We start from the raw sequence: 57,671 nt of genomic DNA, 5'->3' as shown, positions 1-57,671 counted from the left end.
TTTAATATATTTATCATAAATAATAAGACACCGATGACTACCATAATAGATCCGATGATAATACCGATTGTAAGGGAAGTATTGTCGGTGAGAAGCTCGATAAATAATACTCCTTGCATAATTGGAACACCTAAATTGTGTAACCAAAAATGGGTTTTTGCCAATTTGGTTTCAGAGGCACTTGGATATATAGAATAAATAAGACCGAAGATTGACATGGAAACCCATCCAAGTAAATTTAAATGTGCATGAACAGATGTGTAAGAAAAGTCTTGTATGATGCCCATTACTAGTCCTAAACAGACAGCAATGAAAAAGTAAACAACAGCTATTTTTAAAAAGCGGACACCCATTATTTCACCTCCCTTTTTCCAATAATTTGGTGGAGCTATAATAATGTATGTTGGAAAGTAGTGCCGTTATTCCTAGTTAAAATTAATTAATATTCATGAAAAAAGTGGAAAATTTGATAGGTGAAAGGTGGGAAATGTATGCAACTAGTCACCCAGCCAGAGATATTAAAGACAAATGATTATGTCGCATTATGTGGAGGAAAAGGCAATGACGTTTGGGATATGTTGACAGCTTGTATGAATGGAGAGGTGTCTACCGTTCAGAAGCTGTTAAAGAAGGAACCTTCCTTAATACATTGTAATTGGGCATATCTTACTCCATTACACTTTGCAGTACGAGAAGGGCACTTGGAAATAGTGGTAATTCTGTTAAATGCTGCTGCAGATGGTGCATACATATCAGGTCTAAGTTGGCATGAGAGTCCTTTGCAATTGGCAAAGGATAGACGGTATACGGAAATAGAAAAGTTGTTAGAGAAAAATCTACATCAAACATTTCACAGCAATTCATTAGGTGAATCAGTAGCAACATTGGTAAAGCAGCGCAAGCAGAATGAAGTGATTCAATTAATGAATGATAATCCAGAAGCTATCAATGTAAGTGATGAACGAGGAAATACTCCTCTCCATTGGGCTGTTTTAACTCGTCAACTAGAACTGATGGATTACTTAATAGACAAAGGTATAGATGTTGAAGCGAAACGGGCGGATGGGTGTAAGGCTATACATATAGCGTTAGAAGGGGATTATTTTTATCGAACGAACCGAGATTTAGATAGGAAAACGATAAGAAATACTTCGTTTATTCTTGGATATTTAATAGCAAAAGGTTGTCAGTATGATATTTTTGTAGCTTCTGCTATTGGTGATACAGAGTATATACAAGAAACTATATCTGAAGGCTCTGTGAAGATTAATGAACTTGATAGTTCAGCTAGATCAGCGTTGTATTATGCTGCAAAACATGGAAATGAAGAATCTGTTAGACTACTTTTGGAACATGGAGCAAATCCAAATCAAGCAGAAAGAGATGCGGTTGATGGAGCGGCGTTACATGCAGCTGTAAGTGGAAACTATTTATCGATTGTGAAAATGTTATTAGAATACGGTGCAAATGTACATGCAGAGGTGGAGGCTTCTGGTAATCCATTATACATTGCGATGAGAGACAATAACCATGAAATAGTTGAATTACTTTATATGTATGGTGCTAATATTTCGTTAACAGCAGCATGTGCCTTAGGCAGAATAGATTTAGTGGGAGAGCTAGTAGCATTGAAGCCATCTTCAGTGAATGCAGGTGACTATGGCCCGTTGACACAAGCGATTAGTTCCGGTCATACACGGATTGTTCATTTGCTATTAAAGCATAATGTCGAATTAAATGCCCCTTGGTATGCTAGTAATTATATGGTTTATGCATTCCGTTTCTCAGACATCGAAATGGTTAGGCTTTTGCTTGATCATGGTGCCAACCCGAATAATAAAAATTGGGTAGGGATTAGTTATCTGCATATAGTGGCCCAGCAAGGGAATGTAGATTTAGCAAAATTACTTATAGACTACGGTGCAGATATTAATGCAGTAGACGATGAAAATTGTACAACTCCATTAGGGTGGGCTGCAAAATATGGTCATCTAGAAATGGTTACTTTTCTTCTTAAGCAAGGTGCTAAAAAAATTATAAAAGGAATGCCAGAATGGGCGGAACCAATAGCATGGGCTAAAAGAAAAGGACACAATCATATAGAAGAAAGTCTTCGTTAGATTATTTTATTAAAGAAAAAGCTCTGTTAAAGTTCATTGTTGTTAACAACTTAGTTGATTGTAGCGGATGTTAGCTAAGGCCGTGCCCGCGGAAAGCGAGTGTACAGGAGCGAAAATCAACAAAAGAGTTTAACAGAGCTAAAGAAAAAAATTGGAGCAAACTTGTTTCAGAGAACATATAAAATATTAATAGGACAATAATTTTCCATTAAATATTGCTTAAATAATCATTATTATCAACTAACATCCTTATAAATAGTAGTGAAGAACTCTTAGTGGTAATCCATACCCTTTCCACTACGATGAGGGGAAGTTATACGATGACAACTGTAAGCAATGAATCATTTCAAAATTTAAGTCAAAAAAATATGTCATTTGAACAAGTGTTTGACTCTATCATTCAATTTATGATGCAAGATACTTCAGGAAATTATCGATTAATATTCGGTACTGACTCACAAGTTCATGCTCATTACACATTATTTATTACAGGGATTGTTATTCAATGTATTGGAAAAGGAGCCTGGGCTTGTATTCGTAAAGTTACGATACCAAGGAAAATGACAAATCTCCATGAACGGATCTCGTACGAAACAACATTGACGGAAGAAGTTGTATCTTTATTTACAGAGGAAAGAAAGAAGCAATTAATTGATATTGTGTTACCCAATATATATCAAGGTGCAACTTTTACTATTGAAGGTCATATTGACATTGGCTCTGGAAATCGAAACAAGACAAAGATATTCGTAAATGAAATGGTTGCAAGGATGGAGTCACTCGGACTTGAACCAAAAATTAAGCCTGAAGCATTTGTGGCTAGTAGTTATGCAAACCGTTATACAAAGTGAGGGGCTGTCAGTCCTCACATTGAGTATAGAATGTGGAAGTAAAAAACATAGGGTACGCTTGTGCAACAATTATATCTATATACTAAAACCGAACTATCTGAAAAAAATTAAGAATAGTTCGGTTTTTTTATGCCATATTTGGTTTGCAGGCCCAATAAGCCTAGTTTTATAGTTGCTCTTCTGTAGTTAGTGAGGAAATGGACTTTTTCTTTCGTCTAAACAATTGACTAATTCCATTTCCGACTGCATGGAATGTGCGGTAAACTGCAGGGACAAGTACAAGGGTAATTAATGTTGCAAACAGAAGTCCCGAGATTACAGCTGTCGCCATTGGTGCTTGATAATTACCTGAAGTGCCAGATGCAAGAGCGAGAGGTAACAAACCAACAGCCGTCGTTAAAGTTGTCATTAATATTGGACGAAGTCGCTCTTTACCAGACCTGGTAAGTGCCTCATTCACTGCAAGCCCTTCCTTACGTAATTGATTCGTTCGATCTACTAACAATATTGCATTATTTAACACAATCCCAATAAGCATGATGATCCCCATTCCAGACATTACGGTTAGTTCAAGCTGGGTGAAAAATAATCCGAGAATAACTCCAACAATGGTCATTGGAATCACTGACATAACGATTATTGGATGTGCCAAGTGATTGAATTGCACTGCCATAACGAGATACACAAGGAAAATAGAAACAGCTAAAACTAAAAGCATATCGAATATGAGCTCCTGCTGGACTTCTAGATCTCCTCCAGTTGAGATGGTGTAACCAGACGGTGTTTTAAAATCATCAAGTACTGACTGAACTTCTCGATTAATAGACCCTAAGTCTGTACCTTCAATGTCTGCTGAAATAGTAACAAATCGTTCTCCATCCAAATGGGAAATTTCATTTGGTGTTTCGACACTTTGAAATTGTACAAAGGTAGATAAACTCTTATTACCATCAATTGTAGGCACCAGTAAGTCTAGCATTGTTTTTTCTTTGGTAATTTCCTCTTGCCATTTTACAATGAATGGAATCTTTTCTTCTTCTATCATCACTTCACCAATCGGCATGTTAAGAAATGCTTCTTGAATAAATTGCTGAATTTGCATTTCCGTTAATCCTGCATTGTTGATTTCTTCCTTGTTTAACAAAACAACTTTTTCTGTTGAAGTTCGTTCAATGGAAGTATTAATTGCAGTAAGTCCATCTATTGCTGTTAGTTTCTCGGTTACATCATCGGCAATATTTTTTAGAGTTTCAAAGTTTTCTCCTTTAATTTGAATTTGCACAGGTTGACCGCTACTAAAGGACATGGCACTTTGAACACTATTTATCGGATAATCCTCCTCCAGCCCCCGTAACTCCCGTAAGATATCGTCATTTACCTCTTTTTGATCTTTTGTAATGGCATCGTCTTTCGTCATATTGATTAAAGTATAGAACATAGGACCATCATCAATAATATAGCTCGACTCAACATCATCTATATCAGCAAGAACTTCATATATTTTCTGGATGACTTCATCCTTTTCTTCAACAGAAACACCTGTTTCTAAATCAATCATTAATTCCGTATAGCGATTTAACACATCTGGCATGATTGTCATTGGGATTTTAGAAATCAGGAAAAGTGATCCAACAAACATAAGGAAAAAGAGAACAATCGCTGCGATACTATTTCGTTTTTTCTCTACAATCCATGAGATGGCATTACCATATGATTTTACGAGTCGTCCTTCTTTACGAGTATGTTTTTTACGAACCGTTAGAAGTTTTTCCGATAGGGACGGGATAATCGTAAAGGCAACAATCATCGAACTGATAAGTGTTATTGATACAACGACCGAAAGTATGATCATAAACTGTCCAACTTCTCCACCCATTAATCCAATTGGTAAAAATACAACAATAGTAGTGAGTACGGATGCGATAACAGCAGACGCTACTTCCTTCGTACCTACAAGCACAGCTTCCATTCCGACTAATCCCTGCTCTTTTTTCTTATAAATAGACTCGAGAATAACGATGGAAGCATCGACCATCATCCCAATACCTAATCCTAGGGCAATGAGGGAAAGCATATTAAAACTATAGTCTAAAAGCCACATAGTAAGAAATGTTAATAAAATCGATGTTGGAATGGAAATTGAGATAATAAAGGTGGCGGAAATACTTCGTAAAAATAGTAACAATATAACAATGGCTAATATTCCACCGATAATAATGTTACTTGTTATGCCATCAATTGCTTCTTTCACATAATCTGCCTGAGCAACTAGTTCATTTATTTCAAAACCGTTAACTAAGCCTTCATCTTTTATTTTTTGGATTTCTTCTCGAATCGCTTCAGCCATTTCAATTTGTGTGACATCTGATGTTCGGCCAATTTGAACAAAGATAAAATCTTTTGTTCCATCTTTCCAAACGTATGATGTATTTTCTAGTGGTTGTATGGATACTTCTGCGATATCTCCTAATGGTATCATTCCAGATGGAGCTGGGATGGATATGTTTTCGACATCTTTTACAGATGTTAAATTAGATTCCCATCTTAGAGATGGCTGACTATCTTCCGCTGAAAATTCTCCAAGTGTCGCTTCCTCATTTGCTTGCATAATAACAGGGATTACTTGGGAAGTGCTAAGTGCTCTTTCATTAAGTTTGTCGCGATTAAAGGAAACTACCATTTCGTACTCCTTTAACCCCATGAGGGATACATCCCTTACTTCAGATAGTTCTTCTAATCTTGGCTCTAATACATCCTTTGCGAAAGCTGACATTTCGTCCATATCGCCATTTGATATGTCCATAAAAAACTCGTAGCTAGAGCTCATACTCATTTGATCTGCTATTACTTCCGTTACACCATTTACTTTCGAAGTAATAGCTGACGCAATACTTTGTACTTCTTTCGATACTTCTTCGCCACGACCTTTTGCAATCTTCACTTGAATACTAGTTTGACCAATGGTAGTTGTGGAATAAACTTCATCGACACCATCGATACTTTGAATGCTTTGCTCTAAAGGATTTGTTATCGTTCTCTCTACTTCAGCTGCAGCCATATCTCCTGCCATCACCATGACATAAGCACCATCAAATTGAACTGGAGGCATCAGCTCTTCATCTAACTTAGTAAGTGCATAAGCACCTAAAAGAATAATTAATACAGTAGCTAAACCAATTAATATTTTCCGCTTTACAAAAAATTGAATCATCGTTTTTTCCTCCTCTTCTACACCAATCACTTAGACCTTCATTACCATAGATTAAAAAAGGACAAATTCTTATGATTTCACAAAAGTCTTACATAAACTTCACTCCTAGCACACTATATTGGTTGTCAAATGAACTTTCCGCTCCATGATGCAAACAATTACATACCAGTATAAACGAACTGAAAATTCTTAACATTCACCCTGAGGCTGTTATTTATCTAAGACCTGAGACGTAGGAGCATTCACATAATGCCGAAAGAGGAGTAAATAAAATTAGCAAGGAATTGCACAACTATAACGAATACAAAGCTATGGATCTATAAAAGACTATATTGGTAGGTAACATTTACCACTTGGAAGTGTTTGCACCTATCAAATATCGTATGTTAAATTTAACTTGTATAAAATATAAACAAGTTATTTGAAAGGGTAATAGTCTCATCCTTTTCAATTAGGAAATTCCTTATTTTAACAGGAAAACTTTTTCTGAAAGTGCTTGCACCAAAAAAATGTCTATGCTATATTTAACTTGTCTAAAAAACAGACAAGTTAGCTAACACCAACATACACCTAAGGAGGCACCATAAAAAGATGATAAATACGAAGGAAACACCACATATAAAACCGAACGGAGTAGAAATTGCGGAAACGATATTATTGCCTGGAGATCCTTTGAGGGCAAAATTTATTGCGGAAAACTTTCTTGAGGATTACGAGTGCTTTAACGAAGTTAGAGGGATGTTAGGATATACAGGTACTTACAAAGGGAAGAAAATTTCGGTCATGGGAACTGGAATGGGACCAGCAAGCATGGGGATTTATTCTTGGGAATTAATCAATGTTTTTGGAGTTAAGAATTTAATCAGAATAGGCACATGTGGTGCTATGCAAGAGGATATAGCTTTATACGACATTATATTAGGTATGGGAGCTGCAACTGATTCTAACTACGGTCATCAGTATAATTTGCCAGGGCAATTTCCATTAACTGCTTCTTACGGTCTTTTGGAAAAGGCGAAGAATATAGCGGATGAAAAAGGACAAAAAGTTCACATTGGAAATATTTTATCGAGTGAAATATTTTATAATGCGGACTCAACTGCAATGAAGAAATGGCAAGATGTTGGAATATTAAGTGTGGAAATGGAATCTGTAGCACTTTACTGGAATGCAATCCAAGCAGGTGTAAATGCATTATGTATTCTAACTGTTAGTGATCATTTACTCACGGGTGAGCAGACAAGTCAAGAAGAACGTCAAACAGCATTTACAAAAATGATGGAGATCGCTTTAGAAATAGCTTAATTTTTCTACCTTTTATAGATGAAAATTCATTTTAATAGCCTCCTTCCCACCTTAAAGGAAGGAGGGGAGTAATGAAGGTTAATGTATTCGATGGGAAAAGGAAGATTCACCATATATTGTAAACGTTATTATTCAACGATGTTATATAAACAACTTAGATGGAGGCTAAACATATGAATAGTACAATTGAACAAAAACCGGTTGTAAATATAGGAAAAATTGTTCCGGTTATCTTAATATTAATGATCTTTTCCCTCGTTGTTGATAACTCTTTTAAAATTATTTCTCCAGATTTGGTCAAATATTTTGGGGTTTCTGCTACTACGGTAAGTTGGCAAGTGACACTTGCTGGATTAGTTATCGGGATTGGAGCGGTCGTTTATTCTTCTTTATCAGATTCCATTAGTATTCGAAATCTACTAGCAGTAGGGATTATCTTAATATGTGCAGGGTCATTACTTGGTTACATTACGCATAATAACTACTGGTTAATCGTATTTTCAAGAATCATTCAAGCGGCTGGATTAGGTGCTACGGAAACACTATACTTGGTTTTCATAGCGAAATACGCAAATGCGCAAGAACAAAAGAAGTATATGGGATTTAGTACAAGTAGCTTCCAAATTGCTACTGTTGTAGGAACATTGACTGGTGGATTTGTAGCTACTCATTTACAATGGCAAAACTTATTCCTCATTCCTTTACTCAGCTTAATATTATTGCCATTCATATTAAAATATTTACCAAAAGAAGAAAGCAAGAAAAATAATGTAGACTTTATTGGACTTATTATTATCGCAGTAGTCGCAACTTCGATTATGTTGTATGTATCTTATTTCAATTGGACATTATTCATTTTATTTATTGTTACTGTTATCGTGTTCTTATTGTATATAAGTAAAAACAAACATGCGTTTATCACAATTGATTTCTTTAAAAACAAACAATTTTTATTTGTACTAGCTGTAGCATTTATCCTTAACTCTATATATGCTGCATATGCACTTAATACATTCCCGTTCCTTTTGACAACGGTTTATGATATCCATTTGGATACGGTATCCTTAATGTTCATCCCAGCTTGTTTGGTAGCGGCATTTGTTGGAGCAATGTCAGGTAAAATTGGACAATATTTAACTAGTAAACAAGCTGTTTACCTAGCAATTTGTTTAATTATTATTAGTTTATTACTTGGTGGATTATTTATAGAAAAATCAATTGCTGTGTTTGTTATCTCGCTTATTTTATTCTCTATTAGCTTTGCATTATTATACGCGCCGTTAATAGATACAAGTCTTAGAAAGGTGCCGACGGAAAAAACAGGTGCCGCATTAGGATTCTATAATCTATGTATTAGTATCGCGATGTCTACAGGTTTTGCTTATTCTGCCTTTTTAATTGACAAAAAGGATTTACAATTTGGATTTTTAAGCTTTGTGTCGAATGATGCGACAGCATTAAATTATAGTAGCATTTTAATAATTATTGCAGCTATTGCTCTAGTGGCCATCATTTTATTTTGGTTCTTAGTTGGGCGTAAATTGGACAAACATACTAAATAAAGGATGCGATGGTTTGAATAAATTTAAACGAGTACACTTAATTGTCATGGATTCGGTAGGAATTGGTGAAGGAAAAGATGCGGCTCAATTTAATGATGCCGGTTCCAATACGCTTTTACACATTGCAGAGTTTATGAATGGATTAAACCTACCGAATCTTGCAAAATTAGGTCTGTCTAATATTGAGGAAATACTAGGTGTACCAAAGGCTGATAAACCTATGGCTTATTACACCAAATTACAAGAAAAATCGGTAGGAAAAGATACGATGACGGGACATTGGGAATTGATGGGCTTGAATATTGATAAACCATTTAATGTGTACCCTAATGGTTTCCCCGAAGATTTAATCAAACAAATAGAAGAAGTGACAGGTAGGAAGGTAGTAGGGAATAAACCTGCAAGTGGTACAGCTATTATTGATGAGTACGGAGAACACCAAATGAATACCGGCGATTTAATTGTGTATACGTCTGCAGATCCTGTATTGCAAATTGCTGCCCATGAAGAAATCATACCACTCGAGGAACTATATACTATTTGTGAGAAAGTGCGAGAAATTACAAAAGACCCTGCATACTTAATTGGAAGAATTATTGCTAGACCATATGTAGGGGAACCGGGGAATTTCACCAGAACATCGAACCGTCATGATTATGCACTAAAACCCTTTAACAAGACAGTAATGGATAGTCTCAAAGATGATGGATATGATGTCATTGCCATCGGAAAGATACATGATATATTTGATGGCGAGGGAGTGACGGAATCGATCCGTACGAAAGATAATATGGATGGCATGGATAAGTTGCTAGAGGTGATGAAAACAGATTTTACTGGCTTAAGCTTCTTAAATTTAGTTGACTTTGATGCGTTATATGGACATCGCCGTGACCCTGAAGGTTATGGGCAAGCATTAGAAGCATACGATAAGAGGTTAGGAGAAGTACTAGATAAACTCCGCGATGATGACTTATTGATTATCACCGCTGACCATGGTAATGATCCAACATTCCCTGGTACTGATCATACAAGAGAATTTGTCCCTGTGTTAGCTTATTCAAAGCAATTTACTAGCAGTGGTAAGTTACCCGAAAATGATACATTTGCAGATGTTGGTGCTACAATAGCTGATAATTTTAAGGTGACAATGCCTGAGAACGGTGAAACCTTCTTACAGTGCCTAAAATAATATGGTATGATATGACTAAACCCTTCGAATTATATTTGAAGGGTTTGTTAAAATTTCTGGAGAAGGATTTACTATGAATAAATTGAAAAGACCGCTTTATATAAACGTATATGACGAGCTACTTTTACAGATTACGAAAGGGGAATACCCACCTGGAAGTAGACTTCCATCTGAACCAGAATTAGCTAGCAAACTTGGTGTTAGCCGCTCTACATTAAGGCAAGCATTAGTACTTTTGCAAGATGATGGTATCGTCCGAAATGAACGAGGAAAAGGCAATTTTGTCATTGATATAGCTCATAAACAAGATAGTATTCAATTAGAGAGATTAAGTAATCCCATGCATAAATGTCATACACAAGCATTCGATCGGATAGATGTCCATTATCGTTTAGATGAGGATACAAATCATACAAGGCAAGTGTTAAAAAGAGATTCTTCCACAGTAGTGGCACTTGAGCGCTTATATAGAAAAGGAAAAGATTTATTAGCGTATGGTTTTACGTTTATGTCGATGGAAGTGGTAAAAAGCCTATCATTAGACTTACATGATGAGGATAAGTTGCTCGATTTTTTAGAGAGTCAAGTGTACATTCAGGCAACCCATGGGGAAATGGAGATTAAATTCACACATACAGTTAATTTAGCTGATACAAAAGAAATACTACTTGGTGAAGAAGAATGCTTCCTCCTATTAGAAAGTCTTTACGGAGAAGAAGAATATCCAATCATGTACAATAAATTTTATATACCTCAGCAATTCGCTAAGTTAAAATTAAATATTACTAACTAACAGAAGGGACATTGTTCAACAAGAACCTTGTCCCTTTCAATATAATTAGTAGTATTAGTTGTTCAATTTATTTAGGAAATTATCTTACTATAGACGAGGTATCCAAAGTTGAAGGGCACTTTGAAAATCGCACTAATAGCTATCATATTAGTAATCATAATGTTAATCGTTTATCTGTCTGTATCCCAAAAGAATACAGAATATTCTTTAATAGTGAAGTATCATCATTCTTTGCAATTAGGTACCCATGCAAAGGTATGGAATTCTCAGCAAGAGGACTTAATAGAAAATAAGAATGATAGAAAGAATAACGTAGAATCTGAGCAAAGCAACACTGCATTTATTAATGTATCTGTAGCAACACTTTGGTCAGAACCAAATAAACTTCGCTCTATTGATCGTTACTCAGCAACTAACCCTGTGGATCCTTGGAAATGGACAAAAAGCATGTCAGTTGATGATAAACTATGGCTTGTTGGAAAAACAGAAACTCAAGCTCTATATGGACAATCTGTAACCATTTTAGAAGAAAAAGATGATTGGGTTAAGGTAGCTGTCCATGGGCAACCAACACCTAAAAGTGATATAGGTTATGTAGGGTGGATGCCAAAAGAACAAATTGTAAAGGATTCTACATTTACATATGATGAAAACTTGTTAGCAATCGTAACAGATCCTACTACGTGGTTATTTCATGACCAAGGTCTACATAGTTCATTTTTAGAAGTTAGCTATAATACAAGACTTCCTATCATTGCACAACTAGATGGAGTAACACTTGTTTCAACTCCAAGAGATGGATATAAGTGGATTTCATCGAAATCAATATCTGTTACACAGTTAGAGCAGGAAATAAAATTTCCAACAGGGGAAGACTTAGTAACAACTGCTAAGTTATTTTTAGGAATGCCATATGTATGGGCTGGAACTTCAGGCTTTGGTTTTGATTGCTCTGGATTTACTTATACCATTTATAAAGCGCATGGAATAACGATTCCCCGTGATTCGTCTGTACAAGCTATTCAAGGGGTCCCTGTGAAAAAAGAAGACTTACAAAAAGGGGACTTATTATTATTTGCGAATAATAAGGGGAAGGGATTTGTTCACCATGTCGGGATGTATATTGGAAATGGAGAAATGATCCATGCGCCGAATTCAGCAACCCCTGTCGAGATTATTAAAGTATTCGAATCTAGTTATTGGTCATCTGAATTTGCAGGAGCAAGAAGGTATATAAGCATTGAATAGAGGCATCCCTAATTAAGGAGATGCCTCCTATTTGTTTTGAGTGGGTCATTTGATACACTAATAAGTACTATAAAGAAGTGAAAAGGAAGAACAGTATGAACATAACGATTGTTTCGGTTGGGAAGTTGAAAGAGAAATATTTAAAACAAGGTATTCAAGAATATTTAAAAAGACTTTCCGCATATGCAAAAGTCCAAATTGTTGAAGTGCCCGATGAAAAAGCACCAGAAAACATGAGCGAAGCGGAAATGGTAGAAGTAAAACGTAAAGAAGGCGTACGCATCCTTTCAAACATAGGCCAAGACACATATGTCATTACATTGGAGATAAACGGAAAGATGTTCAGCTCCGAACAACTCGCTGCAAAAATGGACGAGCTCGCCACATACGGAAAAAGCAAAATTGCCTTTATCATTGGTGGTTCACTTGGAATAAGCGAAGAAGTCCAAAAACGCAGTGACCTAGCACTCTCTTTCTCCAAAATGACATTTCCACATCAACTCATGAGGTTAATACTGCTGGAGCAAGTGTATCGTGGTTTTAGGATAAATCGAGGGGAACCGTACCACAAATAGAGGCAAAAAAATTTGAAGATAAGGTGGTATTTTGTCTTTTGAATCAGGCAGCGACACTGAACCCTGATCTATATGTTCTGCTTCATGAAAGAGTACATGGATTAGTGTAAATGTCTTGGACAGGTTAACTACGGAAAAGTCAAAATCGAGTTCAATTTTATCCACAAATCGAGAGTGTCTGTCAGATTGTTTGATGGAGATCTTATTTATCAAAAGCTGTAAGAGCTGTTTTTTCTTTTCTCTCGAAGACTGTTGGAATGCTTGAATATACTTTTCTAATAAATGTCTAACCAAGTCTGGTGGGATAATTTTGGTATCTGATGAACTTAGTTGAATGCTAAGTTCATTTTTCTTCTGTTCTAATTCATTTTTGGACTTAGACACCTTCTGTAATCGTTCCTGAAGTATAGAAACAGGGAAGAGGTTTTGTTCAAATGCCTCCATATATTTTTCCTGCATGTCATGGGCTTCTTTAAGCTCTGTTTCAATTTTCTCTAGCCACTCTTTTAACTTCATATTTGATTGAACAGTATCAATGTTAATATTATCTATGGTTTGACTAAAGTAGGCTGAGTCGTTTAAGAAATTAATTATACGGTTAATGACAGCATAATATTTCATTTGACCCCAATCTCTCCCTTTTTATGTATTCTTATTTAGAATACTATATATTACAAACTTCCCCAATCAGATTCGGAAAATTTAATTTAGATTAAATAGTTACCATTTATAAATTAGTGTGAAATATCGATTTCTTTCATAAGAAAGACTATGAAGATTGAAAAACAGTGATGTTTACGTAATACCTTTACCCCATCTCATTTTTTGCCTCTTAAATAAATACGGAATAGGAAGTAAATATCCGATAAAGTACAAACAATATGTTGGATATGTTGTGTTTGTTGAGATAGTGTTGATTATCCAACATAAAGTAGGATATACTATGAGTAGGAGGTGATATCCAATGTATCGAGAACATGAAGAGGAAGTTTTGTGGGATACAGTCACAATTTTAAAAGACCAAAACCGCTATGAAAACGCCTTGGTTTTATTCAAAAGCCTGATAGAACGAACATTTTCTGCGTTAAGGCTCCCAACGTCTTTTTTAGATGAAGTGAAAATAGAACTGCCCTCAACGGAATACATGATTCGTATTCGCACTCAGGATAAAATGATATACGAATCCCTAAAAAGCAAAGACATGATGGGAGCATACGAAAATCTGGTTGATTACATTGAGAAACTATCCGAAGTTTTTCCTGAAGCAGACCAAAAGAAAATCTTAGCTCAAATTATAGCTGACCAAACGCAAATACGGATGGAGTCTGTTATATCAAGTTCGACCGCAACTATACCACTGCAGGAAGAGGTGGACTATGTGAATAGTTATAGTACACTTGAAGCTGCCGAAATCATCGGAGTGTCAGATCAAACGATTCGGCGTTGGTGTGAAGACGGGAAATATCCTAGTGCCAGAAAAACAAGTGGGAATCGTTGGCGTATTCCGAAAGAGTATTTTAAAATAACCCTTGAAGAAGCAAGAAAGCGAAAGGCTTTTGAACAGCAACTGAATAAATTCAATGCTGGACATGGGGAGGGTGATGAAGATGAATTCCTATAATCCATCCTCCCCAATTGTGTTACTTGATACAACTGTATTGTGCGGAGCCATTCGAGCAGAAGGAATAAACCGTCAATTGCTAACGATGGCAGCCCAAACAATTGATTATCGAGTGGTTCTTTTAAGAGTTTGCTTAATCGAATTTATGCGAAAGGCGACATTTGATGGAATTGGTGGGGTTACTTATCCAATTAAGTTGGTTGAAGGTTTTTTGGATTCCTTTGTTTATCCCATTTTGGAAAATTACCCGGCTGTCAATAGTGTAGTTGGTCGTTATCATGAGGATATTGCCAGTCGAAGAGAAATGAAAATTGGTCAGGCAGTTGCAGATATTAGTGGAATTTCAACAAAGGAAGCTGAACTTTTAGCCAAAGAACAAGGATTACAGGAGCCGTTACGCCATTATGATGAACAGGATGTTCATGTGTGGGTAACGGCTATTCAAGAAAATTGTTCATATATAGTGACGAGTAATACTAAACGGTTTCCTGAAATGATTGGAAAGATCAAAAGAATAAAGACTGGTGAATTTTACAACATAATTGTAGATTAATATATGCATATATTAGAAAAACAATCTGAATAAACTTAGTTGATTGCTAAGTTTATTTTTATTCCTAATTTTCCATATAGATAGTTCCATCTGAGTATACTAATAATATCAATCAATTTGGAGGTAATATTAGATGAATATAAAATTTGATCCAAATAACGCCGTGATTAAACTGTGTATGAGTGGGATGGGATTAGAGGATAGTGGAGACATTGAAGGTGCAATTTCAATGTTTAATAAAGCATGGTACGATGCAACAAATGACTATGAAAGATTTATTGCAGCTTATCATTTAGCTCGCCTACAAAAGAGTGTTAAAGATAAATTGAAATGGATGGAAACATCACTACAGAGTGCACAAAAAATTGATGATGATAATGTTAGGAGTGCATACTCAACGTTATTTAAAAACATTGCCGAATGTTATGAGGAGATAGATGATTCCGAGAATGCAAAAAGAAATTACGAATTGTCCAATTCATCTAAGGGTGTACCTTCTGATGCTGGACCGTTTTATCATGGGACAAGGGCTGATTTGAGTGTTGGTGATTTACTAACAGCAGGTGGAAATTCAAATTACAAAGATGGGCTTAAAATGAACCATATTTATTTCACAGCTAATGTCAATGGCGCAGGACTAGCAGCAGCATTAGCAAAGGGAGAAGGAAGGGAACGTGTTTATATAGTAGAACCAACAGGTGAGTTTGAAGACGATCCAAATGTTACAGACAAAAAATTCCCTGGAAACTTAACACGTTCTTATCGCTCGGAAAAACCTTTAAGAATAATTGGTGAAGAAACAGAATGGAATAAACTTACGAAAACTGAACGGCAAGAATGGCGCGAAAAGTCTTCTAAAAATACAGGTGAAATTATTAACTAACCATTTTTAATGTTTACAGTTGAATTTAGTAATTCACCTTCTTCATTCAACTCTAATAACTATATGAAGTATGGAAGTCCATAAATTGGAAAGCAGGATATAAAAATGTTGAAATGAAGCCAGATGTAACAGTGAATGTTATTAATACTGGGAATGTTTTTTGATTAGATTTCGTTTCTAAAGTGGTCGATAAGTTCTATAAGAGGTTGGGACAATACGATCTGAACTAGAGGTATATCCGAACAATGGAAGTAAAACAATACCGCTTCGGAAATACACTACGCTTTCCGCGGGCGGCTAATGAGCCTCCTCGGCGCTAAGCGCGCCTGTCTAGCTCAGGCTCCTAGCGGTTGGCGAACGAGCCATTCCTTTCCCTACGATAAGTCAACATTGGCTCGTTCCCTCGCCGTGTTTCCTTTATCTCAGTACAGGACTGGCTCCCGTTCGTACGCCGCTAATCAGTCGCCTTCGCTTTTCTATCTGCGGGGTCTCTTCGAGGCCTTTGCTCCCGCAGGAGTCTCCGTGTATTTCCTCCGCTGATAACTTTAAATTCGTATATATGATAGAAAAATACCGAACTATATTGATTGTATACATCTTATAGTTCGGATTTTTGTTTCATCATTATTACTTTGTCCCAGCCTCTATTTTCTGCCTCTTGTATAACTACTGGGAATAATACCATGATTATTATCAGTTTTTTACTTAGTTTTTGCTTTGTACTAGTGCTTGAATAAAAGCACCAACCGTCTGAATCCAGCTGCCGACAAAATTAATTATTTGTCCATTACCTCCAGATAGATCGATTTTCCCTCCAATTGCTTGTAGAGAGTTACCAATCATTTGAAGAAGGGATGCATAAATATTTAATAGGTCATCCATCGTCCGATTTTTACTATTTAATAAATCGGGTAAAGCCATACCACTTCCGAGAGCTTGGAGTAAATTCCCTTTTATATTTAACTCTGATTTTGTTTCATCGTTAAAATTAATGACTATTCCTGCAATGCATGTAGAATTTCCAATCGCTTGTATTTGGTTTCCGAGCTTCCCTAAAGTAATCTCCTTTTCACTATCAGCAACCAATGCATTTCCTGTCGCCTGCATGACATTCCCTAATAATGATAAATTGTTTTGCATCGTTTCATTTAACTTTGAAGAAGGGGTGCTGGATATAGCTGAAAGAAGCGTACCTATGGCTTGGCCCCACATTCCAATTAATGCTTTAAGATCACTATCCATCATGAATAAAAACCTTCTTTAATATTATGTGGTTAGTATACGCAGATAAAGGTGATTGGGTTATTGGTGTAGAAATACTGAGGGTTAAATGCTAAAGTGAACCTTCTACAAGTAATGAGGTACCGTTGTATAAAGTATGTAAAAAGGGGTAGCTGCCATTCGGGCTACCCCAAAATTCATATATGTTTTTTTAGAGTGACAAAACTAGCGCAAGAAAATACACTCGCGAATCTGGATCGGAATCTCGCGATAAACCGAATATACTCGCGATTCGGTACCGGAATCTCGCGATAAACTGAATATACTCGCGAATCTGGATCGGAATCTCGCGGTAAATCGAATACACTCGCGAATCTGGATCGGAATCTCGCGATAAATCGAATATACTCGCGATTCGGCATCAGAATCTCGCGATAAACCGATTATTCTCGTGATTTGACATCAAAAACTCTCGATAAAATGAAAATACTAGCGATTCCGAACAGCAGAAGGTGGATTTGCTTGTTCCTGTACAACCTAAAGAAAGAATCGCACAAACAAATTTGAACTGTCTATGATGTATGGCAGTTCTATCTTAATTATGTAGGCTTTCAGTGTATCTACTCGAAGGTTTACTAACATAAAAAGGATATAAAACATATAAATTTTTATTAAATGGTAGAAGGGGTAAACAATCTGTGGGGTTAGGACGATATAGTATATAACAGTACTTATGGATGGGATGACCATTTTCTTGTGAGTTTAGACCTATAAATCTGAATTCATTTCGAAAAAAATAGGTTAAATGGATTATAATGTAGATAGATTATAGAAAAAACTAGAACAAGAATCATCATTTTCATTGACTTGTTATATGGGGGAAAAGTTGGTGCAAAAACATCAGGTAAATATAGAGCGGGATAATTTTATGGAGGTACCAACAAATCAAGAGTATATCATAGAAGAACTACTAGATATACGTAAAGCTTTGGATGAATCAGCAATAGTAGCAATCACAAATGTACAAGGTGTGATAACCTATGCGAATGACAAATTTGTTGAGCTTTCCAAATACAGTAGAGATGAACTAATTGGGAACACTCACCGCATGCTGAACTCCGGCTATCATCCACGCTCTTTTTTTAAAGAAATGTGGCGTACAATTGGTAAGGGTCAAGTTTGGAAAGGTGAAATAAAGAATAGAGCAAAGGATGGTTCTACCTATTGGGTTAGTACAACGATTGTTCCTTTTTTAGATTCGAATGGTAAGCCCTATCGGTATGTGTCTATTCGTACTGACATTACTGCTAGAATGCAGATGGAAAGTGATTTGCAAAAGGCGTTAGAAAATGACTTTCAAAGTACCATTAAGCATTTAGCTAATTTGATATTTAAGATACGTCAGGAAAAGAATGGAGATTTCAGATTTATTCTCGCTGAGGGAATGATAGCGGAACGTCTGAATATTACAACGCAGAGTATACAGGATAAGGATATTAGAGAAGTTTTTCCAGAAGAAACAGTAGAGAAATTAGAAAAACACGTTCAGGAAGCTTACTTAGGTAAACATGTCCATTTTGAATTCCATGGGTGGGGTACAGATCTTCTTATTCATCTTTCACCTATTGTAATCGACAATAAAGTGAAGGAAGTTGTAGGTACAGCCATCGATATTAGCGAGCGGTTAAAGGCTGAAGAAAAAATTAAATATATGGCTTATCATGATCTTCTGACAGATTTACCAAACCGGACACACTTCATGGAAGAATTAGAGAATAATATAAAATATGCTAGGGAGCATAATGAACAATTTGTGGTGATGTTTCTTGATTTAGATGGTTTCAAGGAAATTAATGATACATTGGGGCATAGTGTCGGTGATAAATTGCTGAAAGCCTTTGGAGAACGCCTCGTTCTTTCAGTTCGCTTAATGGATATTACCTCACGCTTCGGTGGCGATGAATTTGCTCTTATTCTACCAGGGATCGGTGAAAAGGAAGTAGCTGAATACGCAACACGAATCCTAAAGAAACTTGAACAGAGCTTTATGGTAAATAATATGCAGGTGTATATTAGTACGAGTATAGGTGTGAGTATTTATCCTCTGGATGGTACAACCTCTGACTTATTAATCAAACATGCAGATGCTGCCATGTACCATGCTAAAGCAAACGGGAAGAATAATTTTCAACTTTTTAACCAGGAACTGATTCATCATATGGAGAAGAAACTATACTTGGAAACTTCCTTGAGCAAGGCGGTTGAGGAAGGTCAATTGTTCCTACATTATCAACCACAAATCGATATTATACAAAATAAGATTGTTGGTGTAGAGGCGTTAATCCGTTGGCAACATCCTGAATTAGGACTTGTTGCGCCATTCGATTTCATTCCAATTGCTGAAGAAACAGGTTTAATTATTCCAATTGGGGAGTGGGTATTGCGAACTGCTTGTCGCCAAAATAAAGAATGGCAAAAGGCTGGTTATCCTCCACTGACAATAGCAGTTAATATTTCCATCCGCCAATTTATGTCTCATAACTTTCTAACAAAACTTAAATCTATTTTGTTAGAAACCCAACTAGATCCACAGTATTTAGAATTAGAAATTACGGAGAGTATAGCTTCGGATGTTACATATACAAAAAAACTATTAAGGGATTTACAAAAAATAGGTGTGAAGGTAAGCATCGACGACTTTGGCACCGGATACAGTTCACTAGGATACTTAAGTCGACTACCAATTAATAAATTAAAAGTGGATAGAATGTTTCTTAGCGAATTAAATGATAAAAATAAAGCTGTAACAAAAGCTGTAATTGCATTGGCTAAAAGTCTTGATTTGGAAGTATTGGCTGAAGGTGTGGAGACAGATGCTCAAGCAGACTTTCTTAAAGAGCAGGGCTGTGAATTAGTGCAAGGCTTCCGGTATTATAAACCGATGAAATCAGAGGAAATCGAAGCTTTATTTAAATGAGTCGACTGGCTAAACAAAGCTTTTTTACTATACGTAAATTAGAATATTGTTACTGCAACTATACCGCTACGGAAATACACTTCGCTTTCCGCGGGCTTAGAAAAGCGGAAGGCGCTTGCCAATCGGCGACAAGCAAATGTTCTGAGACAAAGAAAGGCGTTCTTTGCCTTTCATGTCTCAGGTTATTTGACCTCGAGCCGATAGCGCCTGTAGCTAGACAAGGTTCGGAAGCCTCCTCGGCGCTAAACGCCTGTCTAGCTCAGGCTCCTAGCGGCTGGCGAACGAGCCATTCCTTTCCCTACGATAAAACAACATCGTCAAGAGGAACGTCGACTAAAAGCGGCACGTCCTGTGCAGGCTCAAGCTGCGACGTCCTGTCGCTTCGCCTGCATTAGTACATCCTGTACGTCACAACGTCGACGTGACCCACATCCTGTGGGCCTTCGCCGTGTTTCCTTTATCTCAGTACAGGACTGGCTCCCGTTCGTACGCCGCTATTCAGTCGCCTTCCCTTTTCTATCTGTGGGGTCTTCCGGCTACCGCACTTCCCGCAGGGGTCCTCTTGTATTTCCTCCTCGGTAAGATACATTTCCATAATCTGAATGTATCTAGTTAAGATGCTTTCCTCTTATGTATTTTCGTCCGTTACTTTGTTCTAGCCTGTTCTATGCATAACCAAATTTTTTCACTCAGTCTTGCTTCAAGAGCAGTAACTAGTTGCTGGTTGCTGCTCTTTTGTTTGTCTAAAAGACTTTGAGATAATCATATTGATTGACACCATAAATCAATATGATTATATTGGTTTCAAGCAACAGTAATGTAAGCGCTTAAGATTATCGTTACATAGATTCATCATTCATAAAAAGTTATTAAAATCTATTCTTTTACGATTTTTGTTTTGAATAGAATGCGATTTTCATAATTTCAATTAGGAGGTTATATGATGAGTAAAGGAGTATTAGGAACAAATGTTGTGACACAAGTAGGAATTATCGTGAAAAATATTGAACATACTTCTCAAACATTTGCAGATTTCTTTGGAGTTGAAAAGCCACCTGCAAATTTAACAGATACACTTGATAAAGCACAAACAAAATATAATGGCTCCCCAACCGAAGCCCGTGCTAAATTAGCATTCTTCGATATGGGACAAATACAGATTGAATTGATTGAACCTGATGAAAATCCTAGTACGTGGAGAGAGTATTTAGATACCCACGGCGAAGGAGTTCATCATATCGCCTTCGTTGTAAAAGATATGAAAGGTACAGTTGCAAAATTGGAATCTAGAAATATGCCGCTAATACAAAAAGGAGAATATACAGGCGGAAGATATGCATATATGGATACTTTTGGCGATTTAAAAGTGATTCTTGAATTGTTAGAAAACGATAATGGAGGAGGAGAAGGTAATTGAAGTTTTTTATAACAGGAGCTAATCGTGGTCTTGGTCTTGCTTTAACTAAAATAAGCTTACAAAATGGTGGAACAGTCTTTGCTGGGGTTAGAGGGATAGAGGATGCAAAGATAGAGGAATTACTCGAGTTAAAGGAAAATTATAACGGTAATTTGGAAATTGTTGAAATCGATGTCCAAAGCGAGGAATCAGTCTTATCAGCCTTGGCACAAGTAAAGGAAAAAACGAAAAGTATCGATGTTTTAATCAATAATGCAGCCATTTTAAATGAAAGAGATAAATCGATAGAAGAACTTGATGTGGAAGCTTTTAAACTTGCCCTCGATATTAATATATTAGGACCAATTCGAGTCGTTAAGCATTTTCTTCCTTTATTAAGAGAGGGAGAGAATCAGTCAATACTTAATATTTCATCAGAAGCAGGCAGTTTAACTAATGCTTATAGTGGAGATTACCCATATGGTATTTCAAAGGCCGCTTTAAATATGTTTTCAGAAAAACTTCATCGATACTTAGAAGATCAAGATATGCAAGTATTATCGATTCATCCTGGTTGGATGAAAACAGATATGGGTGGTAAAAATGCTCCTCTTAATCCTATCGACACAGCAAAAAGTATAATAGAGTTAACGGGGTGGAAGAGAAAAGTAAGCCATCAGTATGTATTTGTTGATTATAAGGGAGAGCCAATGGAAATTTGATACAGAAATGCCTGTATCATTCACAATAAAATGAAATAGTAAAAAAACAGCATTGATAAGAAAGTATCATTGCTGTTTTTTTGTTTATTAGGACCTCGGGGAAATGGGAGTCATTGTTAAAGGATTTATTTATGACTAAATAACCACTATTCGACTTAAAATATAATCATCGTAGAAAGGAGCTAGCTTTTTATGCATTCAATTAATAAAATAGGTAAGCATTTTTGGTATATCACGCCAATAGCTGTAACAGACAGGCCCATTCTAGGAATGGTAGTAGGAAATAATAAAACTTTAATGATTGATGCTGGTAACTCAGAAGACCATGCAAATTATTTCATGAGAGAGACTTTAACAGGTGAGTCCCAATATCCTGATATAGTTGTTTTGACTCATTGGCATTGGGACCATATTTTTGGCCTTTCCGCATTACCAAATACAGTTGCAATTTCTTCAACTAAAACAAAAAAGGAAATGGAGAAACTTATCCCGTATTCATGGTCAAACGAAGCAATAGATGAAAGAGTAAAAGAAGGAATTGAAATTGAATTTTGTGCTAAAGCAATAAAAAATGAATATGAAAATCATCGAAATATTACCATTGTCTTACCGGATGTAACTTTTGAAAAGCGAGTGGAAATTGATCTTGGTGGAGTAACCTGTATCGTGCAACATGTTGGAGGAGATCATGCAGCAGATTCTGTCATCATCTATATCAAAGAAGATAAGATACTCTTTCTTGCTGACTGCATTTACCCAAATATGTATTCCAGAAAAGAACACTATACAATTAAGGAAACAGTAAGACTTTTAGACGAATTAGAATTATATGATGCAGATACATACATACCTTCGCATCAAAGGCCACTTTCAAAAGAGGAATTTAAACTAGAAGTTGCTAAGCTTAGAACCATTGCGAAGTATACAGCTAGTCATGGTAATGATAAACAAAAAATAATGGAGAGCTACGAAGCACACGTAAATAGGGAGCTCACAGATGATGAAATAGTAACAATCACTTACTTTGTAAATGGAGTTTTATAAAATCAAATGATATAAAAAAGGTAATGGGGGCTCCCACTACCTTTTTTATGTAGTGCAATATACAATCGCTGTTCATTCCATTTTATAAGATGAGACTAACGATAATGCCTGATAATATGCTCACAAGTGTGGCTCCATATAAAAGTTTCAAACCAAAACTTGCGACGATATTTCCTTGTTTTTCATTTAGCCCTTTGACTGCACCGGTAATAATACCAATAGAAGAGAAGTTAGCGAAAGAAACAAGAAACACAGAAAGAATTCCCATAGTGCGTTCACTAAATTGATGATCTCCTCCTGATAAATCCAACATTGCAACAAATTCATTAGTTACCAGTTTAACCGCCATAATTCCCCCGGCACTAACGGACTCTGATAAAGGAATTCCCATAATAAAGGCGATTGGTGCAAAGAGATAGCCTAAAATATTTTGGAAGGAAATATTAAACAATAGATCAAATACTTCATTTATTGCTGTCATTAAAGCAATAAATCCGATTAGCATGGCTCCTACAATAACCGCAACCTTAAACCCGTCAAGTATATATTCCCCAATCATTTCAAAAAAGGATTGTTTTTCTGTCTCTTGGATTTTTAATATATCTTCATTTGGCTCAACCTCATACGGATTAATAATAGATGCGATGATAAAACCACCAAATAAATTTAACACTAGAGCTGTAACAACATATTTCGGTTCAATCATCGTCATATAAGCCCCTACAATGGACAGTGATACAGTCGACATTGCTGAAGCACATAAAGTATACATACGCTGTTTTGAAATTAGGTGGAGTTGTTTTTTTAAGGTGATAAACACCTCTGATTGTCCTACCATCAACGATGCAACGGCATTATATGATTCCAATTTTCCCATGCCATTTACTTTACTTAATACCCATCCAACTCCCTTCATGAAGAACGGAAGTATTTTTAGGTGTTGCAGGATACCAATTAACACAGAAATAAAAATAATTGGCAGCAATACAGTTAAAAAGAATGGAGCCTCACCCGCGTTCGCCATACCACCAAATACAAAGGAAACCCCTTCATTTGCATATTCGAGTAGAACACTAAAAACTTTAGCTACTCCCTTAATGATGATGAGACCATATTCTGTATTTAGCAAAAACAAGGACAATAAAACTTGAATGATAAGCATGGTGATAATGGGTTTGAACTTTATCTCTTTTCGATTGGAGCTTACCAACCAAGCTAAAAATATTACGACAAGAATACCTAAAATTGAAATAACATATCTCATATGTAACCTCCTGATGAATTTCTACGATGATTGCAAAGGTTATTTTGTCCATAATTCACAAAAAAGAACCAAACATACATTATACAAGAAAATATCTATTATCGAGGATGTTTTCTAAATCCAAGTTTTACCTTGCTTTGCTAGGCATTTCTTTTTATTGAAATTAAAAATAATAAAAAATGAATAAATGTGCTTGAGAAAATAGGAGGAATAAAAGCAATTATACAAATGTTGTTGTATTAATATACAAAACTAGTTATAATTATAATAATAGATTGCTATATACAGGAGAGAGCTATGAAGAGAAAAAATATTATTATTATAGGTGCGGCAGGAAGAGACTTCCACAACTTTAATACATATTACCGTAATAAAGAAGAATATAATGTCGTTGCTTTTACAGCAGCACAAATACCAGATATTGATGGACGTAAATATCCAAGTGAATTGGCAGGTGCACTATACCCAAATGGTATTCCTATTTATTCACAAGATCAGTTACCAGAATTAATCAAGGAATTACAAGTGGACGAATGTGTATTTGCGTATAGTGATGTTAGTTATGAAGCTGTAATGGGGGTTAGTGCCATCGTAAATGCAGCGGGAGCTAACTTCAAATTACTAGGGCCAAATAGTACGATGCTAAAAAGTAATAAGCCTGTCATTTCTGTATGTGCAGTACGAACTGGAACTGGTAAAAGCCAAACGTCAAGAAAAGTTATTGAAACACTTCTTGAACATGATTTAAAAGTAGTTGCAATAAGACATCCAATGCCATATGGTGATTTAAATGCGCAGCGTGTTCAGCGCTTTGCTACGGTGGAGGATTTAAAGCAACATAACTGTACGATTGAAGAAATGGAAGAATATGAGCCACATGTGGCACGTGGAAATATTATCTATGCAGGTGTAGATTATGCTGATATTTTGGCTGAGGCGGAAAAGGACCCTGATGGCTGTGACGTTATTTTATGGGACGGAGGCAATAATGACTTCTCCTTCTACAAGCCTGATTTAGCTATCACTGTGTTGGACCCACATCGTCCAGGTCATGAGCTGAAATACTACCCAGGCGAAGTATGTTTAAGAACAACTGATGTAGCCATTATTAATAAAGTGGATAGTGCATCAGAAGAAGCTGTTGAAATTGTAGAGAATAATATAAAATCAGCTATTCCAGAAAGTATGATTATTAAGGCGGAATCAAAAATTACCGTTGAACATCCGGAAAGAATTGCTGGGAAACGTGTATTAGTCGTAGAAGATGGTCCGACATTAACACATGGGGAAATGAAGCTTGGTGCAGGTATAGTTGCAGCTGAACGCCTCGGTGTAAAGGAAATCATCGATCCACGTCCATTTGCGGTTGGCACAATTAATGACACATTTAATAAATATCAACATATCGGAAATGTCCTTCCAGCGATGGGGTATGGTGAGCAGCAATTGAAGGACCTTGAAGAAACAATTAATAATGCGGATTGTGATGCAGTAATCATTGGTACACCGATGGATTTAACTCGTGTTATTTCAATTAATAAACCGAGCACACGTGTACACTATGATCTAGATGAAATTACGAAACCAAACCTAGTCGATATATTAAAAGACTTTATAGAAGAACATAAACTAGTGAAATAAAATTTCGAAAAGGCTAGCGGTAAATAGGTGCCGCTAGTTTTTTTAGTAATAGCACACAATGTTAAAAGCCAAACTAATGCTTGAATATCAAGATAGTTTGGCTTTTGTCATTATTAATATTCTCCTTTTATTATAAAAAACGAGCCCCGAATGGTTCCAGCCAATTTCGATTTCTGCTTTGCAAATTTGAATTTCTCCTCTAATTCTTTCGGTATCTCCATCCCGTCTGATAGTTTGAAACCAACTGCGCGCTTTTTAGGGTTATCAACGGTATACATGACGTTGACGGAAAGACCATCCTCATAAAAGACATAAGCAAATTTAATATTTTCCACTTGAAAATGTGATGTTTCTAAAGGCCTTGCTGCAAATGTAATATCTCGTTCTTCCTTTAAAATTTTGTTCACATAATCAAGTGTCTCTTGGCTTTCACTAGCCGGTACTACTGTAAATTCATGTTTATATTTATTCATAAAGTAACGGGCTTCATTTGCACGTAAACCCGCGAGCGCTTCAGCTACAGGTGATGTGTGCAAACCGCTAGTAGAAACATCTTTAAAATCGACGGTAAACATACAATCCCTCCTTATTTTCTTATAACAGGAATCCACATTTCTCCATATTTTAAATCATCTTCGTTCCCCATTAATACAGCTGTATTAGGTCCGCCAACATAAGCGACATTATTTGCTTCTTGTAAGACTTGACCAAAGGCAATACCAGTAAGCTTGTTACTCAACTCTTCTTCTGATTCTGCTTTTCCTTTTACAACGATGTACTCGCCTTTCGGAAATTGGATCATTCTAGATGCTTCAGGTAGAGACTCTTTTGTCATGACACCAACATAATGCATCATCTTGTTATTCACTGCTTCATTTACAACGAAAAGGTAGTCATTTGCTGCAATTTCTCTTAACTTATCAATTGTTCCATCCTCATGGACTGCTTGCCAAAAGTCAGCTTTTTCCTTGTTTATACCTGCAAAGTCCATGTAATCGCTCTTAAGCTCCGTACCAATCCCTAAAACATTAAACCCGTCTTTTTCTTCTAAAAGATAATCTGCCATTTTCAAATTCATCCTTTCGATTAATTGGTTTATTTGTTCCTTGCTACGTTTATGATAAACTTAAATAGTGTCAAAAAATGATACTGTTTAGGTGGGCTCCATGAAAAAAGTTGAACGAATTAATACAATCATGCGGTTTATTAATAACCGTGCTCAGTTTACAATCTCAGAAATTATGCGGGAATTTAACATCTCACGTTCGACAGCTATTAGAGATATTAGAGAAATTGAAGCGATGGGGATGCCTCTAGTAGCCGAAGTCGGAAGGGATGGAGGTTATTTTGTCATGAATAACTCTGTCCTGCCCGCTGTACGATTTACTGATAATGAAATTAAAGCTCTTTTTATCGCATTTATGGCTACAAGAAATCAACAACTTCCTTATTTAAGAAGTCGACAGTCTTTAGCTGAGAAATTATTAGGCCTCATTTCTGAAAACCAGCAAGATGATCTTGTACTACTAAATCAACTTTTACTTTTTGAAGGAACAAACCCATATAATCCTGATTTACTTGACTTGTCAGACCTCCCCGACCCTGTGTTAGAGAAGCTAATCCAAATCATTCTTATGGAGCGCTATTTATTGATTACAATTAAAGGCGAGAAGGAAACGAAGTCTTATCCAATTTATCTCTTGCATCTTTATCATGAAAAAGGAGCATGGCTGATTGAAGGTTTTGACTTAAAAGAGGAAAAGAGAGGGATATTTCCGGTCTCTAAACTCACGGATGTCAAGCCTTATTCACCAAAAAGAGAAATAAGCAAAAGTAAAATAATGGACAAAATAAGCAAAGAGGAAGAGGTAATAAACCTGATCCTTGAGCTTGGTCCAAAGGGGATCGCCCAGTTTAAAAAATACCATCCTTTGAAACTTTCAATTTCCTATACGAACCCATACCAAACGACTGCCATTCTAAAGTCTTTTATAAATGTTCAAGATCCAGAAGAAGTAAGCGAAACAACCAATTGGCTTCTTTTTCTCGGTAATGATATTAAGATAAGAGAAATCCCAGAAGCAATTATAAATGGTATACAAGATAGAATATCCTTATTTTGCCCATAGATAGTAAAGCTTAAAACCTGTAGCATAACCGTGCTATTAATACTCGCTATTATAAGAAAGTTTTGTCCAAGCGCAACAACTATCAAAAAAATAAAATTATATAATCTATAATTTTATTTAGGAGTGAGGCAAATGAATGAGTATATACAGCAGGTAATTGATTGGATTGAAGCCAATTTAAAAGAGGAATTTTCGCTTGAGGACTTAGCTAGTTATATGGGATATTCACCTTATTATTGTTCTTTTAAATTTCATCAGGCTACAGGAATAAGCATTAGACGTTACATATTACTTAGAAGGTTGTATTTATCTACCGAAGATTTGGCGAACAATCGAAAAATAATCGATATTGCCTTTGATTATGGTTATTCATCACAAGAAGCTTATAGTAGAGCTTTTAAAACTGTTTTTGGTGTTAGTCCTAGAGAGTTTCAACTCAATCAAATGCCTATTCAATCGTTTGCAAAACTTAATATTCGTCAGGGAGAGGATGGATGGAGAATGAATATTTCCAGAGAAACTGAGGTTGAAAAATTAAGAAATAGGAAGCAAGAATTGTTTGAAAAAGATGTTCTAAATATATTAAACGGTCAGATAATGTATGAGGAATTTAAAAATAAAAAGCTTATGGGAGAATCTGATTACGCGCCTTTTAATGAAGCAATGTGTGTAAATCCGACGACTGCACCTATTTTCAATCAGCAGTTTATAGAAACGAGAGCGGCAGGGCATAGAGAGACTATAGAGAATTACAGAAATAAGGTAATAGAACCATTACATCATCTTTTGAAGAAGAACTATAACTATATTGTTTTATGGTTTGGAGAAGACATGTTTTGTCAAATGAATCTTCTTACTGTTCTTGCCTATCTTGAACAGTCGCAGTATAAAGGAAAAGTGTTTTATAATAGCTTTCGAGAAGATGAATTTAAAGTAAGTCAAACGGAGCTTACGTTAGGTAACTATTATTCTGTTTACGAAGAAGTGCTAGTCCATCAACGAAAGCCAACAAACGAACTACTTCCAGTGATGTACCAGGCAATAGAACTATTTTTAGAAATGAAGAGAGAAGATAATATCGTTGTAAAATATATTTCAAAAAATAAACATTTACCAAAATCTGAATTGCTAAAACAATTATTTAACGTTTTCCCAACACTGGGATACGGGGATACACAGTATATAGAGCTAATTGATAAAACGGTTAAATAATAAGATTTACTTTGAAGGTTGATAGAAGAGGGCTGAGACAAAGTATCAATGCTTATATGTTCTTGTACCAGCCTCTCTTATCTTCCTGCATATACCTATTCGTTCCCTAATTGCACATCAATTAGTGTAATTTCATTGGACTCGTTTACACCATTTTTTAATGCAACTTCTAAATCATTTATTTGTTTAGGCCTTACTCCCTTTATTCCAAAGCTTTCAGCAAGCTGTACAAAATCAGGATTTCCAAAGGCCGTACCAAAGCTATTATTGAATTTCTCTTGCATCATTTGTTCTTCTAATTTTAATGTTGCATCATTTAAAACAATAATGACCAGTGATAGATTAAGTCGCTTGGCAGTTTCTATCTCAGATATATTCATTAGCGCTCCACCATCCCCAGTAATACAAATAACCGGATCTCCTGGACAAGCCAATTTAGCGCCAATAGAACCAGGAATAGCAATACCCATGGAGGCAAAACCATTGGAGATGATAAGACGACCTGCTTGTTTTGGTTGATAGGTACGAGCAATAGATAGCTTATGAGCGCCTACATCTGAAATTACAATCGTCTTGTCGGTCGCGTTTTTTTCAATCACATGTAAGATACTCTCTATAGTAATTGGTAAGTGTTGCTTCACATCTATATCTATTTGATATGCTGATTTAATTTTCTCCTTTAGTCCTCCAGTCGGAGCCCATGGTTTGGCTACAAATTCCGATTTATTAAGTGCATTTATTACCTCATCTAAATCACCAACCAATTCTGCCTGAACAGGGTAATATTCCTCCATATCTGCTGGAAGAGAATCTATATGTAAAATAGGGTGCTTCCATCTATTCCATTCCTTAGGTGGACTTTCTATCCCATCAAAACCAATCACAATTAAAAAATCAGATTGCTCTATCAAAGGTAATACTTCATCCTTCTTTTTAAAACCAAAAGTAAAGTAATTGAGGGGATGGTCTTTAGGTATAACACCTTTTGCCATAAAACTATGGATAACAGGTGCTTGTAGTTTTACTATAAAAGTTAAAAGTTCACGTATAGCTTGTTGCCTGATTACTCCATTTCCGAAAATGACTAGTGGCTTTTTGCACTTGTCTATTATTGTTTTAGCATCCTCTATAGCTTGTAAAGTAGGAGCAACTTTTGGGATAGGTATTATGGGTAATGGTTGCGTGGGGACAACCTGTGATGCTATGTTCTCAGGTAACTCCATTAAAATAGCACCAGGCTTTTCCATTTGTGCAACTCTAAATGCCTTACGGATGAGTTTGGGTATTGTTTGTGCTTCTTTAATTTGAACGCTCCACTTTGTAGCTGGCTCAAATATTTTAACTACATCTAAGTATTGATGAGCTTCAGAATGTTGATTTTCAAAGCTTGTTTGTCCTGTAATAGCGATAACCGGTGAGTGGTCTAGGTTTGCGCTAGCTATACCAGTCAATAAATTAGTTGCTCCAGGTCCTAATGTTGCTAAACAAATCCCCACCTTATTGGATAATCTACCATAAACATCTGCCATAAAGGCTGCTCCTTGTTCATGGCGTACATTTACGAACTGAATTTTTGAATTGGACAAAGAATTAATAAGATCAAGCGTTTCCTTTCCCATAATCCCAAAAATATATTCAACGCCTTCATTCTCTAAGCATTGAACAAGTAAATTAGTTGCTTTCATTAAACTACGCCCCTCTATTAGTCAGTGTTTTTTTATAATATTCCCACCAAATTCGCAAAAACACCCTCTATATTTTTTACTTTACCTTTGAACTAGCGCTAAGTTATACTGCGTCAGTCCTTTTTATTGACGCTTTTCATCTTTTAGGGATTAATAGATGTAAGGTATAAAATAAGAAGAGGAGGGTTCTTTTATGATAAGTGATGTAGATTTGAAGCACTTGGAACGTTGTATCGAACTCGCACAAACCGCGCTTGAGAAAGGCGACGAACCTTTTGGGTCCATACTTATCTCGGCCAACGGAGAAGTGCTTTTCGAAGATCATAATCACGTTGCAGGTGGTGACCATACCCAGCATCCAGAGTTTGCGTTGGCAAGATGGGCAGCTGAAAACATGACAATAGAAGAAAGAAGTAAGGCTACCGTATATACATCCGGCGAACATTGCCCTATGTGTGCTGCGGCCCACGGATGGGTTGGTTTAGGTCGAATCGTTTATGCAAGTTCTTCTGAACAGTTGGTACAATGGTTAAGTGCACTCGGCGTTAGTCCAGGGCGTGTTCGGAATCTACCAATTCAAGATGTTATTCGTGATACGGTAGTAGACGGCCCTGTTCCTGAACTGGCAGAGCAAGTTTGCGAGCTTCATCAGCAGTTTTATATGAAAAAGCGATAAACTTAGGAAAATCTAAAGTAGATTGGAAAAAAGTCCTCTACTCTTCTATTATCCTAGGTTAGTAGAGGACAAAAAATTTAATAAGCAGATTAATAGATATTTTGAAAGCGTAAACAACTATTGGTAAGATGAAGTTATTACTATTAAAGGAGAAAATAAATGAGTAATTTTCTATTCGCACATTTCATTGGTGAAGACAAATTAGGAGAACAGGTTTATTTCAGTATTAGTAAAGATGGAAACCATTTCTATGACGTAAACGATGGGAAACCCGTACTCATATCTACTATCGGAGAAGAAGGTTTACGTGATCCATTTTTAATCCGTGATCCGAAGACGAATAAAGTATACATCATAGCTACCGATTTACAAATTCATAAAGGCTTAGGCTGGCAGCATGCACAAGAAAATGGGAGTCGCGATATCATTATTTGGGAATCAAATGACTTAGTAAATTGGAAAGGTCCACGTGCGGTAACAGTAGGTGTTGAGGGGGCGGGGAATGTATGGGCTCCAGAAGCAGTTTATGATGAAGATAAACAAGCGTTTCTTGTTTTTTGGGCATCGAAGGTGGAGGGAAAACACAGAATCTATGCTTCCTATACGAAGGATTTTGTCTCATTTGAAGAACCTTTTGTTTTTGTTGAAAAGGACAGAGATGTAATCGATACGACAATTGCTTATAGTGATGGTTTCTATTACCGCCTGACAAAAGATGAAACAACAAGCCGTATTATCATGGAATTCTCTGATCAGCTTACAGGAGAATATAAGGAAATACATTCAGCGGTTTTAGCAGATTTGGCTGGAGTAGAAGGACCACAAACATATCAAGTTGCCGATGGTACTTGGTACTTAATCGTAGACCAGTTTGCCAAAAACTTAGGTTACATGATATTAGAAACTGATCAATTAGGAAAAAGGGATTTTGTAGCTAAGCCGAAGGAAGAATATGATTTCGGAAAAACGAAAAAACGTCATGGAAGTGTTTTAAGCATAACGGAGGAAGAGTATGAAAGGATTTTATCTCATTATAAATAAACTATATTTTTCTTGAGGTAGAGCTGACTTAGATTACTAGAATCATATAAAAATAGAAAAGAGTGATCTCCATGACAACATTTAATAATCCCGTAATAAAAGGACTATATGCTGACCCGGATTTAGTAAAGTTTGGTGATACATATTATATTTACCCTACTACAGATGGATATGAAGGATGGGGTGGGGATGAATTCAGTGTATTTAGTGCGAAACAACTAACGGATGAATTTAAACGTGGAAATGTAATTGTTGATTTTAAAACAGACCAAGTTCCTTGGGCAGTCAGTAATGCTTGGGCACCGTGTACAGCTAAAAGGGGAGATAAGTATTTTTTCTACTTCTGTGGCAAACGCCCTGATGGCCATTCCTGTATTGGTGTAGCTTCTAGTGATTCACCAACTGGTCCGTTTAAAGCGGAGGCTGAACCATTACTTACAATTGAATTAATGAGGGAGCATAATATCTCCATCGGACAGGTGATTGACCCAGCGATTTATGAGGAAAATGGTGATTACTATATGCTCTTTGGTAATGGGGGAGATGGTGTCATCGTAAAAATGAATCCGGATATGATTAGTGTCGATGTTACAACATTACGAAACTATGAGGGCTTGTATGACTTCAGAGAGGCTGTGGAAGTATTTAAACGTGATGGGTTATATCACTTCACTTGGTCTTGTGACGATACTGGTAGTGAAAATTACCATGTGAACTATGGAGTTTCAACTTCTCTATTTGGTCCAGTTGAATATAAGTACACGATCCTTAGCAAAAATGTGGAGAAAAATATTTTAGCAACCGGGCATCATAGTATTCTAGCATTGCCTGAAGAAGATCGTTATATTATCGCATTTCATCGTTTTTCTCAAGAAGCAATGAAAACTGTAACAGGTCATGCGCGTGGACATAATCGTGAGGTCTGCCTAGCAGAGCTTTCATTTAATGAAGATGGCTTTCTTGAACCAGTTTCATTTGAATCTCTCATGACAGAAATAAAATAATTAGGAATGGTAACATGTTACCCAGTAAATTTTTCAAAATGAAAGATTTACTGTTTTTTTTATCATTTTTAGCTCCGGGTATATGCTTGTATTTATGAAAAAAATGTATTATAATAAGTTTGTGATATAGTTCACAAACTTATTGGTTGATATCGTAAGTTTTCCCTTAAATATATAGGGGATAGTACAAGTGAATAGATCTATTCAAATGTATGGATATTATTCATTTGTACATGCTAATTAATTGAGATTTTTGTACTGAATATTGCCATGTACATATTTATGGAAAGGAGCAATAAAATTAATGAAACTTTTAGGTATAGTAGGAACCAACTCAGATAAATCTACGAATCGTCTTTTGCTACAATTTATTCAAAAACATTTTGCAGAGAAGGCAAGTATTGAGCTTTTTGAATTAAAGGAATTGCCGGCATTTAATAAGCCGAAAGATAGGAAGGCACCTGATGCAGTACAAAGGTTGACAGATAAAATATTAGAAGCAGAAGGAGTGATTATTAGTACTCCGGAATACAACCATTCCGTGCCTGCGGTATTAAAGAGTGCTTTAGAATGGTTGTCCTACACTACTCAAGCGCTGATGGATAAACCAGTAATGATTACAGGAGCATCATATGGAAAATTAGGATCTTCCCGTTCACAAACACATTTACGACAAATATTGGATGCGCCGGAATTGAGAGCTCGAATTATGCCGAGCTCAGAGTTCTTATTAGGTTATTCATTACAAGCCTTTGATGAAAATGGTAATCTGAATGATCAAAGTAAGATACAAGAACTTGAGGGCATCTTTTCAGATTTCTTACATTTTGTAGATATTACCAATCAATTAGTTTATAAGAAACATACTGATATGCCGAAAACACAAAAATTCTCTTGGGAGGATAATTAATTTACTAGGAGGCTTACCGATGAAAATTGTTGGAATAGTTGGATCAAATGCCGATTTTTCATACAACAGACTATTATTACAATACATTGCTAGAAGTTTTAAAAAATTAATTGATGTGGATGTTGTGGATATAAAAGATATCCCAATGTTTAATCAATCGAATGATCAAACGGATAGTGTTCCGATTCAAAATCTAAAAAATAAAATTCTCAATGCAGATGGAGTGATTATTGCTACTCCAGAGTATAATCATACGATACCATCCGCACTGCAAAGTGTTCTCGAGTGGCTATCCTTTAAAATACACCCTCTCGATGGAAAGCCGGTGATGATAGTCGGGGCATCATATGATGTGCAAGGCTCATCTCGCTCGCAATTACATTTACGCCAAGTTTTAGATGCACCTGGTGTAAATGCAGTAGTTATGCCTGGTAATGAATTTTTATTAGGACAAGTTCATAAAGCGTTTGATGATGATGGAAACTTAAAAGACTCGAAAACAGTGCAGTTTTTAGAAACTTGTATAAAGAAATTTATCCGTTTCATTAAAGTCATAAATGTGATAGACGCCCCAGAAGGGATGAAAGATTTATCCAGTACAGAGGATTTATATGCTACTGGAACGATCGATACAACGATTCAAGGTGTCGACATGATGGCAGATGACTGGGTGGAACAAGCTGCTGAAAAAGTAGGAGCTGTAGAAGGAAGTACGTATGTTAAACTAGACCGTGGTATTTTAACGGTTGATCAGTTAAATTATTTCTTGAAATCTATGCCAGCAGAACTAACATATGCAGATAGTAATAATCAATTCCTGTACTATAATCATAAATTTGATGCAGAGGACATGTTAGCATCACGAAGACCTGAACAAGTAGGTTATCCACTTGCTGAATGCCACCCAAAAAGAGCTTTTAGCAGTGTTGCTTGGGTCATCCAACAATTACGGAATAAGAAAGAAGATGTAGTAAGAACCCATGTACCTACACACGGACCAGATAAGTTTGTTGTTCATAGCTACCAAGCTATTAGAGACGAAGAAGGAAATTATCTTGGTATCAATGAATATGTACAAGATATTAAACCAATTATTGATTGGTATCTAGAACAAACGGGTCAACAGTTAACGGGTAGTAATGTGGATGCAGTGTCAGGAGCTACGTCTAAAGTAGATACAGTTTCAGGTGCAACTGTTAAGGATAATTAATGAAAAGGTTCTGTTAAAATTCATTGTTGTTGACAATAGAGTTTAACAGAGCTAATGAAAAAGAGGTCTACATGGCCTCTTTTAATAATTCTTTAGAAAGGAGGGCATCCCTACTATGCAAAGTCGTGAAATACATATGATGGGAACGATAATCCAATTATCAGTTGAACATGACCATGCTAATTTCATTCTGGATGAGTTGATTTTGTTTTTGAGAGAGAATGAGCAACGATTTAGTGCTCATAATCCTAATTCAGAACTAATGGAAGTAAATAAAAACGCAGGAATGAGGCCGGTGAAAGTCCATCCTCATTTGTATGAATTAATTAAAATAGGCAAGGAGCATAGCACTTCTGCTAGTAGTTCTTTGAATATTACCATTGGTCCACTTGTTCAAGCATGGCGGATTGGATTTGAAGATGCGAATATTCCTTCCAATAAAGAGATCCAGTCTCTGTTAAGCAAAACAAATGCTAAGGATATTATTCTGGATGATCATAAACAGACCGTGTTTTTAAGAAATAAAGGGATGTTTATTGATTTGGGTGCATTGGCAAAAGGGTATATTGCTGATCTTATTATTACTGAATTAGAATCAATGAATGTTAATGCGGCTCTAATTAATTTAGGTGGAAACGTAATGACGTATGGGAGATCTCCTAATCATGAGGATGAATACTGGCGTGTAGGAATTCAACATCCTTTCCTACCGCGAGGAAATTATATCGCAATTGTGAAGGCATTAAACCAATCCGTGGTTACTTCAGGGATTTATGAGAGAAAATTCACAATGAATAATCAAACATATCATCATATATTAGATCCTAACACAGGATATCCAATTACGTCAGAAATAGCAGGGCTAACAATTGTATCCAAAAAGTCAGTAGATGGAGAAATATGGACTAGTCGATTATTTGGACAGTCATCTCACCAAATAATAGATATATTAAATACTATAGATGATGTAGCAGGTATTGTTGTTACTAAAACCGGTGAACTGTGTTACTCGGAATCACTTAAACCATATATTATCGAATCAAATTAAGGGAGAGGGTAAATACATTGGAATTAGAGGGGGGCATACATCATTGTGCTAACATGTAGCCTTGTGTATCCATCCACAGTGTTTCCTTCCTTGAATAATCACTGTGGATGATAATGAATCTTTACCATTCATTTGGTTCGTAGTTTAATTCCCTAAATAATTGAGCTTTTTCTTTCTTAGATAAATCCCGCCATTGCCCCGTTGGGAGATTGCCTAAATGAATATTCATGATTCGAATTCTTTGCAAGCGGTATACGTCATACCCTAATTCTGCACACATGCGTCGGATTTGTCGGTTTAAGCCTTGGGTTAAAATGATATTAAATTCATACTTTGATAATTGAGTTACCTTACAAGGAAGTGTTTTTGTACCTAATATTTTCACACCTGAAGCCATTTTCTCTAAAAACTCAGGTGTAATTGGTTTATCTACAGAAACAATATATTCTTTTTCATGTTTATTTTCAGATCGCAGTATTTTATTTACTATATCGCCATCGTTCGTAAGTAGTATTAATCCTTCAGAATCTTTGTCGAGTCGGCCAATATTAAATATTCTTAACGGATGGTTAACCAAATCAACTATATTCCCTTTTACTCCTTTTTCTGTGGTACTCGTAATCCCTACAGGTTTATTTAATGCTATATAAACATTATCCCTGGCAACTCTTATAGGATTCCCATCTATACGGACCTCATCACCAGGTTCTACTTGACTTCCAATTGTTGCTCGTTTTCCATTTATCGTAACTCTTCCATCTGTAATTAAACGATCAGCACCTCGTCTAGAAGCTTTACCAGATTCACTAATAAATTTATTAATGCGCATGTTGACCCATCCTTCATCAGACAATTCTTTTATTAGATATTAAATATACTTTATTTTAGGGATGGAACACAAACTCTACTTAGGAAATAAAGTGTTGAATGTTCCCCAAATTTCTTTTTTAGCATATTGCGGATACATGGAATGGAATTGAATGATGATGGGAGTTTGGCTTAACCAAGGATATGTCATGAATAGCCCCATATCGCCGTATCTGATCGCTTCGAGAGCCAAAGGTAGCTCCCGTCTAAATATTTCATTTCGTTTTGCAACAATATTTAATTCATATTCCCCTTCATCCAAGTGTACGGAAGCGCAAAAAACAAAAGAATTTCCATATACTTTCCACTCGCCTATAACCTCATCGCGTAATGTGTTTATGTTATTCCAAGCATATACAGAGCCGATATGAAGAAAAAGTTCACCTGTAGTATCAGAGTGGGTTAGAGTGTAACGTCTAGGAATAACAGGTGCCGTTGCAGTAGTTCCATTCATGTGAAATACAGATAGCTTTTCCGGGTTAAAAGTGCTCAATCCATTCAACTCCTATTGTTTTTGTATCCATATGCAGAATCACGGGGATATGAGCATGAAAAATCATCATCATAATGATACATGACTATAAATCTTCATATCCAAATAATAGTTTTATATTCTTAATTTTGGTAAAATAAATAAAATTATCAGTTTTAAAGGAGGCGCCTATGAAACTTAGAGTATCAGCAGTTCAATACCATCTTCATACAATCCAGTCTTTTGATGACTTTGCAAAACAAGTGGAACATTACATTAAAACAGCAGAGGAGTTTGAAGCTGATTTTGTTCTGTTTCCGGAGTTTTTTACGACACAATTAATGTCGACAGGAGATGAGCAAGGTGAAGCTCTAAAAATCAGCAATCTGCCGGATTTTACAGAGCAATATCGTTCCCTATTTATAGATTTAGCAAAACGCACTAATATGCATATTATTGGTGGGACACATGTCCTGCGCAAAGGGGATCGTTTGTATAATGTAGCCCATTTGTTTTATCCAGATGGGAGGGTAGCAGAGCAGGCTAAGCTTCATATTACTCCGACTGAAGTAAATGAATGGAATATGTCAGCTGGGGAAGACCTCCAAGTATTTGAAACAGATAAGGGAACTATCGCAATGTTAACTTGTTACGATATTGAATTTCCAGAAATAGTTAGGATGGCAAAGGCAAAAGGTGCAGATGTCATTTTCTGTCCTTCTTGTACAGATGATCAACATGGCTTTCATCGTGTTCGATATACAAGCCATGCGAGAACGATTGAGAATCAAGTATATGTAGTTACAACAGGCACAGTCGGTTCTCTTCCAACTGTTGATTTTATGCGCTTAAATTATGGTCAAGCTGCTGTGATTTCTCCGAATGACATTCCATTCCCGCCAAGGGGTATCCTTGTGGAAGGTGAAATTAATCATGACATGATTGTGACGGCGGATCTTGATTTGCAGTTACTATATGATGTGCGTGAAAAAGGTTCAGTTACAACGTGGCGTGATCGAAGAACAGATCTCTATTCTGATTGGAAATGAGGGATGAGGGTGTATAGGAAAGAATTTTATCTGTTTGATCAACATCAACCAGTTCGAGCAGTAGTACGAAACTATACGAAGGCTGACTTTCCTGAACTAATACGCATCCAACAAGAAAGTTTTCCACCCCCATTTCCAGAAGAATTATGGTGGAATGAGAGACAACTTATGAATCATGTTACTTTATTTCCTGAAGGTGCATTATGCATTGAGGTGGATGGCGTGCTAGCAGGCTCCATGACTGGCTTACTAATTGACTTTGATCCGAGCCATCCCGATCATACTTGGGCTGAAATAACGGATGATGGCTATATACGAAATCATAATCCAAATGGAAATACACTCTATGTTGTCGATATTGGAGTGCGCCCATCTTTTCGTAAGCTTGGGTTGGGCAAATGGCTCATGTTTTCCATGTACGATGTTGTCATCCATAAGCACTTAACTCGGTTGATAGGTGGAGGCAGGATGTCCGGGTTCCATCGGTATGAAAAAGCGATGACAGCGGAGCAATACCTTGATTCAGTTATAAAAGGAAAATTACAAGATCCTGTTATCACTTTTATGCTGCGATGTGGCCGAACGCCTGTTAAAGTAGTAGAAAATTATTTAGATGATGAGGAATCATGCAATTATGGGGCATTAATGGAATGGAAAAACCCATTTTGCACAGATAATAACGAGGAGGTCCTCTAAATGGAATATCATAGAATTACTAGTATTGAAGATCCTTATTTTCCAAAAATGCATCAACTCATGCAAAATGTATTTCCTCCAGAAGAGGTGTTAGAATTTGATTTGTGGAAAGAACCTCTTGAGGACCCTGGAATTCGTGTATTCGTTGCAATTCATGAAGGAAATGTAGTAGGGGCTACTGAATACCGCTATTATGAAGACTTCAATGTAGCGATGACGGACTTTACAATCATTGGCCAAGCTGGTCTTGGAATTGGCCCTTATTTAGCAAAGCAAAGATCACAGGATTTAAACAAGTTAGCAGAAGCAAATGGTAAGAATATGTACGGAATGTTCGCGGAAATATATGACCCGTATCGAGTTGAAGAATATGAATTTGGTGGTATAAAGCCGATGGATCCATATGTTCGACGTGAGGTTCTATCACATCTTGGATATAAGCGTTTGGATTTTCCGTATGTTCATCCTTCTTGGAATAATGATGGAGAAGCCGTTTCAGGATTAGATTTATGTTACCTTCCTTCAGACGATCATGTAAGTGAATTAGAAACTAGTTTAATTGTGAAGTTTTTACGACGATACTATTCTGTTCTTCCTAATAAGCCTAAAGAATGGAATGAGATGGTACAAAACTTAGAAGGTGTGGATACTGTTAAGTTATTGCCTCTTTAATAGTAATAAAAAGAGCAAATTACTATTATCGATATAATCTATTCATATAGTTGATTTCCGCTCTAGGCGGACGCTTTCCACGGGGCGAGCGGTGAGCCGCTTCAGTCGCGCTGCTCCTTGCAGGGTCTCACCTGCACGCTAGTCCCGCAGGAGTCGCCACCTTACGCTACAATCAACATTGTGACTGAATTTATTGTGTACTTATTATAAACAGATTCAAAAATAAGTAGAAAGTCATTTCTTTTAATGAATAAGTATGCATTCACAAACTATTTTCTTTTAAGAAGAATAGAAAAGTAAAAACAAGTGGAAAAACGTGGTTTTTTCCACTTGTTTCATTTTAAGGAATTATATAACGCACAGTTACATTAGTTCCATGTAGCTTCTTTTTAATCTGGTAGATGCTTCTAGTTATTTTTTATCTATTATTTAATGTTATTATATTAGTATATTGTTAGGGTGAGCTTAGCAATATATTTTTTGATAGTTTGAAAGGAAGTAAAATAAATTGAAATATTATAGCAGACTTTTTCTTCTTCTTTGTATATTTGTTGTACTTGCATTAGCGGGATGTGGGAACGTTAAATCAACGAATGTAGGTAATTTAAAGTTTGAGAATCCATTAAAAATACCAGAACTTCTTGAACCAACGCTCGAACCGGATGGTACGAAGCATTTTACCTTAACGATGATGCAAGGAACTACAGAGTTTTTGGAAGGAAAAACAACGGATACATGGGGGATTAATGGTTCTTATCTTGGACCAACTGTTAGAGTGTCACGTGGTGATAAAGTTTCCTTCGATGTCATTAATCAATTAGGAGAAACATCTACATTACACTGGCATGGGATGATGTTGCCTCCAGAAATGGATGGGGGTCCACATCAAATGATTGAAGCAGGAAAGACATGGTCTCCTCACTGGAAAATCGATCAGCCGTCAGCTACAACCTGGTTCCATCCACATCTTCATGGAAATACAGCTCAACATGTATACAGAGGCCTTGCCGGCATGTTTATTATTGACGATGAGGATTCTAAAAAGCTTCCTTCCAATTATGGTGTAGATGATATTCCACTTATCGTACAAGATAAATTATTCACAAGTGACGGTCAGTTTTCAGAAGATGATGATACAACATTTGGAATACTTGGTGATGAAATACTTGTAAATGGGACGCATGATCCTTTTCTAGAAGTGACATCAAGCCAAGTGCGTTTTCGATTATTAAATGGTTCAAATGCTAGAGCGTATACTTTCGGGTTTACAGATGAGCGTTCTTTCCAATTAGTGGCAAACGATGCAGGGCTTTTACAAGAGCCTGTTACATTGGAGCGATTTATGTTAAGTCCTGGAGAGCGCGCTGAAATTGTCGTTTCGTTTGAGCCAGGAGAAGAGACGATTCTCCATAGCTACAAGAATGGTACAGGTATTGCAAGTGGCGAATTTGATTTATTAAAGATTGTTGCTGCTTCAGAATTATCGGAATCAAAGCAAATTGAAGGACAACTGTCTAGTGTAGAACCAATCGAGGTGCCAGCGGACGCAAAGGTACGTCAATTTAGATTATCAATGGATAATAAAATAAATGATAAATCAATGGATATGTCACGGATTGATGAGGTTGTGCCAGCAGGTGGTAAAGAAATATGGGAAATTCGCAATTTTGGTTCGGAGCATAATTTCCACATCCATGATGCCGCCTTCCGTGTATTAGATGTAAATGGTAAGGAACCACAAGAGTATGAACGAGGTAGAAAGGATACCGTGTTTGTTCCTCATGGAGCAACAGTTAGGCTTGCAGTAGAATTTGGCAACTATACGGATTTAAAGTATCCACTTATGTATCATTGCCATCTATTAAAGCATGAAGATGATGGAATGATGGGGCAATTTCTACTTGTTGAACCCGGGACTGAGTCACAGGTGCCAATGCAACTTACTGAAGTTAGTGAACATCATGATCATTAATAAAACAGAAGGACAGGTTGAGAAGACTCTGTCCTTCTGTTTTTTATTTAGCTATTTAAATTGCTCTCTCTTAATTTTTTCACTTGGTCTGAATGGAAAGGTGAATCCTCTACTTCGTTCACTACACTAAAGGGATTACCATCCAGATCGAAAAAGTCAAAGAACTTCATACCATTAAAGTCATTAATGTCCGTCGTCACAACCCCATTATCTTTAAAGTGCTGGTGAGCATGATCAATATCATCTACTACAAAATTATAATAAGAATTTTTCTGATCACTATTCATGGAAAACTCAGTAGACTGGGGCGTTTCTACTTTTATTAATGCTAATTGAGTAGAACCGTATGGTAAATAAAAACCAATTCCACCTTCCCAACTATCAATTAATGTCACTCCCAAACTTCTTTCATACCATTGTCTAGATTTTTCAATATTTGTAACAGGAATAAAAATACTACCAATCTTGAACATGATGAGCCTCCATTCAACTATATTAATATCCAAACTTAATAGAAATTTATATGTTCATTTCGATAAAAGGCGATAAAAAACCTTTTATTGAGAATAAAATAGATAAAAGGATATAGGAGGAGAAAAGAACTATAGCAAAATTCAAATCACTTCAGCCCTTTTGTAGCAACATTTTTAATGATTACGAAAAAAATTCATTTTTTATTTTAGTGCAAACGATTGCGCAAATAAATAATAACAATTATAATGTGAATAGATTAGGAGTTTGTATATACATCTCGAAACGTTTCAAGGTCCATAGTGTTATAGTGTGATTATTTATGCGTTGTATAGTTTATCAATGCAAACGATTGCACAAAATTGTGGAATAAAGCTTCATTTTTATCGAGAAATAGTACTTCCTATTATAAGTAATAATGAAAAGTTACAGGAGGATTTATGATGCAGGAACAGCACGTTCAACCAAACAATACACGTAGTTTACCTAATCTTCCAATCAGTACCATTTGGTTAATTAGTTTTGGATTTTTAGGTGTACAAATGGCTTTTTCTTTGCAAAGCTCAAATATGGGGAGGATTTTCCAAACAATTGGTGCTGATCCTCACACACTCGGCTTTTTCTTTATATTACCGCCTCTAGCAGGTCTAATTGTACAACCTCTAGTAGGATATTTTTCGGATCGAACTTGGCATCCGAAATTGGGGCGTCGAATTCCATATTTACTCGTAGGAGCAATCGTAGCAGTTATCGTCATGTGTTTACTTCCAAATGCGGGAAGTTTTGGATTTAGTGCAACAGCTGCACTTACTTTTGGTGCTATTACCATCTTGTTCATGGATGTTTCATCTAATGTTGCCATGCAACCATTCAAAATGATGGTTGGGGATATGGTGAATGAGAAGCAAAAAGGATTTGCTTATTCGATTCAAAGCTTCCTTTCCAATAGCGGTGCTGTATTAGCTAGTATTTTTCCGTTTGTATTAACGTTGATTGGTATATCCAATACCGCACCAAAAGGAGTCGTTCCACAGTCCGTTGTAATCTCCTTTTATGCGGGTGCAGTTATATTGATAGTTTGTAGTTTATTTACAATCATGAAAGTAAAAGAATATCCACCAGCGGAGTATGCGGCATATCATGGGATTACTAATGTTGAGGGAAAACAAAAATCAGGTGTATTTACTTTATTACGTAAAGCACCGAAAATCTTTTGGACGATTTCATTAGTTCAACTCTTTTGTTGGATGGGGTTCCAATACTTATGGACGTATGGTACTGGAGCTGTAGCTGATAATGTTTGGAATACACTTGATCCATCTAGTCCAGCATACCAGGAAGCTGGTAACTGGTTTGGTATTCTATCAGCTGTTCAGTCAATAGCTGCTGTATTATGGTCATTAGTTTTATCAAGAGTCCCAAATAGTAAGCATAAGCCTGCATACGCACTTAGCTTATTGTTAGGTGGAATTGGTTTTGGATCCATCTTCTTTGTTCATAACCAAGCTTTATTAGTTGTTTCCTTCATTCTAATAGGGATTGCATGGGCAGCAATGATGACATTCCCGTTCACAATGCTTACAAATGCATTATCAGGAGAAAATATGGGAATGTATTTAGGTTTATTTAATGGTAGTATTTGCTTGCCACAAATCATTGCTTCATGTATAAGTTTTGCATTGTTCCCAGCACTAGGTTCATCAATGCCAGCTATGATCTTACTATCCGGTATTTCTCTAGTTGTGGGCGCACTTGCAGTATCCATTATTAAAATAAAAAAATAATCCATCAGCCATTCAATAGAATGGCTGATATTTAGGAATAATTGTAGGGATTGAAAGGGGATGTGTGTAGGTCTTGGGAGTTACGATAAAAGATGTAGCAAAAAAAGCGGGAGTTTCGACCTCTACAGTGTCACGGGTTATTTCTGATCATCCAAAAATAACGGAAAAAACAAAGCAAAAAGTACGGAAAGTAATGGAGGAACTACAATTTCATATTAATGAGAATGCTCGTAATTTAGTACAGAAATCGACAAAAACGATTGGGATTGTTATGAAGAGCTCAGCGCGTGAATCTTTTCATGACCCATTCTTTCCAGAAGTGTTACGCGGCATTAGTGCTTTATGTCATAACCAAGATTTTAGCATTAGTTTAACAACAGGAGAATCAGAAGACGCTATTTATCAAGATGTGATTAAAATGGTTCAAGGTAAAAAAGTAGATGGAATTATTGTGTCTTATTCAAAACAAGATGATAAAGTTGTTCCTTACCTTTTAGAATATGGAATTCCATTTGTTGTAATTGGTAAGCCTCTTGGAGAAGCAAATAACATCACCTATGTTGATAATGACAATGTAAAAGCGTCAAGAGAGGCAGCAGAGTTTTTAATTAATAGAGGACATAAAAAAATAGGATATATTGGTGGATCCCTAAAATTTGAAGTATCTAAGTACCGTTTACAAGGTTTTAAGGAAGCAGTTCTCTTAAATCAATTAAATCTTACGGAAGATTATATGAAAAATCCCGAATCTCCAGAGTTAATTGGAAAGGCTGTTCAAGAATTGATGGCTTTAAATGAACCACCAACAGGGATTGTTGCTATAGATGATTTAACAGCATTAAACTCAATGCTTGCATTGAGAGAACAGCATGTGAACGTGCCTGAAGATGTTAGTCTCGTTAGCTTTAATAATACGATTGTTTCTGAGTTCTCTAATCCCCCACTAACATCCATTGATACGCAAATCTATCAGCTAGGCTATGAGGCCGCAAGATGCTTGATAGAAGAAATTAGTCAACCTTCGTTATATAAGAGAAGCATTATAATCCCTACTATTATGGTCGAAAGAGAAACTACAAAACCCCTAAGATAAAAATTGTTTTTAGAAATGTTGGAGGAGAGAAGTACTATGAATAAACAGTGGTGGAAGAAAAGTGTCGTCTACCAAATCTATCCAAGGAGCTTTATGGATAGCAATGGTGACGGAATTGGAGACATTCAAGGTATTATTTCTAAATTAGATTATTTAAAAGAAATGGGTATAGATGTTATATGGGTTTGTCCAATGTATCAATCCCCTAATGATGATAATGGATATGATATTTCGGATTACCAGGATATCATGGCTGATTTTGGTACGATGGCTGATTTTGATGAGTTACTAGATGAGGTTCATAAGCGTGGGATGAAATTAATATTGGACTTAGTTATTAATCATACGAGTGATGAACATCCTTGGTTTATCGAATCGCGCTCTTCTATAGATAATCCCAAAAGAGACTGGTACATTTGGAGAGATGGAAAGGACGGCAAGGAACCGAATAACTGGGAATCTATTTTTAATGGTTCTGCTTGGAAATATGATGAGGAAACAAACCAATACTTTATGCATATTTTCTCAGAGCGTCAACCGGATTTAAATTGGGAAAATCCAGAGGTTCGAAATGCTTTATATGATATGGTCAACTGGTGGTTAGATAAAGGCATTGACGGTTTCCGGGTAGATGCGATATCTCACATAAAAAAAGAACCAGGCTTAAAGGATATGCCTAATCCAGATAAGCTTCCGTATGTGTCCTGCTTTCCAAAAATGATGAATGTCGATGGTATTGATGAGTTTTTATCGGAGTTTGCCAATAAAACGATAAAGAACTATGATATTATGACTGTCGGAGAAGCAAATGGTGTTGGACTAGATGATTCCGATAAATGGGTTAGTGAAGAAGACGGTTATTTTAATATGATTTTCCAATTTGAGTTTCTTGGTCTTTGGGAGAAAGAATCAGATGGAACTGTTGATGTTTTAGCATTGAAAGAAAACCTATCTAAATGGCAGACTGGTCTCGAAGGTCGTGGTTGGAATGCTTTATTTATAGAAAATCATGATCAAACCCGTAGAGTTTCAAGTTGGGGGAATGATGAGAAGTACTGGAAGCATAGTGCCAAAATGCTGGGTGCATTATACTTCTTAATGAAAGGTACACCATTCATCTATCAAGGCCAAGAAATTGGTATGACAAATGTTCAATTTCCAAATATTGAAGATTACAATGATGTAGGGATGATCAATTATTATAATATTGAAAAAGCAAAAGGTCGCCCTCATGATGAGATTATGGAAGTGATTTGGAAACAAGGTCGGGATAATTCAAGAACACCTATGCAGTGGAATCAAGAACATCAAGCTGGATTTACAACTGCGAATAAAACATGGTTAAAAGTAAACCCGAATTATCCAAACATTAATGTTGCCGAGCAACTAAAAGACCAAGACTCCATATTGAATTTCTATAAAAAATTAATTCGTTTAAGAAAAGAAAATGAAGTATTTGTCTATGGAATGTACGAATTATTAGAACCAAATCATCCACATCTTTTTGTATATACACGAACATTGGATGAGGAAAAAGCAATTGTGATAAACAACTTTGCGGTACAAGTGACAAAACTTGAGCTACCGGAATGGGTTAAAGATGCACAACTTGTTTTAAATAACTATGATGTTCAAGATGCTGAAATCAAGCTAGAGGTTACATTGAATCCTTATGAGTCTAGGGTTTATTTATTGAAAGCTTAACAAGATAAATTTAAGAAGGCCTGTCCTCATTTAGAGAACAGGCTTTTTTATTATTGGGCAGTATATCCGCCATCAATCATAAGTGAACTACCTGTTACAAATTCGTTTTCGCATAAAAAGATAATCCCATGGGCAATTTCGTCTGCTGTACCTAGTCGTCCAATCGGATGTCGTGCGACTAATCCATCATAAAAGTCTCCTAGCGCTTCTTTATTTACCATTCCTGATTCGACATAGCCAGGACAAACTGCATTTACTCGTATGTTTTTATCAGCGTACTCAAGTGCAAGCGACTTTGTTAATATATTTACAGCACCTTTACTTGCGTTATATGCGAATGCACCAGCTTCACCAACATGCCCTAGTATTGACGCAGTGTTAACAATGGACCCACCGCCAGTTTTGAGCATTTCCCTAATAGCATATTTCGCACCGTAAAAGACACCGTCTTGGTTAATGGCAATTACTTTGTGATAATCTTCATAGGACAACTCATGAGTCTCTGCAAGTACCCCAATACCTGCATTATTAACCATAATATCTAAGCGTCCATAAGTCTTTACAGTTTCCTGAACAAGGTTCTCCACTGATTTTTCTTCTGCAGCATTAACATAGATGAATGTAACATCTGCACCACTACTTTTTAAATCAGTCTCTACTGATTTTCCACCGTCTTCATTATAATCAGCAATTACAACTTTAGCTCCTTTATTAATAAAGGCCTTTACAGTTGCTAAACCAATACCAGAAGCTCCACCTGTAACGATAGCTACTTTGTCCTTTAAATCATACATATTTATGCTCCTTTCAATTGGTTGTGTTCTATCTCTTTTAAAGTTCCCTTAAATAGCGAACATAAACTAAAAAAAGGTGGTTCCAAGAAGAACCACCTTTTTATTGTATTTTATTTTTTAATAAACATCTGTACCCATTGATTTCCACCTTGTTCATATCCTACACCGATGTGAGTATACTTATTATCTAGAATGTTCTTGCGGTGCCCTTCACTATTCATCCACGCTTTTACAACTTCTTCAGGAGATTTTTGACCTTGTGCAATGTTTTCTCCTGCTGTTGTATATGTTATTCCAAAATCCCTCATCATATCAAACGGGGATCCATACGTAGGGCTAGTATGAGAGAAATAACCTTTTTCATACATATCTTGTGCTTTTACATCTGCTACATTATTTAATGCAGAATCTGCTTTTAGAGCAGGTAATCCAGCTTTTGATCTTTCCTCATTTGTTAATCTTATAACAGTTGCTACATATTTATTTACCCCTTGTGTTGCATTATCTGCTGGTGGGGTTTGTTGTTTTGGCTGTGCTGCTTGTGGTTGCTGCGGCTGTTGTGCTGGTTGTTGTGTTTGTGGTGCAGGTGCTTTTTGAGCATTTTTATCATTTTTCTTCTGTGTTACGTTAGGTCCTTGATCTGGTACTATATCGCCAAATTGTATTCCTTTATCGGATTCTTGAAAATCAATTTGTCCATCAGGTGTGTATTTCCCAATAATCGTCTTAAATTCATACTTTGCATCTTGAATCTTGATTGGTACTGTATGTGGATAGTTCCTACTATCCAAGTCTGTTCTAAAGCTTGAAATATTGTCATCGCCTTTTGCCTTATTGGCTACATCTTTATCATTGTCATTATTATTGTTACATGCTGTAAGCAAAACCATTAATAAGCTTAAAAAGATTATTTTCAATTTGTTTATTTTCATGGTGAATTACTCCTTTTGTTTTTTCTTATTTTCTCTACTTTCACCGAAAATAATATGGTAATTAAAAACAGTACACGACAATTTGGAAACACCTTCCGATAATTTACAGATTAAATTAAGGAAAATTACCAATTATATATGATAACGAGATATAGTAGGGAGGTTTTTCATTGTGATTGATTTTTTCGATAATGGTGACGCAAAACTTTATGAGGATCGCTATCAATTGTACGTAAATGGTGATTATATAGGAGATAAAACATTAAAAAATATGAGTGATAACTTATCTGATGTTGATAGTTTTTTGAAGAATAAAGGCTTTAGGCAATTTAAATCGCAGTTAGAGGGAGATCATTATAATATTGAAGCGTCGACAGATGAAGCCGAGGGAATTTCGGATGCTCTTTTTGTATATGTAAATAATCGTTAGAAATAAAATGGAGACATTCGTTTCCGAGTGTCTCCATTTAAATCCAATTATTTTGCTTGGATGATGACGCTAGCTGTTGGTAATCCTGGAGAAGTGGCAGTTACGATAATTTCTCCTGCTTTTGTTGTAGATCTTATATAAGCTAGTAACATTCCGTTATGGACTTGTCTTTTCTTGGAACTATATGGTGTTAAATCTTGGGCATTTCCATTTTCAAGTCCCAATATTTCACCTGGACCTTCAATAGAAAGGGATATTTCATTATTCGCTAAATATACTGTTTTACCATTGACGTCTACAATTTCCATCTCGATGTGCGCTATATCGAGGCCATTGGCTTTCATTTCTAGCGAATCTGAACTCATATCAATTTTTTCTGGTTCTGAATTTGTCATAAGTTCATAAGATACATTCTTACCGGATTTGTGTTTTGCTACAACTTCGATCGTACCCTCTTCAAACATAACCTCCCAGCGGATGAACTCATCTGACTCACCGCGGTGTTTACTTCCTAATGACTTACCATTTAAAAATAGCTCTGCTTCATCACAATTCGTATAGCATAATACTTGTAATTGCTCTCCTGTATTCCAGTTCCAGTGAGGAGAAGCATACCACCTTGGGTTATGATTAGATTTTACGTCTTCTGGCCGCACCACTGATAAAAATGCCATTGGCTTCGTACTCCATAAACTTTGACGGTGGAAATAATTAGGCTTTTTAAAACCAGCAAGATCCATGAATCCTGCTTGTGAAGCGCGAATTGGCCATCCTTTAGCTTCTCCTAAGAAGTCAATTCCTGTCCAAATAAACTGTGCGCTCATTGCATCATTGTCTCTTACTGCGAGCCATGCTTCCATGCTAGCTCCATTTTCACTCCCATATATGACTCTGTCCGGATATTGTTTCAAATCCTCTTCATATAAATGTTCTTTGTAGTTGTAGCCCACAATATCCACTGTATCTGATAAGCCAGTTAAATTGGACAGTTCAGGAAATGCTAATGCTGCTGTCACTGGTCTTGTCGTATCGCATTCCTTCACATACTTTACTAACCGTTTTGAGATTGTTACTAACCTCTCCGCATTTGGTTTATTTGGGTCATATTTTCTTTCTGCTGCTGGCTTATTTGCATCGTTATTTCCAGTCATTGTTTCAAAGTATGGATGACAATAAGGGTCGTTAGGATAATCTATTTCGTTCCCGATACTCCACATAATAATAGATGGATGGTTACGATCTCGAAGCACCATTTCTTTCATATCAATTTCGCCCCATTGTGGGAAATCCTCATAATATCCAAAATGTTTCGGAGGGTACACATTATGGCCAGTAGACCATTTGTTTTTTACTCCTTCCCACTCATCAAATGCTTCGTCAATGACTAAGAATCCCATTTGATCACATAAATCAAGTAAATTTGGAGCTGGAGGATTATGGCTCATTCTAATTGCATTGCTGCCCATTTCTTTAAAAGCTTCAAGTCTACGTTCCCAAACCTTTTGAGGAACTGCAGCTCCTAAAGCACCGGCATCATGGTGAATACAAACTCCTTTTAATTTCATATTAATCCCATTTAGGAAAAATCCTTTTTCTGCATCAAATTCAAACCAACGAATTCCAGTGGTTGTCTTTATATAATCAATAATCTCTCCATTTTTTATGATCTCCGTTACAACAGAATACAGATATGGTGTATCAGGTGACCATAGGTGTGGATTACTCACATGGAGTAATTGATTTGCTTCTAGCCCTGATTCCGCACTGATCTCATACGATTCTATTGTAGATACAATTGCATTTCCATCCGCATCCACTAATGTATTTTTTATATCAATAGATTCATCGGTCTGTGTTTCATTTGTAAGACGTACATTGACTGAAACATCTGCATACTCTTTCGTTACTTGAGGTGTTGTGACAAATACTCCATACTGGTCTATATGAACTTGGTCTGTAATTGTAAGATACACATCTCTATAAATACCTGAACCAGTAAACCAGCGAGAATCTGCAATATCTTTATGATTAACCTTAACGGAAATAAGATTTTCCTCTCCAAAGGTAATAAAATCAGTAATGTCATATGTGAACGTACTGTATCCATATGGTCTTTTACCGATATAATAACTATTGCACCATACTTGTGAATTATTGTAGACACCTTCAAAAGTGATATAAACTCTTTTACCTTTCATATCCTCTGGTAGGAGAAACTTTTTTCGATACCAGCCGATACCACCAGGTAAATATCCGGTTCCACTTGAATATTCTTTCGAAAAAGGCTCTTCAACAGACCAATCATGAGGGAGTGTTACATTTCTCCAATTAGAATCATCTAACCCCTTATACCAAGCTCTTTCTTCTTCACCTCTAAAGAATTTCCAGTTTAAATTTAGTAACTCAGTATGTCGCCCCACTACATTCAACCTCCTAGTTATGAATGATATAAGTTAACTGTTTAAAATCTCATCAATTTTAGCTAATTCATCTGTACTAAAATGCAGATTATATAATGCAGCTACATTATCTTCAATTTGCTCGACGCGACTTGCGCCTATTAATGCGGAAGTAACTTTCCCATCACGGAGAACCCATGCTAATGCCATTTGGGCTAATGATTGTCCCCTTTGTGCTGCTATGTCGTTCAATTTTTCAACTTTGCGAAGCACTGCTTCTGTTACTTGATTTTTATGGAGGGCACCTGTCGGCTTTGCGGCACGTGAGTTGTCAGGTACACCACCTAAATATTTGTTGGTGAGTAGTCCTTGTTGTAATGGGCAAAACGCAATGGAACCGATTCCATTTTGTTCAAGAACATCTTGTAAACCATCCTCAATCCACCTATTTAACATCGAATAGCTTGGTTGGTGAATTAATAATGGAGTTCCTAAGTTATTTAGAATTTTTACTGCTTCTGCCGTTTGCTCATCGGAGTAATTAGAGATCCCAACATATAATGCTTTTCCTTGGCGTACCACTTGATCAAGTGCTCCCATTGTTTCTTCTAATGGTGTGTTAGGGTCTGGGCGATGGGAATAAAAAATATCAACATAATCTAATCCCATTCGTTTCAAACTTTGATCTAAACTAGCAATCATATATTTTTTCGAGCCCCAATCACCATAAGGACCACTCCACATGCCATAACCAGCCTTTGTAGAAATAATCATTTCATCGCGATAAGGTTTAAAATCAGATGCTAGCATTCTACCAAACATCTCTTCTGCTGAACCTGGCGGTGGTCCGTAATTATTTGCGAGGTCAAAGTGGGTAATCCCTAAATCAAATGCTTTTCTAAGCATGGCACGTCCATTTTCATAAGTATCCACACCACCAAAATTGTGCCAAAGGCCTAGGGATATAGCGGGTAATAGTAATCCTGAATTGCCAGTTCTGTTGTACTTCATTATTTCATACCGTTTTTCGTTTGCTGCATATGTCATTGTATAATCTCCTTTTTTCTATATATCTAGTATTTATATGAAAAGGGTTTCATTTAATGAAAGTATATTTCTTCTTTTCTCTTAATACAAGTAGGATTATTTATTTTTAACGAATAATCAATAGAAACAGGGGGTATCAGTATGAATTGGTTTGGTTGACTCTATTGTTGATATTTTGATATGATGATGGAGGATAATTACCCGAAACCTTTCGGGAGAGGTTCATAGCTGATACCCTCTATAAAAAACTATGGATATATGACTATATGCCATGTCCATAATAGGACATGGCTTTTTTTATTTTATCCTATATGTTTTAGAGATGATGTTATTGCCTTTCTTGGAAAAATTTCGGAAGCATTTTTCAAGGAGGTTTTTTTATGTCAGGCCGTAGCCATGAACAAGGGTTAAAAGATTTAACGTTATTAGGAAACCAAAATACACGATACTCATTTGAGTACGCTCCTGAGGTATTGGAGGCAGTAGATAATTTACATTCCAATCGGGATTATTTTGTAAAGTTCAACTGTCCAGAATTTACGAGTTTATGTCCATTAACGAATCAACCAGATTTTGCAACAATGTATATTTCGTATATACCAGATAAAAAACTAGTTGAAAGTAAATCTTTGAAACTATATTTATTTAGTTTTAGAAATCATGGAGATTTTCATGAAGACTGTGTAAATATTATCATGAATGATTTAATTGCTTTATTAGACCCAAGATATATTGAAGTTTGGGGAAAATTTACCCCACGTGGTGGGATTTCCATTGATCCTTGGTGCAATTATGGAAAACCAGGAACGAAGTATGAAGAAATGGCTAATTACCGTTTAATGAATCATGATCTCAATCCTGAAAAAATCGATAATCGATAGAGGAGGGAGGAGAAGCCAATGAGGATATTATTATATTTATTATCTATTGTGATTGCGAATGTAGTGACTGCAAGATTTGCACCATTAAATTTTGGCTTATTTATCGTTCCGATGGGTACGCTTTTTGTAGGGGCAACTTTTATTTTTCGTGACCTTGTACAAAATAAATATGGAAGACCAAAAACATATTTATTTATTTTTACAGCTCTAATCTTATCTGCAATTGTGTCGTATTTACTTGGTGATACATTAATGATTGTATTTGCCTCCGCGATTTCTTTCGTTGTTGCGGAAACAGCTGATACAGAAATCTATACTCGATTAAAGCTGCCAATGGCTTGGCGTGTTTTCTACAGTGGGATTGTTGGTGGGCTACTAGACTCTGCTATTTTTGTTATCATTGGTTTAAGTCCGCTTGGTGCTGGCTTCTTAACGTGGGATGCAGTGCCTGCAGCAATACTTGGCCAAGTAACTGTAAAAACGATTATACAAATGATAGGTGCGATTATATTAGGTAGAGTGTTAGTAATAAGAGAGAAACGCTTTGTTTAAAGATAAAATTAAAAGAGCGCTAGATAACTAGCGCTCTTTTGTATATTAATTGCGAATGAGGTAATCAAATGCACCTAATGCTGCAGTTGCACCTGAACCCATGGAAATAATGATTTGGTTATAAGCACTATCTGTACAATCTCCTGCTGCAAATACACCAGGAATAGAAGTTGCACCATGCTTATCAACAATGATTTCGCCGAAACGAGTTCGCTCTAAAGTACCTTCAAGCCACTCTGTATTTGGCACAAGTCCAATTTGGACAAACACACCTTGTAATTCAACGTGGTATTCTTCACCTGTATCACGATCTGTGTACGTAATACCAGTTACATTGTCTGTACCAGTGATTTCCTTCGTAGCAGCGTTTGTTACTACTGTTACATTTGGAAGGCTGTGTAGACGCTCTTGTAACACTTGGTCTGCTTTTAATTCTGGAGCAAACTCTAGAACTGTGACGTGTTTCACAATCCCAGCCAAGTCAATAGCTGCTTCAATACCAGAGTTACCGCCACCAATTACCGCGACATCTTTTCCTGCAAATAATGGGCCATCACAGTGTGGGCAGTAAGCAACACCTTTATTTTTAAGCTCATGTTCACCAGGCACATTAATATTTCTCCAACGTGCACCAGTAGAAATGATAACAGATTTACTTTTTAGAACAGCACCATTTTCAAGTTCTACTTCGAAAAGGTCTTTCTTTTCTAAACGTTTAGCACGTTGTAAGTCCATCACATCGATATCATATTCTTTTACATGCTCTTCTAATGCTTGTGCAAGTCGAGGACCTTCAGTTGCTTTGACACTAATAAAGTTTTCAATGCTGAGTGTGTCAAGAACTTGGCCACCAAAGCGCTCAGCAACGATTCCTGTACGGATACCTTTACGTGCTGTATAGATTGCAGCACTTGCTCCAGCTGGTCCGCCACCAATGACAAGAACTTCATATGGATCTTTATCAGCGAAATCGTCTGCACTTAAGCCTTGGCCTAATTTAGCAATAATTTCTTGAAGTGTAATACGGCCACCATTCCAGAACTCGCCATTTAGGAAAACAGCAGGTACAGCCATTACATTTTTAGTTTCTACTTCTTCTTTAAAGACAGCCCCATCAATCATTGTATGAGTAATGTTAGGGTTAATCACGCTCATAATGTTCAATGCTTGTACAACATCAGGACAGTTATGGCATGATAGGCTCACATACGTTTCGAAATGATATTCGCCATCGATATTTTTAATAGAATCAATAACACTTTGTTCTACTTTAGGAGCACGTCCACTAACTTGTAAAAGTGCTAATACAAGAGAAGTAAATTCGTGACCTAAAGGTACGCCAGCAAAAGCAACACCAGTTTCTTCTCCTACTCGGTTAATACTGAAGCTTGGTGTTCTAGATAATTCTGCTTCTTCGACAGTGATTTTAGACGACATGGAAGCTAGCTCTTCCACAAGAGCTAGCATTTCCTTTGAAACGTCGTCTGAACCAGCACTGACTTTAAGCACAATATCATTTTCCAATAATTCCATATACTGTTTTAATTGTGACTTAATTTCTGCATCCAGTGCCATTTATAATCGCTCCTTAAATTTTACCAACAAGGTCTAGGCTTGGCTTAAGTGTTTCGCCGCCTTCTTTCCATTTAGCTGGGCAAACTTCACCTGGGTTGTTACGTACATATTGAGCAGCTTTAATTTTATCAACTAAAGTGCTTGCGTCACGGCCAATTCCGCCTGCATTAATTTCAACAGTTTGAATGATACCATCTGGATCAATGATGAAAGTACCACGATCTGCAACACCTTCTTCTTCGATAAGAACATCAAAGTTTCTAGAAATAACGTGTGAAGGGTCACCAATCATTGGATAAGTAATTTTTCCGATAGTTTCGGAAGTATCGTGCCATGCTTTATGTGTGAAATGAGTGTCTGTTGAAACAGAATACACTTCCACTCCAAGTGATTTTAATGTTTCATACTCATTTTGAAGATCTTCTAATTCAGTTGGGCAAACGAAAGTGAAGTCTGCAGGATAGAAGCAAACAACGCTCCATTGACCTTTTAGGTTTTCCTCTGTTACTTCAATAAACTCACCATTGTGGTACGCTTGTGCTTTAAATGGTTTTACTTCTTTTCCGACTAATGACATAAATAAACGCCTCCTGGTTGTAGTGTTATTTTTGTGAATTACTATAGTTATCGTTTGAACTATAATAATTCTAATCTAGGAATAATTATTATACATAAAGAGAAATTTGTCAAATAATATGATGTTATTTCTCAAAATGTTTTAGAATCCGTCATTATTTATGTCCTTTATGATTAGAAGATATTCAATTCCAACGTAATTAATAAGTGAAGTGCTATTTTTAATTGTGAGTGTAAATGATACTTTGTGAGGGATTTTATCAGTGAGAGATTGCGTTATATTTTTCGGTTATAGGTGTGAATAGGTTGGGATTGAGCATGTCGACGATTCTGAAATTGTTTATGGTAAGAATCAGTCGAGATAGCTCGAGTCATGACGAATATGTCGGATCTTTGGTTTTGACTTGGTCGAGAGAATGATTGTCATGACGGTTATGGCTAAGTTTAGCTTTGGATTCGGTTGAGATAGCGCATATCACGACGAATCTACTAGGGTTTGAGTAAATATCGGTCGAGAGAATGATTGTCATGACGGTTATGCCTAAATTTAGCTTTGGATTCGGTTGAGATAGAGCATGTCACGACGAATCTACTAGGGTTTTGAGTAAATA

The 57,671-nt window shown here is 36.4% G+C and carries 51 protein-coding genes and 1 riboswitch (1 of these 52 only partly in view); of the genes, 34 read left to right on the top strand and 17 right to left on the bottom strand.

The annotated features are described in order from the left end of the window. A protein-coding gene (locus ACFPM4_RS13600; RefSeq protein ID WP_382352737.1) for a cytochrome-c oxidase crosses the window boundary here: on the bottom strand, nucleotides 1-353 show its 5' portion. 16 nt of this gene lie to the left of the window's left edge; the window shows 353 of its 369 coding nt (coding positions 1-353); the start codon lies at nucleotides 351-353; its stop codon lies off the left edge, out of view. Between the two features lie 138 nt (nucleotides 354-491). Between ACFPM4_RS13600 and ACFPM4_RS13595 the strand changes: the two genes are divergently transcribed. Both ACFPM4_RS13595 and ACFPM4_RS13590 read left to right on the top strand, forming a co-directional pair. Next, on the top strand, nucleotides 492-2,120 hold the full coding sequence (locus ACFPM4_RS13595) for an ankyrin repeat domain-containing protein (RefSeq protein ID WP_382352734.1): 1,629 nt from the start codon (nucleotides 492-494) through the stop codon (nucleotides 2,118-2,120). A 320-nt stretch (nucleotides 2,121-2,440) separates the two neighbouring features. After that, nucleotides 2,441-2,971 (top strand): ribonuclease H-like YkuK family protein, encoded by a 531-nt coding sequence (locus ACFPM4_RS13590; protein WP_382352731.1) that lies wholly within the window; start codon nucleotides 2,441-2,443, stop codon nucleotides 2,969-2,971. Between the two features lie 166 nt (nucleotides 2,972-3,137). Here ACFPM4_RS13590 and ACFPM4_RS13585 read toward each other — a convergent pair whose 3' ends face one another. Then, nucleotides 3,138-6,182, bottom strand: coding sequence for an efflux RND transporter permease subunit (locus tag ACFPM4_RS13585; protein WP_382352728.1), 3,045 nt, complete (start codon nucleotides 6,180-6,182; stop codon nucleotides 3,138-3,140). A gap of 591 nt (nucleotides 6,183-6,773) precedes the next feature. On the opposite strand from ACFPM4_RS13585, the gene deoD reads away from it, so the two are divergent. The 6 genes from deoD (at nucleotide 6,774) to rlmH (ending at nucleotide 12,857) form a co-directional block, all read left to right on the top strand. Next, a complete protein-coding gene (gene deoD, locus ACFPM4_RS13580; RefSeq protein ID WP_382352725.1) occupies nucleotides 6,774-7,487 on the top strand; it encodes a purine-nucleoside phosphorylase in 714 nt (237 codons plus the stop codon). Nucleotides 7,488-7,660: 173 nt separating this feature from the next. Further along, on the top strand, nucleotides 7,661-9,049 hold the full coding sequence (locus ACFPM4_RS13575) for an MFS transporter (RefSeq protein WP_382352722.1): 1,389 nt from the start codon (nucleotides 7,661-7,663) through the stop codon (nucleotides 9,047-9,049). 13 nt (nucleotides 9,050-9,062) lie between these two features. Then, the gene (gene deoB, locus ACFPM4_RS13570; RefSeq protein WP_382352720.1) at nucleotides 9,063-10,241 is read left to right on the top strand and encodes a phosphopentomutase; all 1,179 of its coding nucleotides are present in this window, start codon (nucleotides 9,063-9,065) and stop codon (nucleotides 10,239-10,241) included. A gap of 73 nt (nucleotides 10,242-10,314) precedes the next feature. Further along, nucleotides 10,315-11,034 carry a GntR family transcriptional regulator gene (locus ACFPM4_RS13565; RefSeq protein ID WP_382352717.1) on the top strand — a complete coding sequence of 240 codons (720 nt, stop codon included), beginning with the start codon at nucleotides 10,315-10,317 and terminating at the stop codon, nucleotides 11,032-11,034. A 108-nt stretch (nucleotides 11,035-11,142) separates the two neighbouring features. Next, nucleotides 11,143-12,282, top strand: coding sequence for a C40 family peptidase (locus tag ACFPM4_RS13560; protein ID WP_382352714.1), 1,140 nt, complete (start codon nucleotides 11,143-11,145; stop codon nucleotides 12,280-12,282). Between the two features lie 95 nt (nucleotides 12,283-12,377). Further along, complete coding sequence (rlmH, locus tag ACFPM4_RS13555) at nucleotides 12,378-12,857, top strand: 23S rRNA (pseudouridine(1915)-N(3))-methyltransferase RlmH (protein WP_382352711.1); 480 nt, start codon at nucleotides 12,378-12,380, stop codon at nucleotides 12,855-12,857. Here rlmH and ACFPM4_RS13550 read toward each other — a convergent pair. After that, on the bottom strand, nucleotides 12,792-13,478 hold the full coding sequence (locus ACFPM4_RS13550; RefSeq protein WP_382352708.1) for a hypothetical protein: 687 nt from the start codon (nucleotides 13,476-13,478) through the stop codon (nucleotides 12,792-12,794). The genes rlmH and ACFPM4_RS13550 overlap by 66 nt on opposite strands. A gap of 343 nt (nucleotides 13,479-13,821) precedes the next feature. Between ACFPM4_RS13550 and ACFPM4_RS13545 the strand changes: the two genes are divergently transcribed. The 3 genes from ACFPM4_RS13545 (at nucleotide 13,822) to arr (ending at nucleotide 15,914) form a co-directional block, all read left to right on the top strand. Beyond that, complete coding sequence (locus ACFPM4_RS13545; protein ID WP_382352705.1) at nucleotides 13,822-14,478, top strand: helix-turn-helix domain-containing protein; 657 nt, start codon at nucleotides 13,822-13,824, stop codon at nucleotides 14,476-14,478. Continuing rightward, nucleotides 14,465-15,031, top strand: coding sequence for a PIN domain-containing protein (locus ACFPM4_RS13540; RefSeq protein WP_382352702.1), 567 nt, complete (start codon nucleotides 14,465-14,467; stop codon nucleotides 15,029-15,031). The genes ACFPM4_RS13545 and ACFPM4_RS13540 overlap by 14 nt, the downstream gene beginning before the upstream one ends. A gap of 469 nt (nucleotides 15,032-15,500) precedes the next feature. Further along, the gene (gene arr / locus ACFPM4_RS20430; protein WP_465262177.1) at nucleotides 15,501-15,914 is read left to right on the top strand and encodes an NAD(+)--rifampin ADP-ribosyltransferase; all 414 of its coding nucleotides are present in this window, start codon (nucleotides 15,501-15,503) and stop codon (nucleotides 15,912-15,914) included. A gap of 705 nt (nucleotides 15,915-16,619) precedes the next feature. On the opposite strand, the gene ACFPM4_RS13530 is transcribed toward arr, so the two are convergent. Continuing rightward, nucleotides 16,620-17,159 carry a DUF6944 family repetitive protein gene (locus tag ACFPM4_RS13530; protein ID WP_382352696.1) on the bottom strand — a complete coding sequence of 180 codons (540 nt, stop codon included), beginning with the start codon at nucleotides 17,157-17,159 and terminating at the stop codon, nucleotides 16,620-16,622. An 865-nt stretch (nucleotides 17,160-18,024) separates the two neighbouring features. On the opposite strand from ACFPM4_RS13530, the gene ACFPM4_RS13525 reads away from it, so the two are divergent. The 4 genes from ACFPM4_RS13525 to ACFPM4_RS13510 all read left to right on the top strand — a co-directional run bounded on the left by ACFPM4_RS13525 (nucleotide 18,025) and on the right by ACFPM4_RS13510 (nucleotide 23,274). After that, complete coding sequence (locus ACFPM4_RS13525) at nucleotides 18,025-20,112, top strand: bifunctional diguanylate cyclase/phosphodiesterase (RefSeq protein WP_318280953.1); 2,088 nt, start codon at nucleotides 18,025-18,027, stop codon at nucleotides 20,110-20,112. 943 nt (nucleotides 20,113-21,055) lie between these two features. Further along, nucleotides 21,056-21,529, top strand: a complete 474-nt coding sequence (locus ACFPM4_RS13520) for a VOC family protein (protein ID WP_382352692.1) — start codon at nucleotides 21,056-21,058, stop codon at nucleotides 21,527-21,529. After that, nucleotides 21,526-22,230 carry an SDR family oxidoreductase gene (locus ACFPM4_RS13515; protein ID WP_382352689.1) on the top strand — a complete coding sequence of 235 codons (705 nt, stop codon included), beginning with the start codon at nucleotides 21,526-21,528 and terminating at the stop codon, nucleotides 22,228-22,230. Before ACFPM4_RS13520 ends, ACFPM4_RS13515 begins: the two co-directional genes overlap by 4 nt. A 192-nt stretch (nucleotides 22,231-22,422) precedes the next feature. Beyond that, complete coding sequence (locus ACFPM4_RS13510; RefSeq protein ID WP_382352686.1) at nucleotides 22,423-23,274, top strand: MBL fold metallo-hydrolase; 852 nt, start codon at nucleotides 22,423-22,425, stop codon at nucleotides 23,272-23,274. An 82-nt stretch (nucleotides 23,275-23,356) separates the two neighbouring features. Here the strand turns inward: ACFPM4_RS13510 and ACFPM4_RS13505 are convergent, their stop codons facing one another. After that, nucleotides 23,357-24,538 (bottom strand): NupC/NupG family nucleoside CNT transporter, encoded by a 1,182-nt coding sequence (locus ACFPM4_RS13505; protein ID WP_144921699.1) that lies wholly within the window; start codon nucleotides 24,536-24,538, stop codon nucleotides 23,357-23,359. A gap of 297 nt (nucleotides 24,539-24,835) precedes the next feature. Here ACFPM4_RS13505 and ACFPM4_RS13500 point away from each other — a divergent pair, with 297 nt between their 5' ends. Beyond that, nucleotides 24,836-26,179 carry a cyclic 2,3-diphosphoglycerate synthase gene (locus ACFPM4_RS13500; RefSeq protein ID WP_382352682.1) on the top strand — a complete coding sequence of 448 codons (1,344 nt, stop codon included), beginning with the start codon at nucleotides 24,836-24,838 and terminating at the stop codon, nucleotides 26,177-26,179. 113 nt (nucleotides 26,180-26,292) lie between these two features. Here ACFPM4_RS13500 and ACFPM4_RS13495 read toward each other — a convergent pair whose 3' ends face one another. Then, nucleotides 26,293-26,754, bottom strand: a complete 462-nt coding sequence (locus ACFPM4_RS13495) for a phage tail protein (RefSeq protein ID WP_382352679.1) — start codon at nucleotides 26,752-26,754, stop codon at nucleotides 26,293-26,295. A gap of 11 nt (nucleotides 26,755-26,765) precedes the next feature. Then, the gene (locus tag ACFPM4_RS13490; protein WP_382352676.1) at nucleotides 26,766-27,245 is read right to left on the bottom strand and encodes a GyrI-like domain-containing protein; all 480 of its coding nucleotides are present in this window, start codon (nucleotides 27,243-27,245) and stop codon (nucleotides 26,766-26,768) included. Between the two features lie 100 nt (nucleotides 27,246-27,345). Between ACFPM4_RS13490 and ACFPM4_RS13485 the strand changes: the two genes are divergently transcribed. Next, nucleotides 27,346-28,308 (top strand): helix-turn-helix transcriptional regulator, encoded by a 963-nt coding sequence (locus tag ACFPM4_RS13485; RefSeq protein WP_382352673.1) that lies wholly within the window; start codon nucleotides 27,346-27,348, stop codon nucleotides 28,306-28,308. Between the two features lie 132 nt (nucleotides 28,309-28,440). Continuing rightward, entirely contained in the window at nucleotides 28,441-29,520 is a 1,080-nt protein-coding gene (locus ACFPM4_RS13480; protein WP_382352670.1) for a helix-turn-helix transcriptional regulator, read from the top strand. A 95-nt stretch (nucleotides 29,521-29,615) separates the two neighbouring features. Here the strand turns inward: ACFPM4_RS13480 and ACFPM4_RS13475 are convergent, their stop codons facing one another. After that, entirely contained in the window at nucleotides 29,616-31,205 is a 1,590-nt protein-coding gene (locus ACFPM4_RS13475) for an acetolactate synthase large subunit (protein ID WP_382352667.1), read from the bottom strand. A gap of 193 nt (nucleotides 31,206-31,398) precedes the next feature. Here ACFPM4_RS13475 and ACFPM4_RS13470 point away from each other — a divergent pair, with 193 nt between their 5' ends. The 6 genes from ACFPM4_RS13470 (at nucleotide 31,399) to ACFPM4_RS13445 (ending at nucleotide 37,094) form a co-directional block, all read left to right on the top strand. Then, nucleotides 31,399-31,881: a nucleoside deaminase gene (locus ACFPM4_RS13470; protein ID WP_382352664.1), complete on the top strand. Its 483-nt coding sequence runs from the start codon at nucleotides 31,399-31,401 to the stop codon at nucleotides 31,879-31,881. Between the two features lie 159 nt (nucleotides 31,882-32,040). Next, nucleotides 32,041-32,922 (top strand): glycoside hydrolase family 43 protein, encoded by an 882-nt coding sequence (locus ACFPM4_RS13465; protein ID WP_382352661.1) that lies wholly within the window; start codon nucleotides 32,041-32,043, stop codon nucleotides 32,920-32,922. Nucleotides 32,923-32,993: 71 nt separating this feature from the next. Next, nucleotides 32,994-33,926, top strand: a complete 933-nt coding sequence (locus tag ACFPM4_RS13460) for a family 43 glycosylhydrolase (protein WP_382352658.1) — start codon at nucleotides 32,994-32,996, stop codon at nucleotides 33,924-33,926. Nucleotides 33,927-34,230: 304 nt separating this feature from the next. Continuing rightward, complete coding sequence (locus tag ACFPM4_RS13455) at nucleotides 34,231-34,836, top strand: NADPH-dependent FMN reductase (RefSeq protein WP_382352655.1); 606 nt, start codon at nucleotides 34,231-34,233, stop codon at nucleotides 34,834-34,836. Nucleotides 34,837-34,855: 19 nt separating this feature from the next. Further along, complete coding sequence (locus ACFPM4_RS13450) at nucleotides 34,856-36,046, top strand: NAD(P)H-dependent oxidoreductase (protein ID WP_382352652.1); 1,191 nt, start codon at nucleotides 34,856-34,858, stop codon at nucleotides 36,044-36,046. Nucleotides 36,047-36,161: 115 nt separating this feature from the next. After that, entirely contained in the window at nucleotides 36,162-37,094 is a 933-nt protein-coding gene (locus ACFPM4_RS13445) for an FAD:protein FMN transferase (protein WP_382352649.1), read from the top strand. Nucleotides 37,095-37,215: 121 nt separating this feature from the next. Here ACFPM4_RS13445 and rluF read toward each other — a convergent pair whose 3' ends face one another. Next, entirely contained in the window at nucleotides 37,216-37,923 is a 708-nt protein-coding gene (gene rluF / locus ACFPM4_RS13440; RefSeq protein WP_382352646.1) for a 23S rRNA pseudouridine(2604) synthase RluF, read from the bottom strand. A gap of 75 nt (nucleotides 37,924-37,998) precedes the next feature. Continuing rightward, nucleotides 37,999-38,454 (bottom strand): staygreen family protein, encoded by a 456-nt coding sequence (locus ACFPM4_RS13435; protein ID WP_382352643.1) that lies wholly within the window; start codon nucleotides 38,452-38,454, stop codon nucleotides 37,999-38,001. A gap of 170 nt (nucleotides 38,455-38,624) precedes the next feature. Here ACFPM4_RS13435 and ACFPM4_RS13430 point away from each other — a divergent pair, with 170 nt between their 5' ends. The 4 genes from ACFPM4_RS13430 to ACFPM4_RS13415 all read left to right on the top strand — a co-directional run bounded on the left by ACFPM4_RS13430 (nucleotide 38,625) and on the right by ACFPM4_RS13415 (nucleotide 42,822). Further along, on the top strand, nucleotides 38,625-39,482 hold the full coding sequence (locus tag ACFPM4_RS13430; RefSeq protein ID WP_382352640.1) for a carbon-nitrogen hydrolase family protein: 858 nt from the start codon (nucleotides 38,625-38,627) through the stop codon (nucleotides 39,480-39,482). A gap of 9 nt (nucleotides 39,483-39,491) precedes the next feature. Continuing rightward, the gene (locus ACFPM4_RS13425; protein ID WP_382352637.1) at nucleotides 39,492-40,178 is read left to right on the top strand and encodes a GNAT family N-acetyltransferase; all 687 of its coding nucleotides are present in this window, start codon (nucleotides 39,492-39,494) and stop codon (nucleotides 40,176-40,178) included. Further along, complete coding sequence (locus ACFPM4_RS13420) at nucleotides 40,179-40,850, top strand: GNAT family N-acetyltransferase (protein ID WP_382352634.1); 672 nt, start codon at nucleotides 40,179-40,181, stop codon at nucleotides 40,848-40,850. It abuts the gene before it with no gap. A gap of 508 nt (nucleotides 40,851-41,358) precedes the next feature. Further along, a complete protein-coding gene (locus tag ACFPM4_RS13415) occupies nucleotides 41,359-42,822 on the top strand; it encodes a multicopper oxidase family protein (protein WP_382352631.1) in 1,464 nt (487 codons plus the stop codon). Between the two features lie 47 nt (nucleotides 42,823-42,869). Here the strand turns inward: ACFPM4_RS13415 and ACFPM4_RS13410 are convergent, their stop codons facing one another. Beyond that, nucleotides 42,870-43,295 (bottom strand): VOC family protein, encoded by a 426-nt coding sequence (locus ACFPM4_RS13410; protein WP_382352628.1) that lies wholly within the window; start codon nucleotides 43,293-43,295, stop codon nucleotides 42,870-42,872. A 438-nt stretch (nucleotides 43,296-43,733) separates the two neighbouring features. Between ACFPM4_RS13410 and ACFPM4_RS13405 the strand changes: the two genes are divergently transcribed. The 3 genes from ACFPM4_RS13405 to ACFPM4_RS13395 all read left to right on the top strand — a co-directional run bounded on the left by ACFPM4_RS13405 (nucleotide 43,734) and on the right by ACFPM4_RS13395 (nucleotide 47,874). After that, nucleotides 43,734-45,077 carry an SLC45 family MFS transporter gene (locus tag ACFPM4_RS13405; RefSeq protein WP_382352625.1) on the top strand — a complete coding sequence of 448 codons (1,344 nt, stop codon included), beginning with the start codon at nucleotides 43,734-43,736 and terminating at the stop codon, nucleotides 45,075-45,077. 73 nt (nucleotides 45,078-45,150) lie between these two features. Next, complete coding sequence (locus ACFPM4_RS13400; protein WP_382352622.1) at nucleotides 45,151-46,170, top strand: LacI family DNA-binding transcriptional regulator; 1,020 nt, start codon at nucleotides 45,151-45,153, stop codon at nucleotides 46,168-46,170. A gap of 36 nt (nucleotides 46,171-46,206) precedes the next feature. Beyond that, complete coding sequence (locus ACFPM4_RS13395; RefSeq protein ID WP_382352619.1) at nucleotides 46,207-47,874, top strand: glycoside hydrolase family 13 protein; 1,668 nt, start codon at nucleotides 46,207-46,209, stop codon at nucleotides 47,872-47,874. A gap of 50 nt (nucleotides 47,875-47,924) precedes the next feature. Here ACFPM4_RS13395 and ACFPM4_RS13390 read toward each other — a convergent pair whose 3' ends face one another. Beyond that, entirely contained in the window at nucleotides 47,925-48,668 is a 744-nt protein-coding gene (locus ACFPM4_RS13390; protein WP_382352616.1) for an SDR family NAD(P)-dependent oxidoreductase, read from the bottom strand. A 110-nt stretch (nucleotides 48,669-48,778) separates the two neighbouring features. Then, nucleotides 48,779-49,600 carry a CAP domain-containing protein gene (locus ACFPM4_RS13385; RefSeq protein WP_382352613.1) on the bottom strand — a complete coding sequence of 274 codons (822 nt, stop codon included), beginning with the start codon at nucleotides 49,598-49,600 and terminating at the stop codon, nucleotides 48,779-48,781. Between the two features lie 172 nt (nucleotides 49,601-49,772). Here ACFPM4_RS13385 and ACFPM4_RS13380 point away from each other — a divergent pair, with 172 nt between their 5' ends. Continuing rightward, on the top strand, nucleotides 49,773-50,030 hold the full coding sequence (locus ACFPM4_RS13380) for a hypothetical protein (RefSeq protein WP_144921766.1): 258 nt from the start codon (nucleotides 49,773-49,775) through the stop codon (nucleotides 50,028-50,030). Nucleotides 50,031-50,077: 47 nt separating this feature from the next. Here the strand turns inward: ACFPM4_RS13380 and ACFPM4_RS13375 are convergent, their stop codons facing one another. Continuing rightward, nucleotides 50,078-52,450, bottom strand: a complete 2,373-nt coding sequence (locus ACFPM4_RS13375) for a glycoside hydrolase family 2 TIM barrel-domain containing protein (protein WP_382352609.1) — start codon at nucleotides 52,448-52,450, stop codon at nucleotides 50,078-50,080. A gap of 33 nt (nucleotides 52,451-52,483) precedes the next feature. Further along, complete coding sequence (mgrA, locus tag ACFPM4_RS13370) at nucleotides 52,484-53,476, bottom strand: L-glyceraldehyde 3-phosphate reductase (RefSeq protein WP_382352606.1); 993 nt, start codon at nucleotides 53,474-53,476, stop codon at nucleotides 52,484-52,486. 211 nt (nucleotides 53,477-53,687) lie between these two features. After that, nucleotides 53,688-53,734: riboswitch (PreQ1 riboswitch) on the top strand. Between the two features lie 122 nt (nucleotides 53,735-53,856). On the opposite strand from mgrA, the gene queF reads away from it, so the two are divergent. Beyond that, nucleotides 53,857-54,357 carry a preQ(1) synthase gene (gene queF, locus ACFPM4_RS13365; protein WP_382352603.1) on the top strand — a complete coding sequence of 167 codons (501 nt, stop codon included), beginning with the start codon at nucleotides 53,857-53,859 and terminating at the stop codon, nucleotides 54,355-54,357. Nucleotides 54,358-54,375: 18 nt separating this feature from the next. After that, the gene (locus tag ACFPM4_RS13360) at nucleotides 54,376-54,909 is read left to right on the top strand and encodes a VUT family protein (protein WP_382352601.1); all 534 of its coding nucleotides are present in this window, start codon (nucleotides 54,376-54,378) and stop codon (nucleotides 54,907-54,909) included. A 45-nt stretch (nucleotides 54,910-54,954) separates the two neighbouring features. Here the strand turns inward: ACFPM4_RS13360 and ahpF are convergent, their stop codons facing one another. Continuing rightward, nucleotides 54,955-56,484: an alkyl hydroperoxide reductase subunit F gene (gene ahpF / locus ACFPM4_RS13355; RefSeq protein WP_382352598.1), complete on the bottom strand. Its 1,530-nt coding sequence runs from the start codon at nucleotides 56,482-56,484 to the stop codon at nucleotides 54,955-54,957. A 13-nt stretch (nucleotides 56,485-56,497) separates the two neighbouring features. Continuing rightward, nucleotides 56,498-57,061, bottom strand: a complete 564-nt coding sequence (gene ahpC / locus ACFPM4_RS13350; protein ID WP_144921785.1) for an alkyl hydroperoxide reductase subunit C — start codon at nucleotides 57,059-57,061, stop codon at nucleotides 56,498-56,500. Nucleotides 57,062-57,671: the final 610 nt, after the last annotated feature.

It is taken from the genome of Lederbergia graminis, assembly GCF_042655485.1.
GTDB classification, from domain to species: Bacteria; Bacillota; Bacilli; order Bacillales; family Bacillaceae_C; genus Lederbergia; species Lederbergia graminis.
Note: the sequence above shows the minus strand (reverse complement) of the source record. Positions and strands in the feature narration are given on the sequence as shown.

Bases quoted from the DNA above. Each gene is read 5' to 3' on its own strand.
- ACFPM4_RS13595 (WP_382352734.1), top strand. From the start codon at position 492: ATGCAACTAGTCACCCAGCCAGAGATATTAAAGACAAATGATTATGTC.
- ACFPM4_RS13590 (WP_382352731.1), top strand. From the start codon at position 2,441: ATGACAACTGTAAGCAATGAATCATTTCAAAATTTAAGTCAAAAAAAT.
- ACFPM4_RS13585 (WP_382352728.1), bottom strand. From the start codon at position 6,182: ATGATTCAATTTTTTGTAAAGCGGAAAATATTAATTGGTTTAGCTACT.
- deoD (WP_382352725.1), top strand. From the start codon at position 6,774: ATGATAAATACGAAGGAAACACCACATATAAAACCGAACGGAGTAGAA.
- ACFPM4_RS13575 (WP_382352722.1), top strand. From the start codon at position 7,661: ATGAATAGTACAATTGAACAAAAACCGGTTGTAAATATAGGAAAAATT.
- ACFPM4_RS13565 (WP_382352717.1), top strand. From the start codon at position 10,315: ATGAATAAATTGAAAAGACCGCTTTATATAAACGTATATGACGAGCTA.
- rlmH (WP_382352711.1), top strand. From the start codon at position 12,378: ATGAACATAACGATTGTTTCGGTTGGGAAGTTGAAAGAGAAATATTTA.
- ACFPM4_RS13550 (WP_382352708.1), bottom strand. From the start codon at position 13,478: ATGAAATATTATGCTGTCATTAACCGTATAATTAATTTCTTAAACGAC.
- ACFPM4_RS13545 (WP_382352705.1), top strand. From the start codon at position 13,822: ATGTATCGAGAACATGAAGAGGAAGTTTTGTGGGATACAGTCACAATT.
- ACFPM4_RS13540 (WP_382352702.1), top strand. From the start codon at position 14,465: ATGAATTCCTATAATCCATCCTCCCCAATTGTGTTACTTGATACAACT.
- ACFPM4_RS13530 (WP_382352696.1), bottom strand. From the start codon at position 17,159: ATGATGGATAGTGATCTTAAAGCATTAATTGGAATGTGGGGCCAAGCC.
- ACFPM4_RS13520 (WP_382352692.1), top strand. From the start codon at position 21,056: ATGAGTAAAGGAGTATTAGGAACAAATGTTGTGACACAAGTAGGAATT.
- ACFPM4_RS13510 (WP_382352686.1), top strand. From the start codon at position 22,423: ATGCATTCAATTAATAAAATAGGTAAGCATTTTTGGTATATCACGCCA.
- ACFPM4_RS13505 (WP_144921699.1), bottom strand. From the start codon at position 24,538: ATGAGATATGTTATTTCAATTTTAGGTATTCTTGTCGTAATATTTTTA.
- ACFPM4_RS13500 (WP_382352682.1), top strand. From the start codon at position 24,836: ATGAAGAGAAAAAATATTATTATTATAGGTGCGGCAGGAAGAGACTTC.
- ACFPM4_RS13495 (WP_382352679.1), bottom strand. From the start codon at position 26,754: ATGTTTACCGTCGATTTTAAAGATGTTTCTACTAGCGGTTTGCACACA.
- ACFPM4_RS13490 (WP_382352676.1), bottom strand. From the start codon at position 27,245: ATGGCAGATTATCTTTTAGAAGAAAAAGACGGGTTTAATGTTTTAGGG.
- ACFPM4_RS13485 (WP_382352673.1), top strand. From the start codon at position 27,346: ATGAAAAAAGTTGAACGAATTAATACAATCATGCGGTTTATTAATAAC.
- ACFPM4_RS13480 (WP_382352670.1), top strand. From the start codon at position 28,441: ATGAATGAGTATATACAGCAGGTAATTGATTGGATTGAAGCCAATTTA.
- ACFPM4_RS13475 (WP_382352667.1), bottom strand. From the start codon at position 31,205: ATGAAAGCAACTAATTTACTTGTTCAATGCTTAGAGAATGAAGGCGTT.
- ACFPM4_RS13470 (WP_382352664.1), top strand. From the start codon at position 31,399: ATGATAAGTGATGTAGATTTGAAGCACTTGGAACGTTGTATCGAACTC.
- ACFPM4_RS13465 (WP_382352661.1), top strand. From the start codon at position 32,041: ATGAGTAATTTTCTATTCGCACATTTCATTGGTGAAGACAAATTAGGA.
- ACFPM4_RS13460 (WP_382352658.1), top strand. From the start codon at position 32,994: ATGACAACATTTAATAATCCCGTAATAAAAGGACTATATGCTGACCCG.
- ACFPM4_RS13455 (WP_382352655.1), top strand. From the start codon at position 34,231: ATGAAACTTTTAGGTATAGTAGGAACCAACTCAGATAAATCTACGAAT.
- ACFPM4_RS13450 (WP_382352652.1), top strand. From the start codon at position 34,856: ATGAAAATTGTTGGAATAGTTGGATCAAATGCCGATTTTTCATACAAC.
- ACFPM4_RS13445 (WP_382352649.1), top strand. From the start codon at position 36,162: ATGCAAAGTCGTGAAATACATATGATGGGAACGATAATCCAATTATCA.
- rluF (WP_382352646.1), bottom strand. From the start codon at position 37,923: ATGCGCATTAATAAATTTATTAGTGAATCTGGTAAAGCTTCTAGACGA.
- ACFPM4_RS13430 (WP_382352640.1), top strand. From the start codon at position 38,625: ATGAAACTTAGAGTATCAGCAGTTCAATACCATCTTCATACAATCCAG.
- ACFPM4_RS13420 (WP_382352634.1), top strand. From the start codon at position 40,179: ATGGAATATCATAGAATTACTAGTATTGAAGATCCTTATTTTCCAAAA.
- ACFPM4_RS13410 (WP_382352628.1), bottom strand. From the start codon at position 43,295: ATGTTCAAGATTGGTAGTATTTTTATTCCTGTTACAAATATTGAAAAA.
- ACFPM4_RS13405 (WP_382352625.1), top strand. From the start codon at position 43,734: ATGATGCAGGAACAGCACGTTCAACCAAACAATACACGTAGTTTACCT.
- ACFPM4_RS13395 (WP_382352619.1), top strand. From the start codon at position 46,207: ATGAATAAACAGTGGTGGAAGAAAAGTGTCGTCTACCAAATCTATCCA.
- ACFPM4_RS13390 (WP_382352616.1), bottom strand. From the start codon at position 48,668: ATGTATGATTTAAAGGACAAAGTAGCTATCGTTACAGGTGGAGCTTCT.
- ACFPM4_RS13385 (WP_382352613.1), bottom strand. From the start codon at position 49,600: ATGAAAATAAACAAATTGAAAATAATCTTTTTAAGCTTATTAATGGTT.
- mgrA (WP_382352606.1), bottom strand. From the start codon at position 53,476: ATGACATATGCAGCAAACGAAAAACGGTATGAAATAATGAAGTACAAC.
- queF (WP_382352603.1), top strand. From the start codon at position 53,857: ATGTCAGGCCGTAGCCATGAACAAGGGTTAAAAGATTTAACGTTATTA.
- ACFPM4_RS13360 (WP_382352601.1), top strand. From the start codon at position 54,376: ATGAGGATATTATTATATTTATTATCTATTGTGATTGCGAATGTAGTG.
- ahpF (WP_382352598.1), bottom strand. From the start codon at position 56,484: ATGGCACTGGATGCAGAAATTAAGTCACAATTAAAACAGTATATGGAA.
- ahpC (WP_144921785.1), bottom strand. From the start codon at position 57,061: ATGTCATTAGTCGGAAAAGAAGTAAAACCATTTAAAGCACAAGCGTAC.